The organism is Streptomyces sp. NPDC101118 (genome assembly GCF_044759445.1).
Classification (GTDB): domain Bacteria; phylum Actinomycetota; class Actinomycetes; order Streptomycetales; family Streptomycetaceae; genus Streptomyces.
Window position 1 is genome coordinate 53,915 of record NZ_JBIVZG010000018.1, and the last position, 56,584, is coordinate 110,498.

52 protein-coding genes (2 of these 52 cut by a window edge) are annotated in these 56,584 nt (G+C 72.4%); 38 read left to right on the top strand and 14 right to left on the bottom strand.

Features of this window, described 5'->3' with window-relative positions; genetic code table 11:
* The 9 genes from ACIQUQ_RS25975 to ACIQUQ_RS26015 all read left to right on the top strand — a co-directional run.
* Positions 1–241 carry the 3' portion of a menaquinone biosynthesis decarboxylase gene (locus tag ACIQUQ_RS25975; RefSeq protein WP_403980235.1) on the top strand. Its footprint begins 1,217 nt before the window's first position, so only the last 241 of its 1,458 coding nucleotides appear in the window; the start codon falls outside the window, past its left edge; its stop codon occupies positions 239–241.
* Positions 238–1,137 (top strand): menaquinone biosynthesis prenyltransferase MqnP, encoded by a 900-nt coding sequence (mqnP, locus tag ACIQUQ_RS25980; protein WP_403980237.1) that lies wholly within the window; start codon positions 238–240, stop codon positions 1,135–1,137. The genes ACIQUQ_RS25975 and mqnP overlap by 4 nt, the downstream gene beginning before the upstream one ends.
* 9 nt (positions 1,138–1,146) lie before the next feature.
* Positions 1,147–1,821 (top strand): UbiX family flavin prenyltransferase, encoded by a 675-nt coding sequence (locus ACIQUQ_RS25985; protein WP_399945732.1) that lies wholly within the window; start codon positions 1,147–1,149, stop codon positions 1,819–1,821.
* Positions 1,822–2,099: 278 nt separating this feature from the next.
* Positions 2,100–2,555, top strand: coding sequence for an Lrp/AsnC family transcriptional regulator (locus ACIQUQ_RS25990; RefSeq protein ID WP_399945735.1), 456 nt, complete (start codon positions 2,100–2,102; stop codon positions 2,553–2,555).
* A 49-nt stretch (positions 2,556–2,604) separates the two neighbouring features.
* Positions 2,605–3,768 carry an aminofutalosine synthase MqnE gene (mqnE, locus tag ACIQUQ_RS25995; RefSeq protein WP_403980242.1) on the top strand — a complete coding sequence of 388 codons (1,164 nt, stop codon included), beginning with the start codon at positions 2,605–2,607 and terminating at the stop codon, positions 3,766–3,768.
* 107 nt (positions 3,769–3,875) lie between these two features.
* Entirely contained in the window at positions 3,876–4,400 is a 525-nt protein-coding gene (locus ACIQUQ_RS26000; RefSeq protein ID WP_403980244.1) for a GNAT family N-acetyltransferase, read from the top strand.
* A gap of 36 nt (positions 4,401–4,436) precedes the next feature.
* Complete coding sequence (locus ACIQUQ_RS26005; protein WP_403980246.1) at positions 4,437–5,996, top strand: hypothetical protein; 1,560 nt, start codon at positions 4,437–4,439, stop codon at positions 5,994–5,996.
* Between the two features lie 99 nt (positions 5,997–6,095).
* Positions 6,096–6,368 (top strand): DUF4229 domain-containing protein, encoded by a 273-nt coding sequence (locus ACIQUQ_RS26010; protein ID WP_403980248.1) that lies wholly within the window; start codon positions 6,096–6,098, stop codon positions 6,366–6,368.
* 243 nt (positions 6,369–6,611) lie between these two features.
* Positions 6,612–7,934: a dicarboxylate/amino acid:cation symporter gene (locus ACIQUQ_RS26015; RefSeq protein WP_403980251.1), complete on the top strand. Its 1,323-nt coding sequence runs from the start codon at positions 6,612–6,614 to the stop codon at positions 7,932–7,934.
* 58 nt (positions 7,935–7,992) lie between these two features.
* Here the strand turns inward: ACIQUQ_RS26015 and ACIQUQ_RS26020 are convergent, their stop codons facing one another.
* Positions 7,993–8,349: a hypothetical protein gene (locus tag ACIQUQ_RS26020; protein WP_403980253.1), complete on the bottom strand. Its 357-nt coding sequence runs from the start codon at positions 8,347–8,349 to the stop codon at positions 7,993–7,995.
* A 246-nt stretch (positions 8,350–8,595) separates the two neighbouring features.
* Here ACIQUQ_RS26020 and ACIQUQ_RS26025 point away from each other — a divergent pair, with 246 nt between their 5' ends.
* Positions 8,596–10,449 (top strand): AMP-dependent synthetase/ligase, encoded by a 1,854-nt coding sequence (locus ACIQUQ_RS26025; RefSeq protein ID WP_403980256.1) that lies wholly within the window; start codon positions 8,596–8,598, stop codon positions 10,447–10,449.
* Positions 10,450–10,544: 95 nt separating this feature from the next.
* Positions 10,545–12,212, top strand: a complete 1,668-nt coding sequence (locus tag ACIQUQ_RS26030; protein WP_403980258.1) for an alpha/beta hydrolase — start codon at positions 10,545–10,547, stop codon at positions 12,210–12,212.
* A 48-nt stretch (positions 12,213–12,260) separates the two neighbouring features.
* On the opposite strand, the gene ACIQUQ_RS26035 is transcribed toward ACIQUQ_RS26030, so the two are convergent.
* Positions 12,261–13,472 carry a lipase family protein gene (locus tag ACIQUQ_RS26035; RefSeq protein WP_403980260.1) on the bottom strand — a complete coding sequence of 404 codons (1,212 nt, stop codon included), beginning with the start codon at positions 13,470–13,472 and terminating at the stop codon, positions 12,261–12,263.
* Between the two features lie 209 nt (positions 13,473–13,681).
* Between ACIQUQ_RS26035 and ACIQUQ_RS26040 the strand changes: the two genes are divergently transcribed.
* Entirely contained in the window at positions 13,682–14,146 is a 465-nt protein-coding gene (locus ACIQUQ_RS26040) for a hypothetical protein (RefSeq protein ID WP_403980262.1), read from the top strand.
* Here the strand turns inward: ACIQUQ_RS26040 and ACIQUQ_RS26045 are convergent.
* Positions 14,106–15,179: an AraC family transcriptional regulator gene (locus tag ACIQUQ_RS26045; RefSeq protein WP_403980265.1), complete on the bottom strand. Its 1,074-nt coding sequence runs from the start codon at positions 15,177–15,179 to the stop codon at positions 14,106–14,108. The genes ACIQUQ_RS26040 and ACIQUQ_RS26045 overlap by 41 nt on opposite strands.
* A 122-nt stretch (positions 15,180–15,301) precedes the next feature.
* Here ACIQUQ_RS26045 and ACIQUQ_RS26050 point away from each other — a divergent pair, with 122 nt between their 5' ends.
* A complete protein-coding gene (locus ACIQUQ_RS26050; protein ID WP_403980269.1) occupies positions 15,302–17,032 on the top strand; it encodes an AMP-dependent synthetase/ligase in 1,731 nt (576 codons plus the stop codon).
* 69 nt (positions 17,033–17,101) lie between these two features.
* Here the strand turns inward: ACIQUQ_RS26050 and ACIQUQ_RS26055 are convergent, their stop codons facing one another.
* The 3 genes from ACIQUQ_RS26055 to ACIQUQ_RS26065 all read right to left on the bottom strand — a co-directional run bounded on the left by ACIQUQ_RS26055 (position 17,102) and on the right by ACIQUQ_RS26065 (position 19,304).
* Complete coding sequence (locus ACIQUQ_RS26055) at positions 17,102–17,485, bottom strand: hypothetical protein (RefSeq protein ID WP_403980271.1); 384 nt, start codon at positions 17,483–17,485, stop codon at positions 17,102–17,104.
* Between the two features lie 91 nt (positions 17,486–17,576).
* Positions 17,577–18,383: a hypothetical protein gene (locus tag ACIQUQ_RS26060; protein WP_403980274.1), complete on the bottom strand. Its 807-nt coding sequence runs from the start codon at positions 18,381–18,383 to the stop codon at positions 17,577–17,579.
* A gap of 117 nt (positions 18,384–18,500) precedes the next feature.
* On the bottom strand, positions 18,501–19,304 hold the full coding sequence (locus tag ACIQUQ_RS26065) for a thioredoxin domain-containing protein (protein ID WP_403980276.1): 804 nt from the start codon (positions 19,302–19,304) through the stop codon (positions 18,501–18,503).
* Positions 19,305–19,603: 299 nt separating this feature from the next.
* Here ACIQUQ_RS26065 and ACIQUQ_RS26070 point away from each other — a divergent pair, with 299 nt between their 5' ends.
* Together ACIQUQ_RS26070 and ACIQUQ_RS26075 are read left to right on the top strand one after the other, a co-directional pair.
* Positions 19,604–21,289, top strand: a complete 1,686-nt coding sequence (locus ACIQUQ_RS26070; RefSeq protein WP_403980279.1) for a lytic transglycosylase domain-containing protein — start codon at positions 19,604–19,606, stop codon at positions 21,287–21,289.
* A gap of 220 nt (positions 21,290–21,509) precedes the next feature.
* A complete protein-coding gene (locus ACIQUQ_RS26075; RefSeq protein ID WP_403980281.1) occupies positions 21,510–21,812 on the top strand; it encodes a hypothetical protein in 303 nt (100 codons plus the stop codon).
* A gap of 187 nt (positions 21,813–21,999) precedes the next feature.
* Here the strand turns inward: ACIQUQ_RS26075 and ACIQUQ_RS26080 are convergent, their stop codons facing one another.
* Entirely contained in the window at positions 22,000–22,203 is a 204-nt protein-coding gene (locus ACIQUQ_RS26080) for a cold-shock protein (RefSeq protein WP_399945801.1), read from the bottom strand.
* A gap of 237 nt (positions 22,204–22,440) precedes the next feature.
* Here ACIQUQ_RS26080 and ACIQUQ_RS26085 point away from each other — a divergent pair, with 237 nt between their 5' ends.
* The 6 genes from ACIQUQ_RS26085 to ACIQUQ_RS26110 all read left to right on the top strand — a co-directional run bounded on the left by ACIQUQ_RS26085 (position 22,441) and on the right by ACIQUQ_RS26110 (position 30,342).
* The gene (locus ACIQUQ_RS26085; protein ID WP_403980284.1) at positions 22,441–23,274 is read left to right on the top strand and encodes a menaquinone biosynthetic enzyme MqnA/MqnD family protein; all 834 of its coding nucleotides are present in this window, start codon (positions 22,441–22,443) and stop codon (positions 23,272–23,274) included.
* Between the two features lie 446 nt (positions 23,275–23,720).
* The gene (locus ACIQUQ_RS26090; RefSeq protein ID WP_403980286.1) at positions 23,721–25,589 is read left to right on the top strand and encodes a serine/threonine-protein kinase; all 1,869 of its coding nucleotides are present in this window, start codon (positions 23,721–23,723) and stop codon (positions 25,587–25,589) included.
* 61 nt (positions 25,590–25,650) lie between these two features.
* A complete protein-coding gene (mqnC, locus tag ACIQUQ_RS26095; RefSeq protein WP_403980288.1) occupies positions 25,651–26,856 on the top strand; it encodes a cyclic dehypoxanthinyl futalosine synthase in 1,206 nt (401 codons plus the stop codon).
* Between the two features lie 12 nt (positions 26,857–26,868).
* On the top strand, positions 26,869–27,609 hold the full coding sequence (locus ACIQUQ_RS26100; protein WP_403980291.1) for an imidazolonepropionase-like domain-containing protein: 741 nt from the start codon (positions 26,869–26,871) through the stop codon (positions 27,607–27,609).
* Between the two features lie 1,106 nt (positions 27,610–28,715).
* Positions 28,716–29,414, top strand: a complete 699-nt coding sequence (locus ACIQUQ_RS26105) for a demethylmenaquinone methyltransferase (protein WP_403980294.1) — start codon at positions 28,716–28,718, stop codon at positions 29,412–29,414.
* Positions 29,415–29,430: 16 nt separating this feature from the next.
* Entirely contained in the window at positions 29,431–30,342 is a 912-nt protein-coding gene (locus tag ACIQUQ_RS26110) for a glutaminase (protein WP_403980491.1), read from the top strand.
* Between the two features lie 28 nt (positions 30,343–30,370).
* Here ACIQUQ_RS26110 and ACIQUQ_RS26115 read toward each other — a convergent pair whose 3' ends face one another.
* Entirely contained in the window at positions 30,371–30,877 is a 507-nt protein-coding gene (locus ACIQUQ_RS26115; RefSeq protein ID WP_403980296.1) for a GNAT family N-acetyltransferase, read from the bottom strand.
* A 99-nt stretch (positions 30,878–30,976) separates the two neighbouring features.
* Here ACIQUQ_RS26115 and ACIQUQ_RS26120 point away from each other — a divergent pair, with 99 nt between their 5' ends.
* The gene (locus tag ACIQUQ_RS26120) at positions 30,977–32,260 is read left to right on the top strand and encodes a geranylgeranyl reductase family protein (RefSeq protein WP_403980300.1); all 1,284 of its coding nucleotides are present in this window, start codon (positions 30,977–30,979) and stop codon (positions 32,258–32,260) included.
* Between the two features lie 55 nt (positions 32,261–32,315).
* Here the strand turns inward: ACIQUQ_RS26120 and ACIQUQ_RS26125 are convergent, their stop codons facing one another.
* Genes ACIQUQ_RS26125 through ACIQUQ_RS26140 form a run of 4 tightly spaced genes read right to left on the bottom strand, consistent with a single transcriptional unit; the run spans position 32,316 to position 36,821 of the window.
* The gene (locus ACIQUQ_RS26125; RefSeq protein ID WP_403980302.1) at positions 32,316–33,515 is read right to left on the bottom strand and encodes an ABC transporter permease; all 1,200 of its coding nucleotides are present in this window, start codon (positions 33,513–33,515) and stop codon (positions 32,316–32,318) included.
* Entirely contained in the window at positions 33,512–34,204 is a 693-nt protein-coding gene (locus tag ACIQUQ_RS26130) for an ABC transporter ATP-binding protein (RefSeq protein ID WP_403980305.1), read from the bottom strand. The genes ACIQUQ_RS26125 and ACIQUQ_RS26130 overlap by 4 nt, the downstream gene beginning before the upstream one ends.
* The gene (locus tag ACIQUQ_RS26135) at positions 34,201–36,345 is read right to left on the bottom strand and encodes a peptidoglycan-binding protein (protein WP_403980307.1); all 2,145 of its coding nucleotides are present in this window, start codon (positions 36,343–36,345) and stop codon (positions 34,201–34,203) included. Before ACIQUQ_RS26135 ends, ACIQUQ_RS26130 begins: the two co-directional genes overlap by 4 nt.
* Positions 36,342–36,821 carry a hypothetical protein gene (locus tag ACIQUQ_RS26140; RefSeq protein WP_403980309.1) on the bottom strand — a complete coding sequence of 160 codons (480 nt, stop codon included), beginning with the start codon at positions 36,819–36,821 and terminating at the stop codon, positions 36,342–36,344. Before ACIQUQ_RS26140 ends, ACIQUQ_RS26135 begins: the two co-directional genes overlap by 4 nt.
* A 155-nt stretch (positions 36,822–36,976) precedes the next feature.
* Between ACIQUQ_RS26140 and ACIQUQ_RS26145 the strand changes: the two genes are divergently transcribed.
* Both ACIQUQ_RS26145 and ACIQUQ_RS26150 read left to right on the top strand, forming a co-directional pair.
* Positions 36,977–37,390, top strand: coding sequence for a peptidase inhibitor family I36 protein (locus ACIQUQ_RS26145; RefSeq protein ID WP_403980311.1), 414 nt, complete (start codon positions 36,977–36,979; stop codon positions 37,388–37,390).
* Positions 37,387–38,346, top strand: a complete 960-nt coding sequence (locus ACIQUQ_RS26150; RefSeq protein WP_403980313.1) for a hypothetical protein — start codon at positions 37,387–37,389, stop codon at positions 38,344–38,346. Before ACIQUQ_RS26145 ends, ACIQUQ_RS26150 begins: the two co-directional genes overlap by 4 nt.
* Before the next feature lie 139 nt (positions 38,347–38,485).
* Here the strand turns inward: ACIQUQ_RS26150 and ACIQUQ_RS26155 are convergent, their stop codons facing one another.
* Positions 38,486–39,313: a C40 family peptidase gene (locus ACIQUQ_RS26155; protein ID WP_403980316.1), complete on the bottom strand. Its 828-nt coding sequence runs from the start codon at positions 39,311–39,313 to the stop codon at positions 38,486–38,488.
* 707 nt (positions 39,314–40,020) lie between these two features.
* Between ACIQUQ_RS26155 and ACIQUQ_RS26160 the strand changes: the two genes are divergently transcribed.
* From ACIQUQ_RS26160 to nuoN, 14 genes are all read left to right on the top strand, one after another.
* On the top strand, positions 40,021–40,380 hold the full coding sequence (locus tag ACIQUQ_RS26160; protein WP_003992243.1) for an NADH-quinone oxidoreductase subunit A: 360 nt from the start codon (positions 40,021–40,023) through the stop codon (positions 40,378–40,380).
* A gap of 11 nt (positions 40,381–40,391) precedes the next feature.
* Positions 40,392–40,946: an NADH-quinone oxidoreductase subunit B family protein gene (locus tag ACIQUQ_RS26165; RefSeq protein WP_365105674.1), complete on the top strand. Its 555-nt coding sequence runs from the start codon at positions 40,392–40,394 to the stop codon at positions 40,944–40,946.
* Positions 40,943–41,677: an NADH-quinone oxidoreductase subunit C gene (locus tag ACIQUQ_RS26170; protein WP_399945847.1), complete on the top strand. Its 735-nt coding sequence runs from the start codon at positions 40,943–40,945 to the stop codon at positions 41,675–41,677. Before ACIQUQ_RS26165 ends, ACIQUQ_RS26170 begins: the two co-directional genes overlap by 4 nt.
* Positions 41,677–43,002 carry an NADH-quinone oxidoreductase subunit D gene (locus ACIQUQ_RS26175; protein WP_403980318.1) on the top strand — a complete coding sequence of 442 codons (1,326 nt, stop codon included), beginning with the start codon at positions 41,677–41,679 and terminating at the stop codon, positions 43,000–43,002. Before ACIQUQ_RS26170 ends, ACIQUQ_RS26175 begins: the two co-directional genes overlap by 1 nt.
* On the top strand, positions 42,999–43,736 hold the full coding sequence (gene nuoE, locus ACIQUQ_RS26180; RefSeq protein ID WP_403980320.1) for an NADH-quinone oxidoreductase subunit NuoE: 738 nt from the start codon (positions 42,999–43,001) through the stop codon (positions 43,734–43,736). Before ACIQUQ_RS26175 ends, nuoE begins: the two co-directional genes overlap by 4 nt.
* On the top strand, positions 43,736–45,112 hold the full coding sequence (nuoF, locus tag ACIQUQ_RS26185; protein WP_399945855.1) for an NADH-quinone oxidoreductase subunit NuoF: 1,377 nt from the start codon (positions 43,736–43,738) through the stop codon (positions 45,110–45,112). The genes nuoE and nuoF overlap by 1 nt, the downstream gene beginning before the upstream one ends.
* Positions 45,109–47,616: an NADH-quinone oxidoreductase subunit G gene (locus tag ACIQUQ_RS26190; RefSeq protein ID WP_403980322.1), complete on the top strand. Its 2,508-nt coding sequence runs from the start codon at positions 45,109–45,111 to the stop codon at positions 47,614–47,616. The genes nuoF and ACIQUQ_RS26190 overlap by 4 nt, the downstream gene beginning before the upstream one ends.
* A gap of 163 nt (positions 47,617–47,779) precedes the next feature.
* Positions 47,780–49,174 (top strand): NADH-quinone oxidoreductase subunit NuoH, encoded by a 1,395-nt coding sequence (nuoH, locus tag ACIQUQ_RS26195; RefSeq protein WP_399945860.1) that lies wholly within the window; start codon positions 47,780–47,782, stop codon positions 49,172–49,174.
* The gene (gene nuoI / locus ACIQUQ_RS26200) at positions 49,167–49,796 is read left to right on the top strand and encodes an NADH-quinone oxidoreductase subunit NuoI (RefSeq protein ID WP_403663632.1); all 630 of its coding nucleotides are present in this window, start codon (positions 49,167–49,169) and stop codon (positions 49,794–49,796) included. Before nuoH ends, nuoI begins: the two co-directional genes overlap by 8 nt.
* Positions 49,793–50,659, top strand: coding sequence for an NADH-quinone oxidoreductase subunit J (locus ACIQUQ_RS26205; protein ID WP_403980325.1), 867 nt, complete (start codon positions 49,793–49,795; stop codon positions 50,657–50,659). The genes nuoI and ACIQUQ_RS26205 overlap by 4 nt, the downstream gene beginning before the upstream one ends.
* Entirely contained in the window at positions 50,656–50,955 is a 300-nt protein-coding gene (gene nuoK / locus ACIQUQ_RS26210; protein ID WP_045946785.1) for an NADH-quinone oxidoreductase subunit NuoK, read from the top strand. The genes ACIQUQ_RS26205 and nuoK overlap by 4 nt, the downstream gene beginning before the upstream one ends.
* Positions 50,956–50,964: 9 nt before the next feature.
* A complete protein-coding gene (nuoL, locus tag ACIQUQ_RS26215) occupies positions 50,965–52,905 on the top strand; it encodes an NADH-quinone oxidoreductase subunit L (protein ID WP_403980328.1) in 1,941 nt (646 codons plus the stop codon).
* A 1-nt stretch (position 52,906) separates the two neighbouring features.
* On the top strand, positions 52,907–54,478 hold the full coding sequence (locus ACIQUQ_RS26220) for an NADH-quinone oxidoreductase subunit M (RefSeq protein ID WP_403980331.1): 1,572 nt from the start codon (positions 52,907–52,909) through the stop codon (positions 54,476–54,478).
* A gap of 11 nt (positions 54,479–54,489) precedes the next feature.
* Positions 54,490–56,121: an NADH-quinone oxidoreductase subunit NuoN gene (nuoN, locus tag ACIQUQ_RS26225; RefSeq protein WP_403980494.1), complete on the top strand. Its 1,632-nt coding sequence runs from the start codon at positions 54,490–54,492 to the stop codon at positions 56,119–56,121.
* Positions 56,122–56,184: 63 nt separating this feature from the next.
* Here nuoN and ACIQUQ_RS26230 read toward each other — a convergent pair whose 3' ends face one another.
* Positions 56,185–56,584, bottom strand: partial view of a Uma2 family endonuclease gene (locus tag ACIQUQ_RS26230; RefSeq protein WP_403980333.1) — the 3' portion only. It continues 188 nt past the right edge of the window; 400 of the gene's 588 nt are visible here — the last part of the coding sequence; its start codon lies beyond the right edge, outside the window; its stop codon occupies positions 56,185–56,187.

A 56,584-nucleotide genomic window follows, 5' to 3' on the forward strand; every position in this document is an offset into this window, starting at 1 on the left:
CTCGTGGCGCGCCCTGGGCAACACCGACTACTCCCGCGACCTGACCGTGGTCGAAGGGCCGGTGGACCACCTGGACCACGCCTCATACCAGCAGTTCTGGGGAGGCAAGGCGGGCATCGACGCCACGAAGAAGCTGCCGGAGGAGGGCTACACCCGGGACGGCGGCTGGCCGGACATGGTGGAGTCCGACCCGGCCACGGCGGCCCTGGTGGACCGCCGCTGGAAGGAGTACGGGCTGTGACCACGGCCGCGGTCCCGGCGCAGCCGGGACGCACCAGGGCGTTCCTCCGGCTGGTGATGATCGAGCACTCGGTCTTCGCCCTGCCCTTCGCCTACATCGCCTCGCTCACCGCGATGTTCGGGGTGGACCGCACCGTCCACTGGGCCGAGCTGCTGCTCGTCACCATCTGCATGGTGGGCCTGCGGACCTTCGCGATGGCCGCCAACCGGATCATCGACCGCGAGATCGACGCGCGGAACCCGCGCACGGCCAACCGCGAGCTGGTGACCGGCGCGGTGACCGTGCGGTCGGCGTGGACCGGCGCGGGCATCGCGCTGGTCGTCTTCCTGGGGGCGGCCGCGCTGCTGAACCCGCTGTGCCTGGCGCTGGCGCCGCTGGCCGTGGTGCCGATGGTGGTCTACCCGTACGGCAAGCGGTTCACGAACTTCCCGCACGCCATCCTGGGCCTGGCCCAGGCCATCGGGCCGGTCGGCGCCTGGCTGGCGGTGACCGGCGAGTGGTCCTGGGACGCGGTGATCCTGGGCCTCGCGGTGGGCGTGTGGATCGGCGGCTTCGACCTGATCTTCGCCTGCCAGGACGTGCAGGCGGACCGCGCCGAGGGCGTGCAGTCGGTGCCGGCGCGCTTCGGCATCCCCGCCGCGCTGTGGGGCGCGCGGGCCTGCCACGTCGTCACGATGGGGCTGTTCGTCTGGTACGCGCTGGCCACGGACGCGGGCGCGTGGTTCTGGGCGGGCCTGATCATCGTGGCCGCGGCCTTCGGGTACGAGCACTCGATCGTCACCCCGCGGGACCTGTCGCGGCTGAACCGGGCCTTCTTCACGGTGAACGGCTTCATCGGGATCGCGCTCTTCGTGTGCGCGCTCGCGGACCTGCTGGTCCGGGGACTGACGCTTTAGGCTCGGGTCATGACAGACGGCAAGCGCACCCCGTGGGTGGTCGGGGTCTCCGGGGCGTCCGGCACGCCGTACGCGGCTTCGGTGCTGCGCGGTCTGCTGGCCGCGGGGGAGAGTGTGGACCTCGTGGTGAGCCGGGCCTCCCGGCTCACCCTTCTGGACGAGACCGGCATCGCCTTCCGGGACGCGCACTGGCGCGAGGACCTGGGGGAGTGGCTGGCGCGGGGCGCCGACGGCAAGCCGGACACCTTCGACGTGCGGGACGCGCTGGACGACGTACGCCACTGGTCGGCGGGCGATCTGGCCGCGGGGCCGTCCTCGGGCTCGTACCCGGTGAAGGGGATGCTGATCGTGCCGGCGTCCACGGCCTGTGTGGCCGGGGTGGCGCTGGGGCTCTCGAAGGACCTGCTGCAGCGGACGGCGAGCGTGACGCTCAAGGAGCGGCGCCGGCTGGTGGTCGCGGTGCGGGAGACCCCGCTGAACGGGCAGACGCTGAGGCATCTGGTGACGCTGGACGAGGCGGGCGCCGTGGTGCTGCCCGCCTCTCCGGCGTTCTACGCGGGTGCGACGCACATCCAGGATCTGGTGGACTTCGTCGCGGGGCGGGTGCTGGACGCGGCAGGGGTGCCGCACCGGCTGTACCGCCGCTGGGAGGGAGAGCTGGGCCGGGGATCCCCCCGGCCGTAGCGGTCTCCGGTCGTGGTGGGCTAGCGCTTCTTGGCGGCGCGGGGCGCGCGGGTCTTGTCCGCGCGGTGCGCGGCGGCCGGCTGGTGGGCACGCGAGCGGTTGGCCAGCTCCTGCAGCTGTCGCATGTGAGCGTAGGCCATCTCGATCGTGTACACGGGTAACCACTCCTGAAAGATCGTCTTTGATCTGTTGAAAGATTCACAGGGTGTCGGCCCTGTGTGCCTTAGATTCTATACGTAAACTCGCGGGATCGCTGAACAATAGAAGGGTCCAGGTACATGGACGCGGTGGATAGGCAGCTCATCCAGGCACTCAGGGAGAACGGTCGGGCCTCGTACGCAGAGCTCGGCCGCCTCGTCGGCCTCTCGGGCCCCAGCGTCACCGACCGGATCAACCGCCTGGAGTCGGCCGGTGTGATCACGGGCTACCGCGCGACGGTCAACGCGGCCTCGCTCGGGCTGGGCGTGACGGCGCTGATCGGCATCTCGCTCTCGGACGCGGCCGACCACGAGGACGTGGCGCGGCGGCTGCGCGACCTCGCGGAGATCGAGGACTGCTGGTTCATTGCCGGCGACGACTCGTTCATGCTCAAGGTCCGCGCGAGCGACGTCGACGGCCTGGAGAAGATCATCCGGAAGCTGTCCGGCACCAAGGGCGTCTCGCGCACCCGCACCACCATCGTGCTCTCGACCAAGTGGGAGAACCGGGTCGGCGACCTGCCCGAGGAGGGCTGAGAGTACGGTTGGGTCGGGTTGCAGGACACATAGAGGAGGCGACCGCAGCATGGATGCTGGGCTCAAGCGCGAGCTGGAGGAGAAGGTCCGCTCCGGCGAGCGGCTGACGCGTGAGGACGGCATCGCCCTCTACGAGTCGGACGACCTGGCCTGGCTCGGCGGGCTCGCCCACGAGGTGCGCACGCGCAAGAACGGCGACGTCGTGCACTTCAACGTGAACCGCCACCTCAACATGACCAACGTGTGCACGGCCTCGTGCGCGTACTGCTCGTTCCAGCGCAAGCCGGGCGAGAAGGACGCGTACACCATGCGCATCGAGGAGGCCGTCCGCCTGGCCAAGGCCATGGAGAACGACAACCTCACCGAGCTGCACGTGGTCAACGGCCTGCACCCGAACCTGCCGTGGCGCTACTACCCGCGCTCACTGAAGGCCCTGAAGGAGGCGCTGCCGAACGTCTCGCTGAAGGCCTTCACCGCCACCGAGATCCACCACTTCGAGACGATCTCGGGGCTGAGCGCGAGCGAGATCCTGGACGAGCTGATCGATGCGGGCCTGGAGTCGCTGACCGGCGGCGGCGCGGAGATCTTCGACTGGGAGGTCCGCCAGCACATCGTCGACCACCGGACCCACTGGGAGGACTGGTCGCGCATCCACCGCCTCGCGCACGAGAAGGGTCTGAAGACCCCGTGCACGATGCTCTACGGGCACATCGAGGAGCCGCGCCACCGCGTGGACCACGTGCTGCGGCTGCGCGAGCTCCAGGACGAGACCGGCGGCTTCCAGGTCTTCATCCCGCTGCGCTACCAGCACGACTTCGTGGACATGAAGGACGGCAAGGTCCGCAACACGCTCCAGGCGCGGACGACGATGGCCACGGGCGCGGAGGCGCTGAAGACCTTCGCGGTCTCGCGCCTGCTGTTCGACAACGTGCCGCACGTGAAGGTCTTCTGGGTGATGCACGGCGTGCAGACCGCCCAGCTGGCTCTCCAGCACGGCGCGGACGACATGGACGGCTCGGTGGTCGAGTACAAGATCACGCACGACGCCGACAACTACGGCACGCCGAACAAGCTGACGCGTGACGACCTGCTGGACCTGATCCGCGAGGCCGGCTTCCGCCCGGTCGAGCGCAACACCCGGTACGAGATCATCCGCGAGTACCCGGGTCCGGACGCCTCGCTGCGGGAGTCGCCGCAGCCGATGCGCGTCTGACGTCGCCCGGGCTCCGGCCCATGCTTCGGGAAGGGCCCCGTTCCGCGATCCGGGACGGGGCCCTTCGCTGCTCGCGCGCTGTCAGCGGTAATGGATAGGCTCGCGGTATGACCCTTACGTTCACGCTGGATCCGAAGGTCGACCCCGCGCTCCACCAGGGCATCCTCGACCTGTGGACGGACGTCACCAACGCGGGCGGCGCCGTCGGCTTCGTCCCGCCGGTCGCGCCGGACGACATCCGCCCGCAGCTCGTGCGGCAGCTGGCCCAGCTCGCGGACGGCGGCGCCCGGCTGCTGGTCGGCCACGACGAGGACGGCCGGGTCGCCGCCACCGCCTTCCTGACCCTGAACAGCCACCGGCTGATGACGCACTGGCTGTGGCTCTACACGGTGATGGTCCACCCCCGCCACCAGGGCAGGGGCTACGGCCGCGACCTGCTGGCGGCCGCCGCCGAGGCGGCCCGCACGGTCGGGGGCATCGAGGCGATCCGGCTCACCTGCCGCGGGGGCATGGACCTGGAGCGCTTCTACGCCGCCTGCGGCTACAAGGAGGTCGGCCGCGTGCCGTCCGCGATCCGGGTGGCCCCGGGCGACGACCGGGACGACATCACGATGCTCCTGCCGCTGTTGTAGCCGTTGCCGTTTCGGGCGGGTGGGTATGCCCCGGGGATGACGGGGACGTGGGCGGGGACGGGGTGGGACCAGCGGGCCGTGGCGCTGGTGGAGTTGCGGGGCACGACGACCGACAGCGACCTCTTCGAGGAGGCGCTGGCGGCGCGCGGCTGGCCGGTCCTGGAGAAGCGGGCCGGCCCGGTGTCGGCGATCGTGGACCGGCTCGGCTGGTACACGGTCGAGCTGCGGTTCCCGGGGTCGTCGTTCCGGGCGGTCACGGGTGCGCGGCACCGGCTGGAGGAACTGGCCGACGACCTCGGGCTCGCGCTGGTGGTCGAGGCGGTGGACCTGGTGGCGCGGGTGCCGGAGGCGCGGCAGCGGTGGAACGGCGCCGAGCGTACGGAGCTGCCCGACCTGGATGCGGTGAGCGGCGTGCGCGAGGCCGTGCGGGCCTTTCCCGTCATGCTTCGTGCCCTGGTGCGGCTGCTGGGTGTGGCGGACACCGGGCGTCAGGTGCGGGCCGCGGCCGAAGGGCCCGCGCAGGCGCTGGCGGCCCGCCCGCTGCCGGGTGTGCCGCGTGCGGTGAGCGGTGCCCGGGTGCGGCCGGCGTTCCTGGATGCGGGCGTGGAGGGCGGGCGGCGTGGGCGGCGGGAGCCCGGACGCCTGCCGTGGCGCCGGCTGCAGATCCCGGGGGTGGGGGCAGTGGCCTTAGGGGCCGGGGCAGGTGCCGCGATCGCCCGGGCCGAGTACCTGGCCGCGCTGGTGGCGGTTCTGCTCGTTGGAGTCACCGTGCTGGGCTGGGCGTTCATCCACCAGGTCACGCGGCGCGACGTCGCCCCGCTCCGGGCGCTCGCGGTGGGTTGGGCGAGCGCCGGGGGGCTGGCCGCCGTGTCCTGCGGCCTGGTGCTTCTGACGCGTGACCAGCGGTGGGCAGGGCGGGCGCTCTTCGCGGTCTGCCTGGGCTACCTGATCGCCGTCGGTATCTACCTCCTGGTGCGTCAGTCCGGCCCCTGGCGGGTGGTGCCCTGGCTGCTGCCGGCACTGCTGCCCTTCGTGCCGGGCGTGCTGCCGGCCGTCGGGCTCTCGCTTCCGGCCGTCTACCTCGGCGCGTTCGGGGTGGAGCTGGAGGACGTGTCGGTGCCGATGGTCGACGTGCAGCTCGCGACGCTGCGGATCGCCTCCGCGGTGGGTATGTGGCTGCTGGCCCCGGCGGTCCTCGGGTACGCCCGTCATGTGCACCTGCTGGCCCGGGGGCGGCGCCTCGGCATCGCTGCGTTCACGGGCCTGGCGGTGTACACCGCGGTGCTGTCCGTGCAGGCGCTCGTCGAGCCCGCCGCCGAAGCCGCACGCGAGGCGCGGGCCGCGGCCGAGGCGGGACGGACCCCGGCGCCGTACTACGGCGTCGAGCCCGAGTGGGTGTGTGCCGGTACGGTGCGGCCGGTCGCGCAGGTGCCCGTCGAGGGCGGGGTGCTGGACCCCCGGCGGGCGTACCTGCTGGTCGGGGATGCCGGCGGGACCGCGGTGCTGTGGGACCGGCACCGGAAGGCGGCGCTGAAGGTGCCCCTCGCCGCGCTGCGGCTGGTTCCGGCCGGGGACCCCCGCCGGACTTGTCCGTAGACGCGGCATGCTTCACTGGACGGGCACGACCCCCCGTACGTCAGAGAGAGAAGGCTCGCCGTGGCCCTGAAGCCGAGTGCCGCCGCCCGATACACCGCGATGCGGCTTGGCATCTTCGTCGGGTGCTTCTTCGCCGTGTGGGGTCTCGTCCGGCTCCGCGTGCTGCCCGCCGGCCTCGGCGACTCCAACCTGATGTGGGTCGTGCTGCTGGCGCTGGTGATCTCCGCGCCGCTGTCCTTCGTGCTGCTGCGCAAGCAGCGTGACGAGATGTCCGTGCAGATCAGCGGCCGGGTCGAGGGTGCCAAGGACCGGCTCGCCGCGAACCGCAGCCAGGAGGACGCGGCCGACGACGCCGCCCGCGCGGGCTCGTAGCCGCCGGGGCCCGCACGAGGGCCCGTAAGAGGCCCGTAAGTTACGTCACACGCTCGACGCACCCCGCCGCCGAGGAGTCACCTCCTCGGCGGCGGGGTTTTGTCGTTCTCCGGGGGGAGTTGGGACGGGATGGAGCCTATGCGAGGTTGTTCGATCATCAACTGTCTGAAAGTGAGCCTTTGAGGATCTCAAAGTTCAGGTGTTAGCTTTACCGAGCCAAAACCGTCAGTAGCAGTAGTCGGAGTGTGTCCGTTGTCAGCGATCTCCAAGACCGCATCGAAAGTCCCGTTCTGGGTCCAGATCGTCGCCGGTCTGGTGCTCGGCGTCCTGCTGGGCTGGCTGGCCCGCAGCCAGGACATCGGCTGGCTCTACACGACCCTGGAGAAGGTCGGCGACATCTTCGTCCAGCTGCTGAAGCTGGCCGTCGCGCCGCTCGTCTTCTTCGCGATCCTGGTGTCGATCACCAACCTGCGGAAGGTGAACAACGCGGCCCGGCTCGCGTCGCGCACCCTGCTCTGGTTCATGATCACCTCGCTGATCGCGGTGGCCATCGGCCTCGCCATCGGCCTGCTCACCAACCCCGGCGCCGGCACCGGTCTGACGCCGAAGGACGGCGCGCTGCCGAAGCACACCGGCTCCTGGATCGACTTCCTCACCGGCATCGTGCCGAGCGACGTGATCACCCCGTTCACCGAGCTGAACGTCCTGCAGATCGTCTTCATGGCTGCCGTCGCCGGCATCGCCGCCCTCCAGCTGGGCGAGAAGGCCGCGCCGATCCTGAGCCTGGCCGAGTCCGTCCTGGAGCTCCTCCAGAAGGCGCTGTGGTGGGTCATCCGGCTCGCCCCGCTCGGCACCGTCGGCCTCATCGGCTACGCCATCGCCGACTACGGCTGGGACCTGATCGGCAAGTACGCGACCTTCACCGCCGATGTCTACATCGGCTGCGCGCTCGTGCTGTTCGGCGTCTACCCGCTGCTGCTCGCGACCGTCGCCAAGGTCAACCCGCTCCAGTTCTTCAAGGGCGCCTGGCCCGCCATCCAGCTGGCCTTCGTGTCGCGCTCCTCGGTCGGCACCATGCCGGTCACCCAGAAGGTCACCGAGCGGCTCGGCGTGCCGAAGGAGTACACCTCCTTCGCCGTCCCGTTCGGCGCCACCACCAAGATGGACGGCTGCGCCGCCATCTACCCGGCGCTGGCCGCGATCTTCATCGCGCAGATCTTCGACGTGCCGCTGAACGTCGGCGACTACCTGCTGATCGCCTTCGTGTCGGTGGTCGGCTCCGCCGCCACCGCCGGCCTCACCGGCGCCACGGTCATGCTGACCCTGACCCTCTCCACGCTCGGCCTCCCGCTGGAAGGCGTCGGCCTGCTGCTGGCCATCGACCCGATCCTGGACATGATGCGGACCGCGACGAACGTCGCAGGTCAGGCGCTGGTGCCGGTCGTCGTCGCGGCTCGCGAGGGGATCCTCGACAAGGAGGCGTACGCGCGGGCCTCGGCCTCCCCGGTCGACGCCCCGGCGGCCGACGGCGCCGAGTCGAAGGCCGGGGTCCCGGCCACCGCCTGATCCCGTCGCCGCTCCACGAAGCCCCCGTCCGTGTCCGGACGGGGGCTTCGTGCGTGTCTCAGCAGCCGGGGGGAGGCGGGTAGACCGTGGCGCAGACCTTGGTGTCATCGCCGGGATGGTGGGGCTGGATGACCCAGGGGTCGTGCTTGTGGTGGTCGTGCTTGTGGTGGTGGTGCTTGTGGTGCTTCTTGTGGTGGTGGTGCTTCTTGTGGTGATGGTGGTGCTTGCCGTGATGGTGGTCGTCGTGGTGTGTCACGACCGCGCTCGTCGTGCCGGCCGGGGCCGGGGCTGCGAAGGCGCTGGTGGGGAGGAGTACGCCGCCGGCGACCAGGGCTGCCGAGACCAGTCCGGTCCTGAGCCCGAACCGGCGCCGGGTGCGGCTGGTGGGGGTGCGGTCGGTGTGGGAGGGGGTCATGGGGTGTCCTTCCTGAAGGGGTTGCGGGGACACCTCCAGTGGGCCCGATCCGGGGGGCCCGGGTCATGTCGCGAGAAGACGTGACTTGACGATCGGGGCGGGTGGTGCAGGTGGTGTGGAGGGGTTCGGTGGGGGTCGCGGGTGTCCGGGAAGGGTTCGCGGGAGGTGTGCGCGGGGGCTGGGCAGGGGATGTACCCGGGAGTAAATTACCGGCGGTAACACCTCCCCACGTGCCGAGGAGTACCCGTGTCCGAATTGCTGGTCGAGCCGGTCAAGACCGTGGTCGAGCGGGTGGTCCGGGAGGTGTACGTGCCGCCGCTGGCCGCCCCGCCGCAGAGCGGGTCCCTCGGCGACATCCCGTTCCTCAACGCGGCCGAGGCCCCGCAGGCGCCCGTACTCGCGCGCAAGCAGCCCGACGGCAGCTGGCAGGACGTGCCCGCCGCCGAGTTCGCGGCCGAGGTGCTCGCCGTGGCCAAGGGCCTCATCGCCCAGGGCCTGGAGTGGGGCGACCGCCTCGCGATCATGGCGCGTACGACGTACGAGTGGACCCTCCTCGACTTCGCCGCCTGGGCCGCCGGCCTGATCACGGTGCCGATCTACCCGACCTCCTCCGCCCTCCAGGCCCGCTGGATCATCCAGGACTCCGGCGCCGTGGCCTGCGTCGTCGAGGACACCGGCCAGGCCAGGCTGATCAGCGGCGAACGCTCCCAGCTGCCCGGCCTCACCCACCTGTGGGAGTTCGACACCGGGGCCATCGCGCAGCTGGTCCGCGCCGGCCGGGCCGTACCCGACGTGGCCGTCCTCGCGCGCCGCGCGCACACCACTCCCGAGTCCGTGGCCACCCTGATCTACACCTCGGGCACCACCGGCACCCCCAAGGGCTGCGTGATCACCCACGGCAACTTCTTCGCCGAGGTCGACAACGCCGTCGAGCTGCTGCACCCCGTCTTCAAGTCGGTCAGCAAGGACCCCGCCTCGACCCTGCTCTTCCTGCCCCTGTCCCACGTCTTCGGCCGGATGGTCGCCATCGGCTGCATGCGCGCCCGCGTGAAGCTCGGCCACGCCCCCAGCATCCAGACGGAGGAGCTCCTCGCCGACCTCGCCGGGTTCCGGCCGACCTTCCTGCTGGCCATCCCGTACGTGCTGGAGAAGGTCTACAACACCGGCCGTGCCACCGCCGAGAAGATGGGCCGTGCCGCCTCCTTCGACCGGGCCGCCCGGATCGCCCGGCGGTTCGGCGAGGGCGGCCGCCCCGGCCTCGGCCTGCGCGCCGCCCACGCCCTGTACGACCCGCTGGTCTACCGGCGGATACGGGCCGCCCTCGGCGGTCGCGTCCGGTACGTCATCAGCGGCGGCTCCCCCCTCGGCCCCCGCCTCGCCGCGTTCTTCGGCGGCGCCGGCGTGGAGGTCTTCGAGGGGTACGGGCTGACCGAGACCTGCGGCGCGAGCACCGTCACCCCGCCCCTCAGGCCCCGTCTGGGCACGGTCGGCTGGCCGCTGCCCGGCACCGCCGTGCGCATCGCGGCGGACGGCGAGGTGCTGCTGCGCGGCGGGCACGTCTTCGGGGGCTACTGGGACTCCGCGACCCACACCGTCGTACCGGCCACCGACCGCGAGCACTGGTTCCCCACCGGGGACATCGGGGAGCTCGACGCGGACGGCTACCTCAGCATCACCGGCCGCAAGAAGGACCTCCTGATCACCTCCGGCGGCAAGAACGTGGCCCCGGCCCCGCTGGAGGACTGGCTGCGCGCCCACCCGCTGGTCGGCCAGTGCATGGTGGTCGGCGACAACCGCCCGTACATCACCGCGCTCATCACGCTGGAGCCCGACGGGCTGCAGCACTGGCGGCAGATGCGGAAGAAGCAGCACGTGCGGCTGGGGGAGCTGGTGCACGACGAGGAGCTGCGCGCCGACCTCCAGCGGGCCGTGGACGAGGCGAACAAGCTGGTCTCGCAGGCCGAGTCGATCCGCCGCTTCACTGTGCTGCCGGTGGACTTCACGGAGCAGAACGGCTGCCTGACGCCCTCCCTGAAGCTGCGGCGGGCGGCGATCGGGCGGGCCTTCGAGAAGGAGATCGACGCGCTGTACCGGCGCTGAGGGAGCCCTCGGGGGTGGGTGCCCCGGCGTGGCCGGGCGGGGTGCGGGCGTCACCCGTATGGTGGTCCGGGGGCGGGCACACCCTGGGAGGTGCCATGCAGCACCGGCCTCGACTGGTCCTCCTCCTCGCCGCCGCGCTGGCGGCGGGAGCACTCGGCGCGGCGCCGGGCCCGGGTGCCGCCGCGGACGACGAGGGCCCGGACCGCTTCCGCCGGCAGGAGATCGCCTGGGCCGAGTGCCCCGAGCAGGGCCCCGCCGAGATGCGCTGCGGCACGCTCACCGTCCCGCTCGACCACGCCGACCCCGCCAAGGGCACCGTCGACCTGGCCGTATCCCGCATCCCCGCCACCGGGAAGGCCCGCCGGGGCACCCTGGTCTTCAACTTCGGCGGCCCCGGCGCCCCCGGGGTGGCCCTGCTCGGCGAACACGTCCGGGAGTTCGCGGACCTGGGCGAGGCGTACGACCTGGTGGCCTTCGACCCGCGCGGGGTGGGCCGCAGCGAACCCGTCAGCTGCGGCGGCGCGCTGGACGGGGCGGGGGTGGGCGACACCGACGTGGCCCGGGTGGAGTCCCTCCGCACGGTGTGGAAGGAGTGCCGGGCCAATTCGGGACCGGTCCTGCCGTACATCGGCACGGTCAATGTCGCGCGGGACCTGGACGTGCTGCGCGAGGTGCTGGGCGAGCGGAAGCTCGACTACCTCGGCTTCTCGTACGGCACCCGGATCGGCGCCGTCTACGCGACGCTCTTCCCGGACACCACCGGCCGGATGGTGCTCGACGGCGTCGACACGCTCACCGAACCCCTCGCCGAGCAGGCCCTGGCCACCGCGCAGGGCCAGCAGCAGGCGCTGGACAACTTCCTGACCTGGTGCACCCACCAGAACCACTGCGTGTACGGGACCAACGCCCGCACCGCCAAGGAGCGGGTGCCCGCCCTGGTCCGGCGCCTCGACGCGGAACCGCTGGTCGGCTACGACGGTTCGTACGTGACCGGCCAGGACGCGGCCTGGGCCATCGCACTCGGGCTGTACTCCAAGGACGACTGGCCGCGGCTGGCGGACGCGCTGCGGATGGCCGAGGCCGACCGGGACCCGACCGGGCTGCTGCTGCTGGGCGGCCCCATCGGGCCGGAGCCGCAGCCGGATCCGGAACCGGAACCGGAACCGAGCGAGGAGACGGTGCCGGGTGAGGAGACGGCGCCGGGCGAGGAGACGGGGCCGGGCCAGGAGCCGGGGCGGCCCGAGCCCGGGCGGCCCGAGCCCGGTGCCTTCCCGTGGGCCCGGATGCAGCGCGGGTCCGTCGACGCGTACGGCGTTCCGCCCGACAACTTCGCGGCCGCCCTGATCGCCGTGAACTGCGCCGACGACCCCGACCGGGTAGGCGCCGGCGGCGCGGGGCGGGTGCTGGCGGACATGAGGGCGCTGGAGGCGGAGTTCCGGAAGGCCTCGCCGGTCTTCGGGCCCGGGCAGCTCTCCACGGTGCTGTCCTGCTACGGCCGCCCCGCGGGCACCGACTTCGTCCGCGAACTGCGCCGCACGGCCGGCCCGCCGCTGCTGCTCGTCGGCACCCGGGGCGACCCGGCCACCCCGTACCGCTGGACCGAGGAGACGGCCGCCCGGCTGGGCCGGACCGTGGTGCTGGACCACAAGGGCGAGGGCCACGTGGCCTACCGGGCCTCGCCGTGCGTGCGCGAGCGGGTCAACGCGTTCCTGGTCGACGGCTCCCTGCCCCACGGGACGCGGTCCTGCCCCGCCGGCGAGTGACCGGCGGGGCGGACGTCGCGTACCGGGGGCGGAAGAGCCGTACCGGTGTCAGCAGTTGTCGCCGGCCGCGCGGCCCGCGAAGCGGTCGGCCAGCCAGTTCCCCGCCTCGACGGCCTCGGTGATCACGCCGCTGACGTGCTCACCGACCCAGATGGTCTCCCAGTGCACGTTCGCGCCCTTCGCGCACCACTCGGTGCGCAGCTGCCTGCCCACCGAGTAGGGGATCAGCTCGTCGCCCAGGGCGTGGTACTGGTACACGGGCGCCGCGGGGGCGGTGCGGCCGAGCTTCGACTGGTTCAGGCGGGCCTGCCAGTCCTGTTGGTCGAGGGGGTTGGAGGTGGTGAGGTCCGAGATCCTCTTGAAGGCGCCGGCCACCGAGTCGATCGCGACGCAGTTCTCCTTGAAGAAGCCGACCAGCGCCCTGCCGGCCGGGTTGAGGTACGAGTCGAGCCGCAGCTCGGGGAAGGCCGCGTCCTGTCCGGCCGCCGCCATGAAGATCAGGCCCGAACCGTAGCCGCCGTTGTTGAAGTCCGCGACCTTGAGCAGGTCGGCCGGGACGCCGCCGGTGGCCGTGCCCTTCACCTTGAGCTCGGGCGCGTACGAGCCGTGCAGTTCGGCGGCCCAGGAGGCGGCCTGCCCGCCCTGCGAGTAGCCCATGATGCCGACCGGCCCGTCCTTCGACAGGCCCGCCGCGGTCAGCCGCTGCGCGGCGCGGGCCGCGTCGAGCATGGCGTGGCCGGCCGAGGGGCCGACGGTGTACGTGTGGTCGCCGGGGGTGCCGAGCCCCTCGTAGTCGGTGACGACCACGGCCCAGCCGCGCAGGGTGAGCTGCTGGATCAGGTTGGCCTCCATCGCGGTGCCGTACGGGAGGTTGTTGCTCGGCGCGCAGGAGTCGCCCATGCCGACGGTGCCGACGGCGTACGTGACGAGGGGGCGGGGGCCCGTACGGCCGTCCTGGGGGACGATGACGGTGCCGGAGACGACGTTGGGGGCGCCGTCGGCGGTGGTCGAGCGGTAGTGGATCTTCCAGGCCTTCGTGTCGGTCCACTGGCCGGGCAGCGGGTGGAAGGCGGAGGGGGCGGCGCCGACCAGGTCGCCCGGCGTGCCGGCGGTCTCCTGGGCGGTGTCGGCCGTGGTCTCCTGTGCGGTGCCCGCCGCGTTCTCCTGGGCGACGTCCGAGGCGGCGGCGGTGCCGGCGGGGACGGCGGCCGACAGGGCCAGGACGACGGCGGCGGTGAGGGCGGTGTTGCGGATGCGCATGGGCGGCTCTCCCAACGGTCCCGTGTGGGGGTAGGTGTGGGCACGGTAGTGACCGACCGGTCGGGATGGCGCTGACCCGGCAGCTCAGCTTTCCTGGCCGGGGGTCGCAGCGCTTGTGGGGCGGGTGCCGGGTGCGGTAGAAACGCGCCACTCGATTGGCGTGTTCATGCCTCCCGATCGAGCTCTTCCACGCCTGTTTGGGGGCCGTCGTGTCGGTACGCGGAGAGAAGCTGAAGGGGCGGGCCACGCTCAGCCTGGTCCTGGTGGTGATCGCGGCCGCCGTCTTCTTCCTCATCGGCAGCGCCTCGCAGCAGCCGGCCGGCTGGGGCGCCGCGTACGCCTTCGGCAAGCCGGTGACCCTCGAACTCCCCACCACCTGTGGCACGGAGACCATCGGCTCGGGCCGCACCACCAGTGCCTGCAAGGGCACGAAGTGGACCGCCGACGGCCGGGAGCGCACCGGCACCCTCTACGCCTACCGCGACCAGATCGACGACAGCGGCTCCGCCCTGACCTTCAAGGGCGAGGCCCGTGCCCTCTTCGGCCGCGCCTACGGAGCACCGGCCGCCTGGCTCACCTGGGTGCACGTCGGCGCCGTCGGCCTCGCCGCCCTGGCCGTGCTGATCCTGCTGGTCAGCCTGCTGCTGGCGGCGGTGCCGGGGCGGCGGCGGTAGCTCCGCCCGCGGGGGCCTCCGGGCCGCTCCCGGAGGCCATCCGGTAGGCGCCCGGCGTCGTACCCGTCCAGCGGCGGAAGGCGCGGTGGAACGCGGTGTCCTCGGAGAAGCCCAGCCGCGCCGCCAGCTCCGCGATCGGCTCGCCGCTCTCCACCAGCCCGGCGATCGCCGCGTCCCGCCGCACCTGGTCCTTGAGCTGCTGGAACGAGGTCTCCTCGCCCTGGAGCCGGCGCCGCAGCGTCGCCGGGCTCACCGCCAGCCGTCCGGCCACCTCGCCCAGCGCCGGCAGCCGCGGCGAGCTCCGCAGCTCCTGCGTGAGGAGCCGGCGTACCTGCTCCGCCACCGTGGTCCCGTACTCCGGCCGGCCCAGCAGGTCGAACGGCGCGCGGCGCAGCAGCGCGTCCAGCTCGGCCTCGTCGCGCACCAGCGGCGCGGTCAGCCAGTGCGCGTCGAAGACCGCACCCGTACGCGGCCGGCCGAAGCGCACCGGGCAGTCGAAGAGCACCTCGTACTCGTCCCCGTGGGGCGGCCGCGGGTACGCGAACTCCGTGTACGCGAGCGGGATGCGGCGGCCCACCATGAAGCAGCACAGCCGGTGCCAGATGGCCAGCACGCACTCCGTCAGGAACCGCTCGCCGTCCCAGGCGAAGTCGTTGCGCACCGCCAGCCGCGCCTCGTCCCCGGTGACGTCGAGGCTGAGGTCGGGGCCGCCCGGGAACAGCCCGTAGAAGGCGACCCCGCGCCGGATCGCCGCGCCCAGGTCCCGGCAGCCGAGGGAGGCGTGGCACATCATCGCGAAGGTGCCGGGCCGGCTCGGCGTGCCGCCCAGGCCCAGGAACTCGTCCTGCGTCTCGCGGTACAGGCCCCGGAACAGCCGGGCGAACTGCGTGGCCGTCACGCGCGCCCGGTCGTCGGAGAGCAGCAGCGGCGGGATCTGCGCCGCCTGGAGCAGCGGCACGGTCTCGATGCCGCTGCGGCGCGCGCCCGCGAGCACGGCCCGCACGTGGTGCACGGTGATCGTCCGCCTCCCCATGCTCCGACGGTAGCCCCGATGAGCGCTGGGGTCAGCGGGGCTGACGCTTCCGGTCATGCCGCTCCGGCGGTGCGGCTGCCTAGCGTCGGTGTCCTCGGACGCGCGGACGGGGAGGACGGGCCATGACTGCTGACCGGCCGGAGACGCTGGCGGTGTTCACCGAGTGGACGGCGGAGCGGTACGGGACGGAGACCGCCCTGCGGTTCCGGCGCGACGGGGAGTGGCGGACGCTCTCCTACGCCGGACTGCGCGACACCGTAAGGGAGCTGGGCCGGGGTCTGGCCGGCCTCGGCGTGGCTCCGGGGGAGCGGGTGGCGGTGCTGGCGGAGACCCGGCCCGAGTGGACGTACACGCACTTCGCCGTGCTGGCGGCCGGCGCGGTGCTGGTGCCCGTCTACCCCACGGCCGGGGAGGAGGAACTGGCCTGGGTGCTGGGCGACTCCGAGGCCGTGGCGGTGGTCTGCGAGGACGTGGCGCAGGCGGACCGGGTGACCGCACTCCGCGCGAAGCTGCCGCGGCTGCGGGACGTGATGCTGATGGGGGAGCGCCTGCCGCTGGCGTCCGCCGGCGAACTGGCGGCGCGGGCGGCGGCGGTGCGGCCGGGGGACGACGCCGCCATCGTCTACACCTCCGGCACGACCGGCCTGCCCAAGGGCTGCCGCCTCACGCACGGCAACCTCGGCGCGGTGCAGGACGCCACGCTCCCGCTGGTCGCCGGCGGGCCGGGCGACTCCACCTACCTCTACCTCCCGCTGGCCCATCTCCTCGCGCAGCTGATCCAGTTCACCACCCTGCTGGAGGGCGGGGAGCTGTGCTACTACGGCGGGCGGATCGAGGACGTGGTGGCCGAGCTGACGGAGGCCCGGCCGACCCATCTCCCCTCCGTGCCAAGACTGTTCGAGAAGCTGCACTCCGTGGTGCTGGGCCTGGCGGAGGCCCGGGAGGGCGGCCGGGCACGCTTCGAGGAGGCGGTGCGGCTGGGCGTACTGGAGGCGGAGGGGCGCCTGCCAGAGTCCTCCCGCGAGGCGTGGCGGGCCGCCGAGGAGTCCCTCTACTCCCTGGTCCGGGCGGCCTTCGGCGGCCGGCTGCGCTGGGCGCTCACGGGCGGGGCGCCGATCGCCCCGGCCACGCTGGACTTCCTGCGGGCCTGCGGGATCCGGGTGTTCGAGGGGTACGGGATGACGGAGTCGGGGGGCGTGATCTCCCTGAACCATCCCGGAGCGGTGCGGTACGGGACGGTGGGGCGCCCGGTGGCGGGCTGCGAGGTGCGGATCGAGGCGGACGGGGAGGTGCTGGCGCGGGGCCCGATGGTGTTCCCGGGCTACCACGCGAACCCGGCGGCGACGGCGGAGGCGCTGGACGCCGAGGGATGGCTGCGGACGGGGGACCTGGGCGAACTGGACGAGGACGGCTTCCTGCGCATCACGGGCCGCAAGAAGGAGCTGATCATCACCTCCGCCGGCAAGAACCTCACGCCCTCGGAGGCGGAGTTCGCGGTCCAGCGCTCCCGCTGGGTCTCGCGGGCCGTCATGATCGGCGACCGCCGCCCGTACCCGGTGGCCCTGATCACCCTGGACCCGGAGGAGGTCGCGGCCTGGGCGGCCCGGGAGGGCGTGGACCCGGGCCCCGACCCGTCGGCCCACCCGGCGGTCCGCGCCCTGGTCGAGGAGGCGGTGGCCACGGCGAACGAGGGCCTCTCGCGCCCCTCCCGCATCCGCGCCTTCCACATCCTGCGGGACGACTTCACGATCGCCGACGGCACCTTGACCCCGACCCTGAAGCTTCGCCGCCCGGCGATCGCCACCCGCTACGCGGGCGAGATCGCCGCCCTGTACGGGGAGGGGAAGGGGTGAGAGGCCTCCGGGGCACGCCTCCGCCCGACCGCGCCCGGCCGACCGCGCCGGCCGGTCACATCCGGCCGGTCACCTCCGGCGCGCCACGTCCTTGAGCCGTTCCAGCTCCATGAGGTGTGCGCTCAGCCTCACGGCCGTGCCGCCCGAGGTGTAGAGGACGGTCCCGGTGACGGCGAAGGGGAGCGAGACGACCAGGACGCCCAGGAGTTCCGTCGTGTCGCGCTGCAGCCGGCAGGCCTCGGCCGGACCCGGGCCCAGGTCGGTCCGGTCCAGGGCGACGCGCGCGGGGCACTCGACGTCCTCCCGGTCGTAGACCGCCTCGTACGGGACGAACAGCCGGTACGCGAGCCAGAGCCAGCTCAGGAACGCGAGGGACAGCAGCCCGAGCCCCCAGGCCTGCCGCCGGCCGGACCGGTCCCGGAAGGCGTCGGCGAAGGCGAGCGGATGCGTCATGACGTGGTCCTCCCCTGTGGCGACCCCCGAAGGTACCCCGGGACTTCATCCCCCCGGGAAGGAGAGCCGCGGAGGGCCGTCGCCGGGGGCCTCAGCGCGGCGGGAGCCGGTCGTACGTCTTGAAGGTGTAGGTCGCGGAGAAGGTGAGCGAGTTCCCGGTCGCCGCGGGCAGACCCAGGCGCCTGTTCACCAGCCGGCCCAGCGGGCCGCAGCCCTCGGCGGCCGGGGCGGTGAAGGTGTCGTCCTTCGCCTCGAAGGCGATGACCGGAGGGTTCCGCGACAGCCACCGGGAACCGCCCACGCGCTGCAGGCGTATCTCCAGCGGCCCGTCGCCGCCGCCTATCACGCAGTCCCGCGGCAGCAGCGGACTCCGGACGCGGAAGCGCAGGGTGAACAGCCCCATGCTGCTGCCGACGGAGTAGAAGTCGGACCGGCCGCCGTACTCCGGCTGGAGGGACAGCGAGAACAGCGGGTGACCGGCCTCCCCCGTGCGGTCCAGGAGCCCGCCCGGGACCTCCGTGGGCCCGCCGCGCAGCGCACCCCAGACCTGTCCCCGGCTCCCGTCCGGCATCGGCCCCTCGGCATGGGTGACGGTCATCGGCGCGAGCTCCGGTATCCGCCGGCTCCCGAGGTCCAGCGCGCCCGTCGCCGTGAGCACCTCGCACTTCCAGCTGCTCGCGTCGACCCCGGCCGGGATCGCCGGGCAGTCGCCGAAGTCGTACACGGGTGCCGCTGAGGGCACCGCCGCCACGGGCACAGCCGCGACGGGCGGCGCCGCGGGTGCTGCCATCGCGGGTGCGGCCGCCACGGCGACGGCGGCCGCGGTGAGCGCGACCGCGGCGGTTCCCGCGGCCACACGACGGGCGGTGGACGAGCGCTTCTCGGCTGTGGTCTCCATGCCGTCCAGACTGGCCGCCCGACCACGCCCCGGCCCACCGGGAATCCCCCCAACCGACCCTGACCCGCCCCTGACCCCACGTCAGGGGCGCGCGCCCGCTGAACCCGGTTTCCCCCGTCAGGACTTGAGCGTGTCGCCCACCAGCTTCCGCCAGGCGTCCACCGTGATCGACTTGATCCCGTCGCCCGACGAGACCTCCAGCTTCCTGCCGTCCAGGTACACCGCAGGCGTGCCCTTCTCGCCGCTCTCGTAGAAGGCCTGGCCGACCTTGTCGACCCACGGCATGTACGTCAGCTCCTTCACGGCCTTGTTGAAGGCGGGCGTGCGCAGCCCGGGGACCTGGTCCGCCAGCTCCAGCAGCGTCGCGGTGGAGCCGAACTTGTCGTCCTTCTCCTCCGCCGGGTGGTTCGCGTACAGCACCTGGAGGTAGTCCATGAACTTCTCGGGGCTCTCGTTGACCGCCGCGCCCAGCGCGTTCAGCGCCCGCTTCGAGCCCTTGCCCCCGAGGGCGCCGTCCAGGAAGGTCGCAAAGCGGTACTCGATCCGGTACGTGCCCGCGTCCGCCTGCTCCTTGAAGGTCTTCCCGAGGCCCTGCTCGGCGCCCGCGCAGTAGGGGCAGCGCGGGTCCAGCCACATCGTGAGGGTGTGCTTCGCGTCCGCCCTGCCGTACGGGACGACCGCGCCGTCCTTGCCGGAGGTGTTCGCCGGCCGGACGAACGGCTTGTCACCCGCTTCCGATTCGCCGGAATTGCCGGGAGCGCCGGCGGCGTACACCCCGACCCCGACGGCGAGGGCGAGGACCGCGACGACCGAGCCGCCGACGACGAGACGGCCGCGCAGCCGGGCCCTGCGCACCTCGGCCTCGCGCTCGGCCTTCAGCCGCTCGCGCGCCTCGCGTCGCAGGTCGTCCTTCTTGGCCATGACTTCGGGATTCCTTTCGGCAGGCAGGGTCGGTCGACCCCCACTCGAGTCTAGAGAGCCTCCGGCGGCACATACCCGGGCCTTTGGTGCATGCCAGGCATGGCCATAGGTCCCAATTGTCCAGCCCGTCACGGCTAGTCCGTATGCAGGCCGAACGGCTGCCCTTCAGGGCAGGCGTCGGACAGGTGAACAGGGCGTCATAAAGGTGAGGGGGGACGGCGAGTCGTCCTGCGAGACCTGATAGACAGTCCATATTCACGGCTGAATCGGCCCGCACGCCTTGGGGGGAACGCCGCACTGTGAAGCCTCTACGCCGTCATGTCATCAGTACGTCGCGCAAGGTGCTGTGCACCGCCGCGCTCGCGGCCAGCCTGACCACTGCCGCGGTCGTGGGAAACCCGCCGACTGCCGATGCCGGGGAGTCCGCACCGACCCCCGACAGCCCGCAGGCGCAGGACCGTGGCAACGCCCGCCTCGACCTGCCCGACCTGGTCACCGACCCGCCGCCGCCCGCCGGCGCGCCGCAGGGCAGCACCGGCATACCCGGAACCGCCCTCGACGCGTACAAGCGCGCCGCCACCTCCGTGGCCGCCGCGCTGCCGAACTGCCACCTCCCGTGGGAGCTCGTGGCCGGAATCGGGCGCGTGGAGTCCGTACACGCCTCGGGCTACGGCCTGAAGACGGACGGCGCGACCACCAAGCCGATCCGCGGCCCCCGTCTGGACGGCAACGGCTTCGCGCGCATCACCGACACGGACAAGGGCCTGTTCGACGGGGACACGGAGTACGACCGCGCCGTCGGGCCGCTCCAGTTCATCCCCTCGACCTGGGCCTCCTGGGGCGCCGACGGCAACGCCGACGGCACGCGCGACCCCAACAACATCTACGACGCCGCGCTCGGCGCCGGCCTCTACCTCTGCGCCGGCGACCGTGACCTGGCGCGTGCGCAGGACCTCGACAAGGCGGTACTGAGCTACAACAACTCCCGCGAGTACGTGAACACCGTGCTCAGCTGGATGCGGCAGTACCAGAAGGGCGGGGTCGGCATCCCCAACCCGCCCGTCGTGAACGTCCCGCCGGCGCCCACGCCGACGCCGATCACCCCCTCCCCGGGCCCGCGGCCGAACCCGCACACCCCGACCACGCCGGAGAAGCCGAAGCCGGACCCCAAGCCCAAGCCGGACCCCAAGCCGAAGCCGCCCACGGCGACGGTGGCCGGCCTGGACCGCCTGGGCGAGGAGCGGATCACGGCCGAGGCCGGTACGCAGTTCGGCGTGACGCCGCAGGTCAAGGCGCGCCTCAGCGACAACAAGCCGGCGGTCCGCGAGGTCGTGCTCTTCGAGATCGAGGGCGACACCTCCGGAACCGTCTTCGCCGGCGGCAAGACCCACGTGGTGGTCCGCACGAACGCCGACGGCATCGCCACCGCCCCCGTCCTCACGGCGGGCGAGAAGGCCGGCGACAAGGCCGGGGCCTTCACGCTGCGCGCGACCCTGTACGGGACCCGCGAGTTCACGGTGAGGTTCCAGGGCGCGGTGACCCCGAAGCCGAAGCCGGTCGCGGACAAGCTGACCCGGGTCGGCGAGGACGCGGACAAGGCGCTGGTCGCCACGGCCGGCCAGGAGCGCTTCGCGCAGAGCGTGAGCATCCAGGCCACCGCCAAGGACCAGGCCCTGGCCGGTACGAAGCTGACGGCCGCCATGGTCGTGAAGGACGCGGACGGCAAGTGGGTCACCGCGGAGTCGGGCCCGTTCTTCAAGAGCACCGACGCCGCCGGGGGCGAGGTCAAGCGGGTCCGCTCCCTGGAGCTGGCCCCGACGGACGAGAACGGCCGCATCCTCCTCCCGGAGATCTACCTCCCGGAGGGCGTCGAGCCCGGCACCTACCACCTCCGCCTGACCACGGCCGAGGGCGTGGAACTGGTCCTGGAGCTCAAGGTCGACCCGAAGCCGGAATCCACCACCCCGGAGCCGGCCAACCCGTAGGACACGGCACAACGGCGGGAGCCCCGCACCCCGATCGGGGGTGCGGGGCTCCCGCCGTTCCGGGCCCGGCCTAGCCAAGCGCCTTGATGGTCGTCCACCCGGAGCCGACGGCTGAGGATGTCCCGTGAGCGGTCGTGCCGCCGGGGTAGTACCGTAGCTCGCCACCGCTTTTGTGGACTGCCCCGATCGGCAGCGGCGTTTCCCTCAGGAGGTGGTGACCTTGGCCGTAGGAGCGGATTTTCTGCGGCGGTACGAACAGGCGCAGATCGCCGCAGGGCGCGGCGGAGGGGATTCAGCCCTGCGGCACCTGACGTCGTGGAAGCGCTTCGTCGAAGCCTGTGCCGAAGGCTACGACGACGTGATCTCCGAGTACTTCGAGGATCTCCGCGTGCGGGATGCCATCGAGTGCGGGCTGGCGGAGAAGTCCCTGAGGGAGCTGGCCGGCTACGAGGAGTTCTCGCGCGCCGTGCAGGCCGTGGACGCCCGCTTCCGTGAGATCGCGACCGTCGTGGGGAGCGGCTGAGCAGTACCGCGTCCGTGCTCCCGTCCGCCCCGAGGGCTGGCGGGAGCAGCCCCACGACGCCTGGCCACAGGCCCTGCTCCTGAGGCGAACCCCCGGAGGGCAAAGGCAGGGGCCCCGTCCTCGCTTGCGCGAGGGCGGGGCCCCTTGGGTACTGCTATCCGACCGCGATCCGGTCGGGCCGGGCAACTTAGGCCACGGTCACGTTCTCGGCCTGCGGACCCTTGGGGCCCTGCGTGACGTCGAAGTTAACGGTCTGGTTCTCCTCGAGGGAGCGGAAGCCAGTCGCGTTGATCGCGGAGTAGTGGACGAAGACATCCGGGCCGCCGCCGTCCTGGGCGATGAAGCCGAAGCCCTTTTCAGCGTTGAACCACTTCACGGTTCCGGTAGCCATAAGCCCTCCTTGGGCCAAAGGGTTGCCCTGCTCCAGAACCTGCTAAGAAGTCTGAAAACTACAAAAGCCCGCGGGTTACATGATCCGCAGGCTTTGTACTGCAAGGGAAACCAAACTGCAACTTGCGTCGAGCCTAGCACGCAGAGTGTGCAGAGGGGTAGAGGGAAAGATCACGTCACCCGGACGTTTGACACCCCTCCAAGAGGCTGACGTGAGGGCGGCGGCTAGTCTCGCGATGTGGACGCCAATCGCAGCCGGCCCCGGGTCGGCCACATTCAGTTCCTGAACTGCCTGCCGCTCTACTGGGGCCTGGCCAGGACCGGCACGCTGCTGGACCTGGAGCTGACGAAGGACACCCCCGAGAAGCTCAGCGAGCGCCTGGTGGCGGGGGAGCTGGACATCGCTCCGATCACGCTCGTCGAGTTCCTCAAGAACGCCGACCGGCTGGTGGCCTTCCCCGACCTCGCCGTCGGGTGCGACGGGCCCGTGATGTCCTGCGTGATCGTGTCCCAGGTGCCTCTGGAGCACCTGGACGGCGCCCGCGTCGCACTGGGATCCACGTCCCGCACGTCCGTTCGGCTGGCGCAGCTGCTGCTGGCCGAGCAGTTCGGCGTACGGCCCGACTACTACACCTGCCCGCCCGACCTGGGGCTGATGATGCAGGAGGCCGACGCGGCCGTGCTGATCGGGGACGCCGCCCTGCGCGCCTCCCTCCACGACGCGCCCCGGCTCGGCCTCACCGTCCACGACCTGGGGCTCATGTGGAAGGACTGGACCGGGCTGCCCTTCGTCTTCGCCGTATGGGCCGCCCGCAAGGACTACCTGGAGCGCGAGCCGCTGGTGGTGCGCAAGGTCCACGAGGCCTTCCTCGCCTCCCGTGACCTCTCCCTCGAAGAGGTCACCAAGGTGGCCGAGCAGGCCGCCCGCTGGGAGGCCTTCGACGCCGAGCTGCTGGAGCGGTACTTCACCACCCTCGACTTCCGCTTCGGCCCCGAGCAGCTCGCCGGCGTGAAGGAGTTCGCGCGGCGTACGGGGGCCGGCGACGCCCGCGTGGAGCTGCTCGCCCCCTGAGGTCCGGAGTCGGCCGCGCGCACCTGGTGGCGCCTCGCATACCGTCCGGTATGTCCGGGAGGAGCCTCTTCGTGGAGTCCTTGGCGTAATTCCTGATGAATTTCCGGAGAATCCGCCCGGGGATTCCGCACCCCGTTCAAAGGGGCGTCCGCGCGCTTCTCGCGATTGTCGTGGACGCGCCGTGATTGGCGTTCCCGCCGGAGTGGTCGGCCGGAGGTGGTCACGGATGCCGAGCGGCGGTCGTCGTGAATTCCGCCGACGGCGTGGATCGGTCGCGTAGATCGGTCCGGCACGGGTGCGGGGAGCGGGCCCGGGAAGCGGCCGGAATTCGCCCTCCCTTCCGGTTCACCGGTTCGGCCGCCCGAGAACTTCCGTACGCGGCTAGGGTGCTGGCGACACCGGGCCACGAGGCCCGGACTTCACGGGGGACCGGCAGGGAGGCGCCCATGCATCCGCTCGACGCGGGGGATCCGCGGACCATCGGTGCGTACCGGCTGCTCGGCAGGCTGGGTGCGGGCGGGATGGGGCGCGTCTACCTCGGCCGCAGCGCGGGCGGCCGGACGGTCGCGATCAAGAGCGTCCACCCGCACTTCGCGATGGACGACGAGTTCCGGGCGCGGTTCCGGCGCGAGGTGGAGGCCGCGCGCCGGGTGGGCGGCGAGTGGACCGCCCCGGTGCTGGACGCCGACCCGGACGCCTCCGTTCCGTGGGTGGCCACCGGGTACGTCGCCGGGCCCTCCCTTGACCGGGCCGTCGCGGCGCACGGTCCCCTGCCGGAGGCCCCGGTACGGGCGCTGGGCGCGGCCCTCGCGGAGGCGCTGGCGGCGGTGCACGCGCTGGGCCTCGTCCACCGGGACGTGAAGCCCTCCAACGTGATGCTGACCCTCGACGGGCCGCGGCTGATCGACTTCGGGATCGCGCGGGCCACGGACGGCACCGCCTCGCTGACCTCCACCGGGGTGTCGATCGGCTCGCCCGGCTACATGTCGCCCGAGCAGATCGTGGGCAAGGGCACCACGGCCGCGGCGGACGTCTTCTCCCTGGGCGCGGTGCTGGCGTTCGCGGCGTCCGGGCACCCGCCGTACAGCGGGGACAACTCGGCCACGCTCCTCTACAAGGTGGTGCACGAGGAGCCGGACCTGGAGCGGGTGCCGGCGGGCGAGCTGCGCGAGCTGGCCGCGGCCTGTCTGGCGAAGAATCCTTCCGACAGGCCCGCCCCGGCGCGGATCGCCGCCGTGCTGGCCCCGCAGGGGGCGGCCGCCGCGGTGGGTCCCGGCTGGCTGCCGCCGGTGCTGGTCGAGGAGATCTCCCGGTCGGCGGTGCGGCTGCTGGACCTGGAGGCCGACACGGGTGCGGGTGCGGGGGCCGGCTCCGGCTCCGGTTCCGGTTCCGCCGGCGCCGGCTTGCCGGCCGACGTGGTCCCGGTGGCCGATGCGGTGCCGGACACCGCCGGGAGCGGCTCGGTGCCGACCGGGTACGGGTCCGGCGCGGTGCCGGCTGGGTACGGGTCCGGCGCGGTGCCGGCCGGGTACGGGGCCGGGGGCTTCGGGCCGCCGGACCCCTCGTACGGCAAGGGTGAGCCGTACGCCGCCCACGCCTCGTACGGGACCGGCACCGGCAACCCCTACACCTCCGGCACCCACGGCCACGGCGGGCCCGTCACCGGCGGTCCCGTGCCGGGCATCCCCGCCCCGCGCGAGGCCGAGCGCGGCACCCGCTTCACGGTGACCGCCCGGGCCGGCCGGCGGGCCAGCTGCACGGTGGCCCTAGCGGTCGCGGGCGCGCTGGCGGCGGTGACGGTGGGCGGGTACTTCCTGACCGACCTGTTCCCCGGCAGCGCCAAGGGGAAGGACAGCGCGAACGAGACCGGCGGCGGCAAGACCGGCCCCAGCGTCTCGGCCGCCGCGACCCCGCCGACCGGCGGGCCGGGCCAGGACGCCGGACGCCGCGACTCCGTCCCCGAGGCCCTCACCGGCACCTGGAAGGGCAGGGTGACGACCAAGAACTTCGGTGTGCCCGTGGACTTCCAGATCACCATCAGCGCGGGGAAGGTCGGGCAGGTCGTCGGCCGGGACAAGTCGGTGCTCGACCTGCTCGGCACGGAGTACGACTGCAGCGGAGAGTGGAAGCTCGCCTCGGCCACCGACCGCTCCCTCGTCCTCGACACCGCGGGCGGCACCAACCCCCACCCCGGGATCTGCGCCGACGGCTCCTCGAACGAACGCTTCACCCTCAACGCGAACGGCACGCTGCACTACGCGTCGGGCGACGCCGCCGCCGGGAAGCCGGAGGGCGACCTGACCCGAGAGCCATGAGCGGGCTGGCGTAGGCTGGATCGGTCCGAACCCCTTGACACCGCCGAAAGGTGAGGCACCGGTGACCGACCAGGCCGCTCTCCAGTCTGTCCTCGATCGCGCCGCCGAGGGGGGCCGGATCTCCGCCGAGGAGGCGCTGGACCTCTACCGGCACGCCCCGCTGCACGCGCTGGGCCAGGCGGCCGATGCCGTGCGCCGCCGCCGCTACGCCGGTACGGAGCACATCGCGACGTACATCATCGAGCGGAACATCAACTACACCAACGTCTGTGTAACGGCCTGCAAGTTCTGCGCCTTCTACGCGGCCCCCAAGGACACGAAGAAGGGCTGGTCCCGCGACCTCGACGACATCCTGCGCCGCTGCGCGGAGACCGTCGAACTGGGCGGCACGCAGATCATGTTCCAGGGCGGGCACCACCCGGACTACGGCGTGGAGTACTACGAGGAGCACTTCTCCGCGATCAAGAAGGCGTTCCCGCAGCTGGTCATCCACTCCCTCGGCGCGTCCGAGGTCGAGCACATGGCCCGGATCTCCGGGGTCTCCGCCGAGGAGGCCATCAAGCGGATCCACGCCGCGGGCCTGGACTCCTTCGCGGGTGCCGGCGCCGAACTCCTGCCGGAGCGGCCGCGCAAGGCGATCGCGCCGCTGAAGGAGTCCGGCGAGCGCTGGCTGGAGATCATGGAGATCGCCCACGGCCTGGGCGTCGAGTCCACCTCGACCATGCTGATGGGCACGGGCGAGACGAACGCCGAGCGCATCGAGCACATGCGCATGATCCGTGACGTGCAGGACCGGACCGGTGGCTTCCGGGCCTTCATCCCGTACACGTACCAGCCCGAGAACAACCACCTGAAGGGCCGGACGCAGGCCACCGTCTTCGAGTACCTGCGGATGATCGCCATCGCGCGGCTGTACCTGGACAACATCGCGCACATCCAGGGCTCCTGGCTGACCGTCGGCAAGGAGGCCGGGCAGCTGGCGCTGCACTACGGCGCCGACGACCTCGGTTCGATCATGCTGGAGGAGAACGTCGTCTCCTCGGCCGGTGCCAAGCACCGCTCGAACCGCCAGGAGATCATCGACCTGATCCGCAAGGCCGGGCGGGTGCCGGCCCAGCGCGCCACCACGTACGAGCACATCGTGGTCCACACCGACCCGGCGGACGACCCGGTCGACCACCGCGTGGTCTCCCACATCTCGTCCACGGCCATCGAGGGCGGCACGGCCCACCCGGAGCTGAAGCTCCTCGACGCGAACGCGAACTGAGGCGGTCGGGCGGTGCGTACGCTGCACGCGGCACCGCTGGTGCTGCCGGTGGGAGCCGCGCCCGTGCCCGACGGGGCGGTGCTGGCCGAGGGCGACCGTCTGGTGGCCGTCGGGCCGCAGGCCGAGCTGGCCGAGGCGTACCCGACGGCCCGGATACGGGAGTGGCCCGGCGTGATCACGCCGGGTCTGCGGCAGCCGCGGGCCGGGTGGCTGCTGCGGCACTGCTACTTCCCGGACCCGCGGGAGGCCGAGCTGCTGGGTACGGAGCCGCTGCCGCCCGAGGAGACCTCCCGGCTGGCGCCGGACGCGTCCCGGATGGGCGGGAGCGTGCGGCGGGGTCTGCAGCAGATGCTCCGGTACGGGACCACCGCGGTGGCCGTGCCGGCGGGCGACGCGCTGCTGGGGGCGCCGGTGGCGCGGCTGGGGATGCGGGTGGTTGTGGCTGCGGGTGATGCCGCTGCCCTTGCTGTCGCCGATGCGCCGGATGCCGGTGCTGCGCCTGCTGGGCCGGATGTGCCGGACGCGCTGGACGCGTTCGGTGCGGTGCCGGATGCGCCCGGCGCGGTGCCGGACCTCGACCCCCTTTCGGGCCTCGGCTCGCTTGCCTCCGCCGTCGCCGCCCCGCTCGTGGTGGGCGGGCCGGCGGACTTCGCCGTCTTCGACGCCGAGGACGAGGGGGCGCTGCTGGCGCGCGGTGCCGGTACGTGTGTGGCCACGGTGCTGGGCGGCCGCCTGCTGTACCGCGGGCGCTAGCCGGTTCCCTGCGGGGCGGTGCGGGGTCGTCGCCGCCCGTTGTTGCGGGGCCGGTGGCTCCGCCTTCCCTGCGGGGCAACACCCCACCCCGCCCTTCTCCCGTTCACCGGGGCATGCCCCGGACCCCTGGGGGCTCGGCCCCCAAGCGCCGGGAGGGCTGAGGCCCCGGGGCTCCGCCCCGACCCCCGCGCCTCAAACGCCGGCGAGGCTGGATTTCGCTGCGCGTTCCCAGCCCCCGCCGGCGCCCCGGCCCTCGCGCCTCAAACGCTGGCGGGGCTGGATTTGGCTGCGCGTTCCCAGCCCCCGCCGGCGCCCCGGCCCTCGCGCCTCAAACGCTGGCGGGGCTGGATTTGGCTGCGCGTTCCCAGCCCCCGCCGGCGCCCCGGCCCTCGCGCCTCAAACGCCGGCGGGGCGGGATTTCGCTGCGCGTTCCCAGCCCCCGCCGGCGCCCCGGCCCCCGCGCCTCAAACGCCGGCGAGGCTGGATTTCGCTGCGCGAACCCAGCCCCCGCCGGCACATCCCGCGCCGCAGGCACCCTCGGGCGCCGCAGCCGTATCCCAGCGCCGCAGGCATATACAGCCCCTCCGGCGCTTGAGGAGCGGGGGTACGGGGGCGGAGCCCCCGAAAGGGTCTGGGCGAAGCCCTGGGGGCACCTCCCAGCGGTAGCTGGGGGAGGAAGGGTGGAAGGGCGGGTAGGGGACAGCCCCGCAGGGCAACGACCCGCACCCGGCACCGCACCGCACGGGCACGGCACCGCACCGGCACGGCACGGCACGGCATGGCACCGCACCGGCACGGCACGGCACGGCATGGCACCGCACCGGCACGGCACGGCACGGCATGGCACCGCGCCGACACGGCACGGGCACCGCAGCGGCACGCGCACGGCACCGCACCGGCACCGCACCGGCACGGGCATGGCACCGGCACCGGCACCAGCACCGGCAAGGGCACCGGCACGGCACGGCACCGCACCCGCACCGCGCCGGCACGGCCCCGTACCCGGCGTCGGGGCGGGGCGGCCCCGCTACGCGCCGCACGGGGTTCGGCTGCCAGAATGGGCGGCGCAAGCCGACCCGTACCGAACCGAGCGAGGCAGAACGCCAGTGACCCGCGCATCCCTGGACAAGCAGCCGCACGAAGTCGCCTCCATGTTCGACGGCGTGGCGGCGAACTACGACATCACCAACGACGTGCTCTCCCTCGGCCAGGCCCGCCTCTGGCGCAAGGAGGTGGCCAAGGCCGTCGACGCGCGCCCCGCGCAGAAGGTGCTCGACCTGGCCGCCGGCACCGCCACCTCCTCGCTGCCCTTCGCCGCCACCGGCGCGTACGTCGTCCCGTGCGACTTCTCCCTCGGCATGCTCAGCGAGGGCAAGAAGCGCCACCCCCACCTGCCCCTGACCGCGGGCGACGCGACGAAGCTCCCCTTCAAGGACGAGGTCTTCGACACCGTCACGATCTCCTTCGGGCTGCGCAACGTGCAGGACACCGAGGGCGCGCTGCGCGAGCTGTACCGGGTGACCAAGCCCGGCGGCAAGGTCGTCATCTGCGAGTTCTCGCAGCCGACCTGGGCCCCCTTCCGCACCGTCTACACCGAGTACCTGATGCGCGCCCTGCCCCCGGTGGCCCGGGCCGTCTCCAGCAACCCCGACGCGTACGTCTACCTCGCCGAGTCCATCCGCGAGTGGCCGGACCAGCCCGCGCTGGCACAGCTGCTGCAGAAGGCCGGCTGGTCCTCCGTGGCCTGGCGGAACCTGACCGGCGGCATCGTGGCCCTGCACCGCGGCGTCAAGCCCGCCGAGTAGCCCCGGGTACGTGACCGTGGACTACCAGGGCGTGCTGGAGGAGATCGCCCGCGACGTCGCCCCGCTGATCGGCAGCGGCGAGCCCGCCGCGTACATCCCCGCGCTCGCCGGCGTCGACCCGTCGAGCTTCGGCATGGCCATGGCCGACCTCGACGGGAACGTGTACGGGGTGGGGGACTGGCGCACGCCGTTCTCCGCGCAGTCCATCACCAAGGTCTTCACCCTCGCCCTGGTCCTCGCGCACGGCGGCGACAGCGTGTGGGAGCACGTCGGCCGGGAGCCGTCCGGCAACCCCTTCAACTCCCTGGTGCAGCTGGAGTACGAGAACGGCATCCCGCGCAACCCGTTCATCAACGCGGGCGCCCTCGTCGTCACCGACCGGCTGCAGACCTGGACCGGCGACGCGAGCAGCGAACTCCTGGAGTTCCTGCGGCGCGAGAGCGGCAACCCGGAGCTGGCCTTCAACGCGGAGGTCGCCGGGTCGGAGTCCGAGCACGGCGACCGCAACGCGGCCCTGGCCCACTTCATGGCCAGCTACGGCAACATCGCCAACCCCGTGCCGGCCCTGCTCGACCACTACTTCTGGCAGTGCTCCATCGAGACCAGCTGCGCCGACCTGGCCCTCGCCGCCCGCTTCCTGGCCCGCCACGGGCTGCTCGCCGACGGCTCCCGGCTGCTGACCCGCAGCGAGGCCAAGCAGGTCAACGCGGTGATGCTGACCTGTGGCACGTACGACGCGGCGGGCGAGTTCGCGTACCGGGTGGGGCTGCCCGGCAAGAGCGGGGTCGGCGGCGGGATCGTCGCCGTGGTGCCCGGGCAGTGCACGCTGTGCGTGTGGAGCCCGGGCCTGGACGAGCGCGGCAACTCCGTCGCCGGTGTGGCCGCCCTCGACCGCTTCACGACCCTGACCGGACTCTCCGTCTTCTGAGTTCCGGGGGCCTTCGGGGTCCGGGAACTCAGAGCGCCAGCGTGAAGCGGTGGCCCTGGCGGCCCTGGGTGCCCAGTGGGAAGGTCTCCGCCAGCTCCATCCCGAGTCTGCGCGCGACCGCGATCGAGCGGGTGTTGGCCGCGTCCACCATCGCCACCACCTCCGGTACGCCCGCCGCGCGCACCCGGTCGAGGGTCTCCAGCGCCGCCGCGGTGACGTAGCCCCTGCCCCAGTACGGGCGGGCCAGCCGCCAGCCGATCTCTATGCGGCCCACCGGGCCCCAGTCCCGGGGCCAGGGCTGGGCACCGGTGAAGCCGATGACCTCGCCCGCCGCGTCGAGCATGGTCCAGAAACAGAAGCCCAGCTGGGCGTCGTGCATGCGCTGCCGCGCGGTCAGCTCCTCGTACACCGACAGCTCGGCCGGGGCCCCGCCCTGGAACTCCATGACCTCCGGATCGGCGAACACGCGGTGCCAGGCGTACGCGTCCTCCTCGGTCGGCACGCGCAGCTGGACGGCGGGGAGCAGCTTGGTCATGGTCGGCCCTTCTCGGTGTCGATCGCGGTTCGCTGCATAGACTGCCCATGTCCCGTGCCTTCGGCACGCAGAAATTTCGAGCCTCCGGGAGATCACGCAGTGACCGAGCCCCTCTCCGAGCACACCGCTGATGTGATCGTCGTCGGAGCCGGACCCGCCGGCTCGACCACCGCCTACTACCTGGCCAAGGCCGGACTCGACGTCCTGCTGCTGGAGAAGACGGCCTTCCCGCGCGAGAAGGTCTGCGGCGACGGGCTCACCCCGCGCGCCACCAAGCAGCTCGTGGCCATGGGCATCGACATCTCGGAAGAGGCCGGCTGGCTGCGCAACAAGGGCCTGCGCATCATCGGCGGCGGGGTGCGGCTGGAGCTGGACTGGCCCGAGCTGGCCTCGTTCCCCGACTACGGACTCGTCCGCAAGCGCGACGACTTCGACGAGCAGCTGGCCCGGCAGGCGCAGAAGGCCGGCGCGCGGCTGTACGAGCGCTGCAACGTGGGCGAGCCGATCCGGGACGCGCGGACCGGGCACATCACGGGCGTGCACGCCAAGCTCGGCGAGGAGAAGACGGCGGTCACCTTCCACGCCCCGCTGGTCGTGGCCGCGGACGGCAACTCCTCCCGCCTCTCCCTGGCGATGGGCCTGCACCGGCGCGAGGACCGGCCGATGGGCGTGGCCGTGCGCACGTACTTCAACTCGCCCCGGCACGACGACGACTACCTGGAGTCCTGGCTGGAGCTGTGGGACCGGCGCGGCCCGCAGGACCGGCTGCTGCCCGGCTACGGCTGGATCTTCGGCATGGGCGACGGCACGTCCAACGTGGGCCTCGGCATCCTCAACTCCTCCTCCGCCTTCCGCGAGCTGGACTGGCGGGAGGTGCTCAAGGCCTGGTGCGCCTCGATGCCCGAGGACTGGGGCTACACGCCGGAGAACATGACGCACCCGATCCGGGGCGCGGCGCTGCCGATGGCCTTCAACCGGCAGCCGCACTACACCAAGGGCCTGCTGCTGGTGGGCGACGCGGGCGGCCTGGTCAACCCGTTCAACGGCGAGGGCATCGCCTACGCCATGGAGTCCGGCCAGATCGCGGCCGACGTGATCGTGCAGGCGCACGCGCGGGCCACGCCGGCCCAGCGCGAGCTGGCGCTGCACAACTACCCGAAGGTGCTCAAGGAGACCTACGGCGGCTACTACACGCTGGGCCGCGCCTTCGTGAAGCTGATCGGCAACCCGAAGGTCATGAAGATCGCCGCCCAGCGCGGTCTGACCCACCCGATGCTGATGCGCTTCACGCTGAAGATGCTGGCCAACCTGACCGACCCGACGGGCGGCGACGCGGCGGACCGCATCATCAACGGCCTGAGCAAGGTGGCCCCGAAGGCCTGATCCCGGCCCCTGCCCCTCGCGCATCCGCCGCTGATCGTCCCGTCCTCGGGCGCGGTCAGCGGCGGAGTGCTTCCGCGGGGGTGATGCGGGCGGCCCGGGCGGCGGGGTAGAGGCCGGCCAGGAGGCCGGTGGCCAGGCCGGCCAGGGGCGCGGCGGCGACCGTGCCGAGGTGCAGGACCGGCGTCCACTCGCGTACGACGGCGACGGCGACCACCGTGAGGACGCCCAGGGACGTGCCCGCCAGGCCCCCGAGCGCGCCGAGGGCGGCGGACTCGGTGAGGAACTGGGCGGCGACGTGCCGGCCCCGGGCGCCCAGCGCGCGCCGCAGCCCGATCTCCGGGGTGCGTTCCAGGACCGCGACGAGCGTGGTGTTGGCGATGCCGACCGCGCCGATCACCAGGCAGACGCCGGCGAGCAGCAGGAAGAGCGAGCCGAGGTCCGAGGTCACGCTCGACCGCAGCAGCCGGGGGTCCGGCGGCGGCACGGCCCTGAGGTGCTCGGGGTGGTCGGGCCGCAGGGCGGTCGGGGCCAGCCGGGCGACCTGCCGCGCCGCGCCGAGTTCGGTGGCGATGAGCATGCGGGCCGCGCCGGGTGCGGGCGGCCCCCACAGCTCCTCCGCGGTCGAGCGGGGCACCTGCACGGCGAGCAGGGTGTCGGGCTGCCGCCGTACGTCGGCCAGGACGCCGGCCACCACGAACGGCTCGCCGTCGATCCGGATGGCGGGGCGCGTCGAGAGGGTGCCGATGCCGAGCCGGTCCGCGACGCCGGGGCCGATGACGGCCACGCGCTGCCGGGTGCGCTCGGCGAACTCGTCGTACAGGCGGCCCTCGCGCAGCCGCGGGACGGTGGCCCGCAGCGCGCCGGGCGACACGGCCAGCACGGGTGCGTCGCCGGGGGAGGCGTCCGGCCGTACGGGCCACCAGACGCCGGCGTCGCGGATGCCGGCCAGCCGCGCGAGGCGGCGCTCGGCGTCGGCGGGGAAGCCCGGGCCGGCGAACTCGTCCTGGCGGGCGGCGACGTCCTCGACGGTCACCTCGGTGGCGGTGAGGGAGTTGAAGCGGCCGTCGATGCGTGCCGAGAGGGTGGCGGTCAGGCCGAGCACGGCGACGAAGCTGCCGACGCCGAGGACGGTGCCGAGGGCGGTGAGTGCGGCGCGGCCGGGGCGGCGCAGGATGCCGGCGAGGGCCTCGGAGAGGGTGTCGCGGGGCGAGAGGCGGGTGCGGGGCACGGGGCCGGGGCTGGGTTCGGGGCTCACGTGTGGACCTGGCCGTCGCGGATGGTGAGGGTGCGCCCGGCGCGGGCGGCCACCTCCCGGTCGTGGGTGATGACCAGCAGGGTGAGTCCGGTCGCGTGGAGCTCGTCCAGCAGCGCCAGGACGGAGGCGGCGTTCTCCGAGTCCAGGTTGCCGGTGGGCTCGTCGCACAGCAGCAGGGAGGGGCGGCCGGCCAGGGCGCGGGCGATGGCGACGCGCTGGCGCTCGCCGCCGGAGAGGTGCCCGGGGGTGGCGTCGGCGCGGGGCGAGAGGCCGACGCGCGAGAGGGCCTCCGCCGCGCGGGCCAGGCGCTCGGCGCGGGGTACGGAGGTGTAGAGCATGGCGAGGGCGGTGTTCTCCAGGGCGGTGCGGTGGGGGAGCAGGTGGAAGGACTGGAAGACGAAGCCGATGCGGCGGCCGCGCAGGGCCGTGCGGGAGCGGTCGGGGAGGGCGGCGGTGTCGATGCCGTCGAGGAGGTAGCGGCCGCGGGTGGGGGTGTCGAGCAGCCCGGCGACGTTGAGGAACGTGGACTTCCCGGAGCCGGAGGGGCCGACGACGGCCACGAACTCGCCGCGGTCCACGGTGAGGTCGCACTCCTTGAGCGCCTCCACGGGCGGCGGCCCGGGGTAGGTCAGGGCGACGCCGCGGAACTCGATCACGGGCGGCGGGGCGGGGTCGGGGGTGGCGGTCATGAGGGCGGGGCTCCCGCGTCCGTGCCCGTGCCCGCGCCCGTGCCCGTGCCCGTGCCCGTGCCCGTGCCTGCGCCTGCGCCTGCGCCCGGCGCGGCCGTGCCGGTGATGACCTGGGCGCCGGGCTGCAGGGTGGCCGGGGCGACGGGCTCGATCTCCACGTACCCGTCGCCGGTGGTGCCCGTGCGCACCTCGATGCGGTGCCGGGTGCCGGCGCGGTTGACGGTCGTGACCGACGTGAGGCCGTCCGCGCCCGAGGACACGGCGGTGACGGGGACGACCAGCGCCGGGCCGCCGGTGGTGGCGGCCTCGACGGTCAGCCGTACGTCCTGGCCGGTGAGGGCGGCGGGCAGCGGGCGGTCGGGGCGGACCAGCATCCGGTAGCCGAGGTCGACCGCGGGCGCCGGGAGCTGGCCCTCCCCGACGGGGGCCTGGGCGCCCGGGGGCGTGCCGGTGGAGCGGTCGGCGGCGACGAGCGTGACCTTGCCGGGCACCTCGGTGCCGGTCAGCTCGGAGGAGACCAGTACGGGGAGGCCGGGGCGCAGGAGCCGGTGCTTGTCGTCCTTGAGGTAGGCCTCGACGAGGAGTTCGCCGGCGGTGAGGGTGAGCAGGGTGCCGGTGACGGGGGCGCCGACGGTCGCCCCGACGCCGCTGACCCGGGCGGGGAAGGCCCGCAGGAACACCACCTCGGCTGCGGGCAGCATCGGCCCGTCGGCGGCCTCGGCGGCGGCGAGTTCGGCGCGCGCCTCGGCCAGCGCGACCCGCGCCCGCGCCAGTTCCCTCCCGGGCAGGGTGCTGCCCGGGGGCGGGGTGGCCCCCGGCTTGGGTGCCGGTGTGGGCGCGGCGGCGGGCTCGCCCTGCGCCGTGGCCGGCATCTCCTCCCTCCCCGGGGTGCCACGGGGCGGAAGGTGGCCTCCCGGAGCCGAGAGCCCGGGCGAGGGGGTGCCGAATGCCCGGGCCGCCGTCCCCGCGGGCGCCTCGCGCGGGTACGGCTGCCCGGCGGCCCGGTCATCGGCCTCCGGCCGTGCCGGTGCGCGCGTCCCGGTGCCCGGGGTCCCGCTGCCCGGGGTCCCGGTCGCCGCGAGGTCCCGCGCCCCCGTCGGCGCGCCCGCACCCCCGCCGGCCCCCCGCGGTGCCGGTACGGCTCTCCCCGCGGCCGGCACCCCGGCTCCGGCGCCGCCGCCTCCGTCGCCGCCGCCTCCGTCGACGCGGCCCTCACCCGCAGATCCGTCGCCCTCCGGCTGCCCGAGGGAGTCGGGGCGGATGCCCGCGCGCGTCTCGCCGTCAGGTCGTCCGGCGCCGGGGTACGCGGCGCCCTCCGTGCCCCCGACGACCGCCGCCGCGAGTCTCAGCGCCGCGCACGCGAGCGCCTTGCCCGGGTACGGCTCACCGGCGGCGCGGCCACCGGTCTCCGCCACGCCCCGGCCGTGCCGTACGGCGCCGAGGCGGGCCGCGGTGGGAGACGGGGCCCGCACCCCGTCCGTCCCGCCGGGCGGTACCGCGGCACCCCGCTTCGCCGCGACCGCCTCCGCTTCCGCGTCTTCCAGGGCCCAGGCCGCCTCGCGGAGGGCCGTGCGGGCGGAGCGTACGCGGTCGGCCCCGTCGGGGACGGCCGGGAGCGGGGGGTAGCCCAGGTCGCGGTACAGGGCGGCGAGGGCGTCCTTCGTGCCCGGGCCGAAGTGGCCCCGCGGATCGCGTCCGGTGGGGTGGCCCAGCTCGCGCAGGGCGGCCTGGAGCTGGGCCACGTCGTCCCCCGTGGCGCCGGGCCGCAGGTCCCGGTACACCGGCAGCGCTCCCCGCAGCGCGACCACCGGCCGGCCAGAGACCTCGGCCACCACCCGCCCGGCGGTCACCGGCGCCCCGGCGGCGAAGGGCAGGCGGGTGACCACCGGCCGCCCCTCGCCCTGCGGGGCGACGGCCACGCTCTGGCCGGCGACCACGGTGCCGCGCATCACCACCGTCTCGGCCAGCACCCGGCGTTCGACCTCCGCGGTCAGCACCCCCTGGGCGGGCGGCCCGGTCTCCGCGGCGAGCTGGGCCGGGGACTTCACGAAGGCGGTGCTCAGCAGCCCGCCGGCCGTCATCAGGGCGGCCCCGGCGGCGACCCCGTAGACCACGCGCCGCCCCCGTGCGAGCGCGCTCATCCCCGCCCGAGCCCCTTCACGCAGAGCTGCATCTTCTCCGCGTGCTCCGTCTTCAGGCTGCGCAGCTGGTCGCGCGTGAGTCCGCGGTCGTCGAACTCCCCGGTGACCGGGTCGGGATCGGGGTACCAGGCGACGCCCTCGCGGCGCATGCACGCCGTCTCTTCGCGGGCCTCGGCCATCCGTGCGGACGAGGCCGGCGACGGCTTCGGACCGGGCGGGAGTTTGTCCTTGCAGGCCTCCTGGGCCGCGAGGACCTTCTCCATCGGCTGGGTTTTGTCCACGCGCGGAGCACCGTAATCCGTGTGCCAGATCTTCACGCCCTGCTCTTTCAGACAGTCGTGGTATGCGATCTCCTCGGCCGACGGCGGCGGGCTGTCGCTCTCGTCCGGCTCCTTTTCGCCGGTGCACGCGGCGAGCGAAAGGGACATAAGCAGAAAGGGGGCGACAATACGCAGCCGCATGGGGGTGCTTCGCATGAACGTGCACCCTATGAGCGGCTCCGGAGCCAACACAGATGACTATCGGCCAACCCGGAAGGTGTCCTTGTGCCCCGCCGTCCCGCCGCCCTTTAATCCCGGGTCGGCAGTGCTCTGCTGCCGCCCCAAAAACCCCCAACGGTGAGGAATGCGCGATGAACCGGACACTTCGCAGACTCGCTTCCGCTTCCGTCACGGCCGTGGCCCTGGGCGCCGCGGTGCTGTCCACCGCCGCGCCCGCGTCGGCGTACGCGAAGGACGGCTACCTGGAGGTGGAGGAGTTCGGCCTGTACTACAGCACGGGAGGCACCGGCTGCGTATTCGACCTCTCCGGCTCGGACAACAATTTCACCGACAACAAATTCCGCGGGCCTTCCGGCTGCTACGGATACGGCACGACCGCCAACGACAATACGGAGTCCTACCGGAACCGCGACGTCGTGACCTGGCAGGTGTGGACGGACGTGTACTACGACGGGAGCCTCGGCTACATCCCGAAGGGATACGGCGGCGACGCGTCCCTCACTTTCAAGAACAAGATCAGCTCCTCGAACTTCTCCTTCTCGTGAGCAGGTTCTTCGCCGCCGCCCTCGTCGCCCTCGCGGCCGTCGCGCTGACCGGCTGCTCCCATTCCGGCGACCGTGGGGAAAGGGCCGTCCCGGAGCCGGAACTCGGCACCGTGGCCGTCAATCCCGCCACGGCCTCCATCGCCCTCCCCCTGGACGCGTACCAGGACAGCGCGGAGGAGAACCGCCGGATGGACGCGGTCCAGGACCGGCTCATCGCACGCTGCATGGCCCGGTTCGGGTTCACGTACCAGCCGCCCGTCGCCACGCGCGCGCCCACCGCGGGCGGGGCGGCGGACCGGCACCAGTACCTCTTCGGGCTGGCCGACCCCCGGTACGCGGCGATCCACGGGTACGACAAGGACGCGGGCCGCCCCGAGCCGCCCAAGCCGCGTGCGCCCCGGCTCGGCGACAGCGCCCACACGGTGATGTACGGCGAACGGCCGGGCGGGCGGGGGCAGACGGGACCGGACCCGCGGACCCAGGAGGAGGCGGAGCGGGCCGACAGCGGTCTCGCGGTCGGCGGACAGCGCGTGCCGCCGGGCGGCTGCCAGCGGGAGAGCTACCGCAGGCTCTACGCCCCCGCCAAGGAGAGCGTCGACCTGCTGTACGCGTTCGGGCTGACCTCGGAGGCACACACCCGCGCCCAGCAGGACTCGCGGGTGCGGGCGGTGCTGGCGAAGTGGTCGGCCTGCATGGGCCGGGCGGGCTATCCGGGCATCGGGAGCCCGTACGAGGTCACGCAGAAGCTGGGGCTCGCCGCGGACCGGGGCGGTCCCCGGGCGGTGCGCGCCGCGGTGGCGGACGTGGCCTGCAAGCGCGAGGTGAACCTGGTGGGCGTCTGGGCCGCGGCCGAGGCGGCGTACCAGCGGCGGCTGGTCGAGGAGCACGCCGAGACGCTCGCGCTCTACAAGCGCCAGCGGGAGGAGCGCTTCAGGCTGGCGGCCACGCTGTCCTGACGAGCCGCGGCCGGACGCGGGGCCGCGGCCGGACGCGGGGCGGCGGCCGCGCACCGGGCCGCCGCGACAGGACGAAGGGCCGGTACTCCACCCCCGAGCGGGGGAGTACCGGCCCTTCGCCGTGCCGTGGACGCGTGCGTCAGAGGACGCGCACCGCGCCGGACGGGCGGTCCCAGTCGAGCGACCGCTCGACGACGCCCGTGCTGGGGTTCTGCGCGCCGACGAACTTGCCGCCGCCGACGTAGATGGCCACGTGGTACGCGCTGCCCGCGCCGCCCCAGTAGACGATGTCGCCGGCCTGGAGGTTGCTCAGCGAGACCTGGGTGCCGTACGTGGACTGCGACTGCGAGGTGCGCGGCAGGGTGATGCCGGCCTGCCGGTACGCGGCCTGGACCAGGCCGGAGCAGTCGTACGCGGAGGAGCCGGTGGCGCCCATGACGTAGGCCTTGCCGACCTGGGCCAGGGCGAAGTTCACGATCGCGGCGGCCGAACCGGTCGCGGTGGAGCGCTTGGCGGTGCCGGCGGACTTCGCCGCGCCGCCCTCGTCCGAGGAACCGGACAGGGTGGTGCGCGTGGCGGTGCGGGAGGCGCGCTCGGCGGCGGCGCGGCGCTCGGCCTCCTGCTCGGCCTCGGCCTCCGCGCGCGCCTCGGCCTTGGCCTTCTTGGCGGTGGCGGCGGCGCTCTTCTCGGCGGCCAGCTCCTGGGCGTTGAGCTCGCTGTCGAGGGCGGCCGCGCGGGTGGCGTCGGCCGACTTGGTGACCGCGGAGGAGACGTCGGCGGCCAGGTCCAGGTTGAGGACCGGCATCTCCAGGGTCTCGGTCACGGGCTCGGCCTGGGACGCCGCGCTCGCGGATCCGGCCATCGCCAGGGTGCTGAGGACGCCACCGGCAACTCCGGCGCGGACCGCGAGCTTCGAGGCGCTGCGGCGGGGCTTCCGGTGGCTGGGTATGTGAGCGGTGATGGACATGAAGACAACCGCTATCAGCCGTTCGCGGTTCCCTTCAAGAAACGTGGTCTCCGCCACAGTTGAGAGCGAAACGCGCGAATCGGGCGCGCCGCGCGGCTTATTGACGCCGTAACGGACGAATCGGACGCCCCCTCGCAAGCCTGTGATCATGGGTTTTCAGTAATACGCCCGAATTGCCCCGACGCCTACCATCACCCCGGACGGATGGCCAAGCCCCCTTTCGCTGCCGCGAATCGGGCGTGGCGCAGGTCACAGGGACGTCACGCCCCGGGCTCGTGAACGGATGCACGTGTCCACTCGCGTACGCGGGCCTTCCCCCGACCGGGGGAAGCGGATTCCTATATCACCCGGGCCCCTGGCTCGCCAATTTGCTTGCAGTGGCCATCATTTGATAGTGCGACCCACTTCCTACCTGCGGTAACGACCTCGGATGTCACCTTTGGTGATCACTTCGGTGCTTCACGTATGAAGATCACCGCTCATCCGACTTCATGATCGTTCGTCAGGTGGTGGAGATCACAAACTCGGTCTCGTACCCCGTGTCGCAGATCACAGAGGAGCAGGCATAGGATGCGGGGCAGTCCGGCTTGTGAACTGCCTCACATGTACACGATCTTCGCGAGGCGGGACTCGCCCAGCACCGCTGGGAGGGCTCTCCGGCCGGCGTGCGGTCCAACGGTCAAGGACGACTGGAAGGAGCGAGGAGCGTGAATGCCTACGCGCCCATCCTCGTGCTCGGCGCCCTCGGGGCAGGGTTTGCGATCTTCTCCGTGGTCATGGCCACGCTAATCGGCCCCAAGCGGTACAACCGGGCGAAGCTGGAAGCGTACGAGTGCGGCATCGAGCCCACCCCCACGCCGGCGGGCGGCGGCCGCTTCCCCATCAAGTACTACCTGACGGCGATGCTCTTCATCGTCTTCGACATCGAGATCGTCTTCCTCTACCCCTGGGCGGTCACCTTCGACGCCCTGGGGATCTTCGGGCTCGTGGAGATGCTGCTCTTCGTGCTCACCGTCTTCGTCGCCTACGCCTACGTGTGGCGGCGCGGCGGCCTGGAATGGGACTGAGGGGCACACACATGGGACTCGAAGAGAAGCTGCCGAGCGGCTTCCTGCTGACCACCGTCGAGCAGGCCGCCGGCTGGGTGCGCAAGGCCTCCGTCTTCCCGGCGACCTTCGGCCTGGCCTGCTGCGCCATCGAGATGATGACCACGGGTGCGGGCCGCTACGACCTCGCCCGCTTCGGCATGGAGGTCTTCCGCGGCTCCCCGCGCCAGGCCGACCTGATGATCGTGGCCGGCCGGGTGAGCCAGAAGATGGCGCCGGTGCTGCGCCAGGTCTACGACCAGATGCCGGCCCCGAAGTGGGTCATCTCCATGGGCGTCTGCGCCTCGTCCGGCGGCATGTTCAACAACTACGCGATCGTCCAGGGCGTCGACCACATCGTCCCGGTCGACATCTACCTGCCCGGCTGTCCGCCCCGGCCCGAGATGCTGATGGACGCCATCCTCAAGCTCCACCAGAAGATCCAGACTTCCAAGCTCGGTGTGAACCGCGAGGAAGCGGCCCGCGAGGCGGAGGAGGCGGCCCTCAAGGCGCTCCCCACCATCGAGATGAAGGGGCTGCTCCGGTGAGCGAGACCCGCGAACCCAATCCCGACAAGGACATCTCCGCGCAGAACCTGCCCGGTCAGCGCGGCGACCACGGCGAGGAGATCCGCGTCCAGCACGGGATGTTCGGCGCCCGCAACGGCGGCGACACCACCGGCTACGGCGGGCTCGTGCGGTCCGTACGGCTGCCCGGCCCGGCCACCCGCCCTTACGGCGGCTGGTTCGACGAGGTGGCCGACGAACTCGAGGGCGCCCTGGAGGAGCAGGACCTGCTCCCGGACAACGCCATCGAGAAGACCGTCGTGGACCGCGGCGAGCTGACCTTCCACATCGCGCGCGAGCACCTCGTCCAGGTCGCCCGCACCCTGCGGGACGACCCCGCGCTGCGCTTCGAGCTGTGTACGGGCGTCTCCGGCGTCCACTACCCGCACGACAAGGGACGCGAGCTGCACGCCGTCTACCACCTGCGCTCGCTCACCCACGGCCGGCTGCTCCGGCTGGAGGTCTCGGCCCCCGACGCCGACCCGCACGTCCCCTCGCTCGTCGCGGTCTACCCGACCAACGACTGGCACGAGCGCGAGGCCTACGACTTCTTCGGGCTCGTCTTCGACGGCCACCCGGCCCTCACCCGGATCATGATGCCGGACGACTGGCAGGGCTTCCCGCAGCGCAAGGACTACCCCCTCGGCGGCATCGCCGTCGAGTACAAGGGCGCCCAGATCCCGGCTCCGGACCAGCGGAGGTCGTACAGCTGATGTCTACCGCCAACCACTCTGCGTCCCGCGAGACCACCGAGGGCACCGTCTACACGGTCACCGGCGGGGACTGGGACGAGATCGTCCAGTCCGCGGCCAGGGCCGACGACGAGCGCATCGTCGTCAACATGGGACCGCAGCACCCCTCCACCCACGGCGTGCTCCGCCTGATCCTGGAGATCGAGGGCGAGACCGTCACCGAGGCCCGCTGCGGAATCGGTTACCTGCACACCGGCATCGAGAAGAACCTCGAGTTCCGGAACTGGACGCAGGGCACCACGTTCGTGACGCGCATGGACTACCTGACGCCGTTCTTCAACGAGACGGCGTACTGCCTCGGCGTCGAGAAGCTCCTCGGCATCACCGACCAGGTCCCGGACCGCGCCTCCGTCATCCGCGTCCTGCTGATGGAGCTCAACCGGATCTCCTCCCACCTGGTGTGCATCGCCACCGGCGGCATGGAGCTCGGCGCCACGACGATCATGATCTACGGCTTCCGGGACCGCGAGCTGATCCTCGACATCTTCGAGCTGATCACCGGCCTGCGCATGAACCACGCGTTCGTCCGCCCCGGCGGCCTCGCCCAGGACCTGCCCCCGGGCGCCGTCGACCAGCTCCGCGACTTCGTGAAGACCTTCAAGAAGAACCTGCCGGAGTACGACAAGCTCGCCACCGGCAACCCCATCTTCAAGGCCCGCATGCAGGACGTCGGCTACCTCGACCTGGCCGGCTGCATGGCGCTCGGCGCCACCGGTCCGATCCTGCGCTCCGCCGGCCTGCCGCACGACCTGCGCAAGACCGACCCCTACTGCGGCTACGAGAACTACGAGTTCGACGTGCCGACCACCGAGACCTGCGACTCCTACGGGCGGTTCCTGGTCCGGCTGGAGGAGATGCGCCAGTCGCTGCGCATCGTCGAGCAGTGCCTCGACCGCCTGGAGCCCGGCCCGGTCATGGTCGCCGACAAGAAGATCGCCTGGCCCGCGCAGCTCGCCATGGGCCCCGACGGCCTCGGCAACTCGCTCGACCACATCAAGAACATCATGGGCACCTCCATGGAGGCCCTCATCCACCACTTCAAGCTGGTGACCGAGGGCTTCCGGGTCCCGCCCGGCCAGGCCTACGCCGCCGTCGAGTCCCCCAAGGGCGAGCTCGGCGTGCACGTGGTCTCCGACGGCGGCACCCGCCCCTACCGGGTCCACTTCCGCGACCCGTCCTTCACCAACCTGCAGGCCATGGCAGCGATGTGCGAGGGCGGCCAGGTCGCCGACGTCATCGTCGCCGTCGCCTCCATCGACCCCGTGATGGGAGGCGTCGACCGATGACAGACGTTTCGCTCGGCATGCCGCAGCTCCCGGCACCCGACTACCCCGCCGAGGTCCGCGCCCGGCTGGAAGCGGACGCCCGGGAGGTCATCGCCCGCTACCCCGGCAGCCGCTCCGCGCTGCTGCCGCTGCTGCACCTGGTGCAGTCGGAGGAGGGCCACGTCACGCGCACCGGCATCCGGTTCTGCGCCGAGGTGCTGGGCCTGACCACCGCCGAGGTCACCGCGGTCGCCACCTTCTACACGATGTACCGGCGCAAGCCCTCGGGCGAGTACCAGGTCGGCGTCTGCACGAACACCCTGTGCGCGGTCATGGGGGGCGACGCGATCTTCGACGAGCTCAAGAGCCACCTCGGCGTCGGCAACAACGAGACCACCGAGGACGGCAAGGTCACGCTGGAGCACATCGAGTGCAACGCGGCCTGCGACTTCGCGCCCGTCGTGATGGTCAACTGGGAGTTCTTCGACAACCAGACCCCCGAGTCCGCCAAGGCCCTGGTCGACGACCTGCGCGCCGGGCGCCCCGTCGAGCCGACCCGGGGCGCGCCGCTCTGCACGTACAAGGAGACCGCCCGGATCCTGGCCGGCTTCCCCGACGAGCGCGAGGGCGCGGTCGAGGCGACCGGCGGTGCCGGCCCCGCCTCCCTGGTCGGTCTGCGGATCGCCCGCGGCGAGACCCCGCACACGCCGATCGTCCACCCGCGCGGCGAGACCACGACCGAGGGAGGGGAGTGATGACCGTGTCCACCCAGGGAAGCCAGGGCGACACCTCCCAGCCGGAGGCCGGGGGCGGGACCAGCCCGGACAAGCTGCTCGCCCCGGTGCTCTCCGCCTTCTGGGACGACCCCCGCTCCTGGACGCTGGAGACCTACCGGCGGCACGACGGGTACGAGGGGCTGCGCAAGGCCCTCGCGATGTCGCCCGACGACCTGATCGCGTACGTCAAGGACTCCGGTCTGCGCGGCCGCGGCGGCGCCGGCTTCCCCACCGGCATGAAGTGGCAGTTCATCCCGCAGGGCGACGGCAAGCCGCACTACCTGGTGGTGAACGCGGACGAGTCCGAGCCGGGCACCTGCAAGGACATCCCGCTGCTCTTCGCCAACCCGCACTCGCTCATCGAGGGCATCGTGATCGCCTGCTACGCGATCCGCTCCGAGCACGCCTTCATCTACCTGCGCGGCGAGGTCGTCCCCGTCCTGCGCCGGCTGCACGAGGCGGTGCGCGAGGCCTACGAGGCCGGCTACCTGGGCGAGAACGTCCTCGGCAGCGGCCTGAACCTCGAACTCACGGTGCACGCGGGCGCCGGTGCGTACATCTGCGGCGAGGAGACCGCGCTGCTCGACTCGCTCGAAGGGCGTCGTGGCCAGCCCAGGCTGCGTCCTCCCTTCCCCGCGGTCGAGGGCCTCTACGCCTGCCCCACCGTGGTGAACAACGTCGAGTCCATCGCCTCGGTTCCCGCGATCCTGAACCGCGGCAAGGACTGGTTCAAGTCGATGGGCACCGAGAAGTCCCCCGGCTTCACGCTGTACTCGCTCAGCGGGCACGTGGCCAACCCGGGCCAGTTCGAGGCGCCCCTCGGCATCACCCTGCGCCAGCTGCTCGACATGAGCGGCGGCATGCGGCCCGGCCACCGGCTGAAGTTCTGGACGCCCGGCGGCTCCTCCACCCCGATGTTCACGGACGAGCACCTCGACGTCCCGCTCGACTACGAGGGCGTGGGCGCAGCCGGCTCGATGCTCGGCACCAAGGCGCTCCAGTGCTTCGACGAGACCACCTGCGTGGTGCGGGCCGTCACCCGGTGGACCGAGTTCTACGCCCACGAGTCCTGCGGCAAGTGCACGCCCTGCCGCGAAGGCACGTACTGGCTGGTGCAGTTGCTCCGCGACATCGAGGCCGGCAAGGGCGTGATGTCCGACCTCGACAAGCTGAACGACATCGCCGACAACATCAACGGCAAGTCCTTCTGCGCGCTGGGCGACGGCGCCGCCAGCCCCATCTTCTCCTCGCTCAAGTACTTCCGCGCGGAGTACGAGCAGCACATCACGGGCAAGGGCTGCCCCTTCGACCCGGCGAAGTCGACCCTCTGGGCCGACACGGAGGTGACCGCATGACCGTGACCAGCAACGCCCCGGCCGGCGGCGGACCGGCGGTGCCCCCCGAGGACCTGGTGTCGCTGACCATCGACGGCGTCCGGCTGTCGGTCCCCAAGGGCACCCTCGTGATCCGCGCCGCCGAGCAGATCGGCGTCGAGATCCCGCGGTTCTGCGACCACCCGCTGCTCGACCCGGCCGGCGCCTGCCGCCAGTGCATCGTCGAGGTGGAGGGCCAGCGCAAGCCGATGGCCTCCTGCACCATCACCTGCACCGACGGCATGGTGGTCAAGACCCAGCTCACCTCGCCCGTCGCCGACAAGGCGCAGCGCGGCGTGATGGAGCTGCTGCTGATCAACCACCCGCTGGACTGCCCGGTCTGCGACAAGGGCGGCGAGTGCCCCCTGCAGAACCAGGCGATGTCCCACGGCAACGCCGAGTCGCGCTTCGAGGGCCGGAAGCGGACCTACGAGAAGCCGGTGCCGATCTCCACGCAGGTGCTGCTCGACCGCGAGCGGTGCGTGCTGTGCGCGCGGTGCACCCGGTTCTCGAACCAGGTCGCCGGCGACCCGATGATCGAGCTGGTCGAGCGCGGCGCGCTCCAGCAGGTCGGCACGGGCGAGGGCGACCCGTTCGAGTCGTACTTCTCCGGCAACACCATCCAGATCTGCCCGGTGGGCGCGCTGACCTCGGCCGCGTACCGGTTCCGCTCCCGCCCCTTCGACCTGGTCTCCTCGCCGAGCGTGTGCGAGCACTGCGCCGGCGGCTGCGCCACCCGCACCGACCACCGGCGCGGCAAGGTCCTGCGCCGGCTGGCCGCCGAGGACCCGGAGGTCAACGAGGAGTGGGTGTGCGACAAGGGGCGGTTCGGCTTCCGGTACGCGCAGCGTCCGGACCGGCTGACCACGCCCCTGGTGCGCGACGGGGCGGGCGTGCTGCGCGAGGCGAGCTGGCCCGAGGCGCTGGAGGCCGCCGCGCGCGGGCTGGCGGCCGCGCGGGGCCGGGCCGGTGTGCTCACCGGCGGGCGGCTGACGGTCGAGGACTCCTACGCGTACGCCAAGTTCGCGCGGGTCGTGCTCGACACCAACGACATCGACTTCCGGGCGCGCGTGCACTCGGCGGAGGAGGCGGACTTCCTGGCCGCCACCGTCGCGGGCCGCGGCCGGGACCTGTCCGGCACGGGGGTCACGTACACCGCGCTGGAGCAGGCCCCGGCGGTGCTGCTGGTGGGCATCGAGTCCGAGGAGGAGGCGCCGGGCGTCTTCCTGCGGCTGCGCAAGGCCTGGCGCAAGCGCAAGCAGCGGACCTTCGCGCTGGCGCCGTTCGCGACCCGCGGCCTGGCCAAGGCGGGCGGCACGCTGCTGCCGGCCGCGCCGGGCACCGAGCCGGAGTGGCTGGCCGCGCTGGCCTCCCGTACCGGCCTGGAGGAGGACGGCGGCGCGGCGGCCGAGGCGCTGCGCGCGGCGGGCTCGGTGATCGTGGTCGGCGAGCGGCTCGCGGCCGTGCCGGGCGGGCTGACCGCCGCGGTACGGGCGGCCGCCGCGACCGGCGCCGAGCTGGTGTGGATCCCGCGCCGGGCCGGCGAGCGGGGCGCGGTCGAGGCCGGTGCCCTGCCGTCGCTGCTGCCGGGCGCGCGGCCGGCCACCGACCCGCGGGCGCGCGACGAGGTCGCGGCGGTCTGGGGCCTGGAGGAGCTGCCGCACCGGTACGGCCGGGACACCGGCCAGATCCTGGAGGCGGCGGCCACCGGTGAGCTGGGCGCGCTGCTGGTCGCGGGCGTCGAGGTGGCGGACCTGCCGGACCCGGCGCGGGCCCGGGAGGCGCTGGCCGAGGCGTTCGTGGTCTCGCTGGAGCTGCGGCCGAGCGAGGTGACCGAGCGGGCCGACGTGGTCTTCCCGGTGGCAGCGGTGGCCGAGAAGGCGGGCGCCTTCCTCAACTGGGAGGGCAGGCTGCGGCCGTTCGAGGCCGCGCTGAAGCCGGACCAGATGACCCGCCGGCTGGCCCCGGGCGACGCCCGGGTGCTGCACATGCTGGCCGACGAGGCCGGGTACGGGCTCGGGCTGGCCGACGTCACCGCGGCCCGCCGGGAGCTGACCCGGCTCGGCACCTGGTCCGGCGAGCGGGCGGCCGAGCAGTCCACGGATCCCAGGCCGCTGCCGCGTCCGGCGGCCGGCGAGGCGGTCCTGGCGGGCCACCGGCTGCTGCTGGACCTCGGCCGGCTCCAGGAGGGCGACGAGGCGCTGGCCGGCACCCGGCACGCGGCGAACGCCCGCCTCTCGGCGGCCACGGCGGCCGAGACCGGGGTGAAGGACGGCGACCTGCTGTCCGTCACCGGCCCGGCCGGGACCGTCGAACTGCCCCTGCTGGTCACCGAGATGCCGGACCGCGTGGTCTGGCTCCCGCTGAACTCGGCCGGCCGCGGAGTCCTCTCGGACACCGGTGCCGCGCCGGGCGACCTGGTCCGCATCGGCCCGTCGCTCCCGGCGGCCGAGGTCAGCGACACGACGCCGGAGGTCCGAGCGTGAACGCTTCCGCTCCGTCGTCCGCAGGGGCCCGCAGCACCTCCGCCCCCTCGGCCGGCACGGCCCCCGCCGTCCCCCTCGGAGCCCGGGGCCGGTGGCCCCGGGAGTCCCGTAACCACGTCCTCCGGCCGGGCACGGTCCCGGCCCCCGCACGGGAGGTGCGAGCGTGACACACCTCGCCCAGTTCGCGGCGCAGCCGCACGTCCTCGCGGCCGAGGACCTCTCCCTCTTCGGCACCGACCCCTGGTGGCTGGTCGCCCTCAAGGCGGTGTTCTGCTTCGCCTTCCTGATGGTGACCGTGCTCTTCTCCATCGTGTGGGAGCGCAAGGTCGTCGCCTGGATGCAGCTGCGCATCGGCCCCAACCGGCACGGTCCCTGGGGCCTGCTCCAGTCGCTCGCCGACGGCGTCAAGCTGATGCTGAAGGAAGACGTCATCGTCAAGCGGGCCGACAAGGTGGTCTACGTCCTGGCCCCGATCATCGCGGCGATCCCGGCCTTCATGGCCATCGCGGTGATCCCCTTCGGCCCGGCCGGCAACGAGGTGTCCATCTTCGGCCAGCGCACCACCATGCAGCTGACCGACCTGCCGATCGCGATGCTGTACGTCCTCGCGGTGGCCTCGGTCGGCATCTACGGCATCGTGCTGGCGGGCTGGTCCTCCGGGTCGACGTACCCGCTGCTCGGCGGTCTCCGCTCGTGCGCGCAGATGATCTCGTACGAGATCGCGATGGGCGCGGCCTTCGCCTCGGTCTTCCTCTACTCGGGGTCGATGTCGACCTCGGCGATCGTCGAGGCGCAGGCGGACCGCTGGTACATCGTGCTGCTGCCGGTGTCCTTCATCATCTACGTCGTCACGATGGTCGGCGAGACGAACCGCGCCCCCTTCGACATGCCGGAGTCCGAGGGCGACCTGGTCGGCGGCTTCAACACCGAGTACAGCTCGATCAAGTTCGCGCTGTTCATGCTGGCCGAGTACGTCAACATGGTCACCGTCTCGGCGGTGTCGGTCACCCTGTTCCTGGGTGGCTGGCGGGCCCCGTACCCGATCAGTTCCTTCTGGGAGGGCGCCAACCACGGCTGGTGGCCGCTGCTCTGGTTCGTGATCAAGGTCCAGCTGCTGCTGTTCTTCTTCATCTGGCTGCGCGGCACGCTGCCCCGCGTCCGCTACGACCAGCTGATGAAGCTCGGCTGGAAGGTGCTGATCCCGGTCTCGGTGGTCTGGCTGATGCTGGTCGCCAGCGTGCGCGCGCTGCGCAACGAGAACTACGACTTCGGCGACATCGTGCTCTACGTCGGCAGCGGGGTCGTCGCGATCCTCCTGCTGTCCTTCGTCGCCGACCTCTTCCGCGACCGCAAGGCGAAGTCCGGGGCGGCCGCGGCCGGGAAGGCCGCGGCGGAGGAGCCCTTCGACGCGATGGCGGGCGGGTTCCCCGTACCGCCCAAGCCCGGGCAGACGCTTCCGCCGGTACCGCGCCGCCGCCCCCGGCACGAGCGCGAGCTGATCGTCAGCGGCGGATCCAACTCCGACAGTGACCGAGAGGAGGGTGCTGAGAATGCCTGAATCCGAGGAGAAGTGGCAGAACCCGGTGGCCGGCTTCGGCGTGACCTTCAAGGCCATGTTCAAGAAGCGGCTCACCGAGCAGTACCCGGAGCAGCAGAAGACCACCGCTCCGCGCTTCCACGGACGGCACCAGCTCAACCGCCACCCGGACGGTCTGGAGAAGTGCATCGGGTGCGAGCTGTGCGCCTGGGCATGTCCCGCCGACGCGATCTACGTGGAGGGCGCGGACAACACGGAGGAGGAGCGCTACTCCCCGGGCGAGCGGTACGGCCGCGTCTACCAGATCAACTACGCCCGCTGCATCCTGTGCGGGCTGTGCGTCGAGGCGTGCCCCACGCGGGCGCTGACCATGACGAACGAGTTCGAACTGGCCGACGCTAGCCGCGAGTCGCTCATCTACACCAAGGAGCAGCTGCTCGCCGGTCTGACCGAGAACATGGTCGAGGCCCCGCACGCGATGTACCCGGGCACGGACGAGCAGGACTACTACCGCGGTCTGGTCACGGGCGCGGCTCCGGGTACGGAGCGCCAGCCGGCCGTGTCGAAGGGGGAGGGCCCGCAGGAGGGCGCCTCCGACTTCGGGCCGTCGGAGCCCGCCTCCGAGAAGGTGGTCGGGCGATGAGCGCCACCGCCGCCGCCGGGCTCACGGTGGCCGCCGAGTCGCTGACGTCGACCGGCGAGGCCGTGCAGTTCTGGGTGCTGGGCACCGTCGCCGTGATCGGCGCGCTGGCCACCGTACTGATGAAGAAGGCCGTGCACAGCGCGCTGTCGCTCGCCGGGACGATGATCATCCTGGCGGTGTTCTACCTCGCCAACGGCGCCTACTTCCTGGGCGTCGTACAGGTCATCGTCTACACCGGCGCGATCATGATGCTCTTCCTCTTCGTGGTCATGCTCGTCGGTGTCACGGCGGCGGACTCGCTGAAGGAGACGCTCAAGGGCCAGCGCTGGCTCGCCGCCGCCTGCGGGCTCGGCTTCGGCATCCTGCTGATCGCGGGAATCGGCAACGCCTCGCTGAAGTCCTTCAACGGTCTGGGCCGGGTCAACTCCGGCGGGCACGTGGAGGCCCTGGCGGAGCTGATCTTCACCAAGTACGTCTTCGCCTTCGAGATCACCGGCGCGCTGCTGATCACGGCGGCCGTCGGCGCGATGGTCCTCACCCACCGGGAGCGCACCGAGCGGGCCGCCACCCAGCGGGAGCTGGCCGAGCGCCGCGTACGCGAGGGCACGCAGGTCCCGCCGCTGCCGGCGCCCGGCGTGTACGCCCGGCACAACGCGGTGGACATCGCCGGTCTGCTGCCGGACGGCACCCCGTCCGAACTGACCGTCAGCCAGACCCTGCGCGCCCGCGGCCAGATCCGGGACGTCTCCACGGAGGCCCTGGAGGACCTGAAGGCGCTGGAGCAGCGGGCGGCCGACCGGCTGGGCCGGGAGTCCGGCATCACGCCCGGCCCCCGGTCGGGCCGTGAGGAGGCGTCCAAGTGAACCCCGTCAACTACCTCTACCTCGCCGCCCTGCTCTTCACCATCGGCGCGGCCGGGGTGCTGATCCGGCGGAACGCGATCGTGCTGTTCATGTGCGTGGAGCTGATGCTCAACGCCTGCAACCTCGCGTTCGTCGCCTTCTCGCGGATGCACGGCAACCTCGACGGCCAGATCATCGCGTTCTTCACGATGGTCGTCGCCGCCGCGGAGGTCGTGGTCGGCCTGGCGATCATCGTGTCGCTCTTCCGTACCCGCCACTCGGCCTCGGTCGACGACGCCAGCCTGATGAAGCTGTAAGGGGTCGCTGTGGAGAACCTGATTGCGCTGCTGGTCGCGGCGCCCCTGCTCGGAGCGGCGGTGCTGCTCTGCGGCGGCCGGCGCCTCGACCGGACCGGCCACTGGCTGGGCACCCTGCTGGCGGGCGTGTCCTTCGTCATCGGCGCGGTGCTGTTCGCGGACATGCTGGGCCGGGAGGCGGACGACCGCACCCTGACCCAGTTCCTGTACCGCTGGATCCCCGTCGAGGGCTTCCAGGCGGACGTCGCCTTCCAGCTCGACCAGCTGTCGATGACCTTCGTCCTGCTGATCAGCGGGGTCGGCACGCTCATCCACGTCTACTCCATCGGCTACATGGAGCACGACGAGCGCCGCCGCCGCTTCTTCGGCTACCTCAACCTCTTCCTCGCGGCGATGCTCCTGCTGGTGCTCGCCGACAACTACCTGCTGCTGTACGTCGGGTGGGAGGGCGTCGGCCTCGCCTCGTACCTGCTCATCGGCTTCTGGCAGCACAAGCCCAGCGCGGCGACCGCCGCCAAGAAGGCCTTCCTGGTCAACCGGGTCGGCGACATGGGCCTGTCCATCGCCATCATGATCATGTTCACCACCTTCGGCACCTTCGCCTTCAAGCCGGTGCTGGGTTCGGTGGGCGAGACGAGCGAGGGCACGCTGACGGCCATCGGCCTGATGCTGCTGCTGGCGGCCTGCGGCAAGTCCGCCCAGGTCCCGCTGCAGTCCTGGCTCGGCGACGCGATGGAGGGCCCGACCCCGGTCTCCGCCCTCATCCACGCCGCGACCATGGTGACCGCGGGCGTCTACCTCATCGTCCGTTCGGGCGCGATCTTCAACGGCGCGCCCGACGCACAGCTGGTCACCGCCGTGGTCGGCGCGGTCACGCTCCTCTTCGGTGCGGTCGTCGGTTGCGCGAAGGACGACATCAAGAAGGCCCTGGCCGGCTCGACCATGTCGCAGATCGGCTACATGGTGCTGGCCGCGGGCCTCGGCCCCGTCGGCTACGCCTTCGCGATCATGCACCTGGTGACGCACGGCTTCTTCAAGGCCGGTCTCTTCCTCGGCGCCGGTTCCGTGATGCACGGGATGAACGACGAGGTCGACATGCGCAAGTACGGTGCCCTGCGGAAGTACATGCCGGTCACCTTCGTCACCTTCGGCCTCGGCTACCTCGCGATCATCGGCTTCCCCGGCCTGTCCGGCTTCTTCTCCAAGGACGGGATCATCGAGGCCGCCTTCGCCAAGGGCGGCACCGAGGGCTGGATCCTCGGCGGGGTGGCGCTGCTGGGCGCCGGCATCACCGCGTTCTACATGACCCGCGTGATGCTGATGACCTTCTTCGGCGAGAAGCGCTGGCAGCCGGCGCCCGACGCGGACGCCGTGCCGAGCGCGGAGCCGGCCGCCGAGCACCACGCCGGCGAGCTGCCCCACCCGCACGAGTCGCCCAGGTCCATGACGCTCCCGATGATCGTGCTGGCCTTCGGGTCGGTCTTCGCCGGCGCCTTCTTCGCCGTCGGCGACCGGTTCGTGAACTGGCTGGAGCCCGTCACCGGGCACGAGCACGGCCACCCGCCGGTCAGCGCCCTGACGGTGAGCCTGGCCGCCACGGCCATGCTCGTCGTCGGCGTGGCGATCGCCTGGGCCATGTACGGCCGCAAGCCGGTCCCGGTGACCGCCCCGCGCGGCTCGCTGCTGACCCGCGCCGCCCGCCGCGACCTGTTCCAGGACGACTTCAACCACGTGGTCCTGGTCCGCGGCGGCGAGCACCTCACCCGCTCGCTGGTGTACGTCGACCACAGCCTGGTCGACGGGGTCGTCAACGGTACGGCCGCCTCGGTCGGCGGGCTCTCGGGCCGGCTGCGCAGGCTCCAGAACGGCTACGCCCGCTCCTACGCGGTCTCGATGTTCGGGGGAACGGCGGTACTCATCGCCGCGACCCTGCTGATGAGGGCGGTGTGAAATGAGTTTCCCGCTTCTGACGGCGACGGCCGCGCTCCCCGCGGCCGGCGCGATCCTCACGGCGGCCGTACCGGCCGCCCGCAGGACCGCCGCCAAGTGGCTCGCGCTGCTCTTCTCGCTGGCGACGCTCGTCCTGGCCGGGCTCGTCGCGGTCCGCTTCGAGCCGGGCGGCGCGCGCTACCAGCTCACCGAGTCCCACGAGTGGATCCCGGACTTCGGGGTGAGCTACCAACTGGGCGTCGACGGCATCGGGGTGGCGCTGATCGCGCTCACCGCGCTGCTGATCCCGTTCGTGATCGCGGCCGGCTGGCACGACGCCGACCCGCTGGAGACGAAGTCGAGCCGGTGGCGGCCGACCCAGGGCTTCTTCGCCCTGATCCTCATGGTCGAGGCGATGGTGATCATCTCCTTCGAGGCCACCGACGTCTTCCTCTTCTACATCTTCTTCGAAGCCATGCTGATCCCGATGTACTTCCTCATCGGCGGCTTCGGGGACCGGGCACACAGCGGCTCCGACGAGAACGCGGCCGCCCAGCGCTCGTACGCGGCGGTCAAGTTCCTGCTCTACAACCTGGTCGGCGGCCTGATCATGCTGGCCGCGGTGATCGGCCTCTACGTGGTCACCGGCACCTTCTCCCTCACGGAGATCGCCGACCTGCGCGCCGCGGGCAAGATCGACATGGCGGCCAACACCGAGCGGCTGCTGTTCCTCGGCTTCTTCTTCGCCTTCGCGGTGAAGGCCCCGCTGTGGCCGCTGCACACCTGGCTGCCCAACGCCATGGGCGAGGCCACCGCCCCGGTCGCCGTCCTGATCACCGCGGTGGTCGACAAGGTCGGCACGTTCGCGATGCTCCGCTTCTGCCTCGGCCTCTTCCCGGAGGCCAGCAAGTGGGCCACCCCGGTGGTCCTGGTGCTCGCCCTGATCAGCATCGTCTACGGCGCGCTGCTCGCGGTGGGCCAGCGGGACATCAAGCGGCTGGTCGCCTACGCGTCGATCTCGCACTTCGGCTTCATCATCCTGGGCATCTTCGCGATGACCTCCCAGGGCCAGTCCGGCGCCACCCTCTACATGGTCAACCACGGCCTGTCGACGGCGGCGCTGATGCTGGTGGCCGGCTTCCTGATCTCGCGCCGCGGCTCCCGCCTCATCGCCGACTACGGAGGTGTGCAGAAGGTGGCCCCGGTGCTCGCCGGCACGTTCCTGATCGGCGGCCTGGCCACCCTCTCGCTGCCCGGCCTCGCGCCGTTCGTCAGCGAGTTCCTGGTACTGGTCGGCACCTTCGCCCGGTACCCCGTGGTCGGTGTCATCGCCACGGTCGGCATCGTGCTGGCCGCGCTCTACACGCTGGTGCTCTACCAGCGGACGATGACCGGACCGGTCAAGGAGGAGGTCCGGTCCATGCCGGACCTGCGCGTGCGCGAACTGCTCGTCGTGGCACCGCTGATCGCCCTCCTGATCTTCCTGGGCGTCTACCCGAAGCCGCTCACCGAGATCGTGAACCCGGCCGTCCGGCACACCATGTCCGACGTGCACGAGAAGGACCCCCAGCCCGAGGTGGAGGCGGCCAAGTGAGCGCACCGGTAATGGCCCTGGCGGCGCTCGCCGCCGACCCCGTCGAGCGGATCCCGGCCCCGCACATCGAGTACGCACAGCTCTCGCCGACCCTGATCGTGGTGGGAGCCGCGATCGTCGGCGTCCTGGTGGAGGCCTTCGTACCGCGCAGGTTCCGCCACTACACCCAGGTGTTCCTCGCGGTCGCCGCCCTGGCCTCGGCCTTCGCGGCCGTGGTCGGCCTGGCCGCCGCCGGGTACGGGACCACCAAGGCCCACGTCGCGGCGATGGGCGCCATCGCCGTGGACGGTCCCGCCCTGTTCCTCCAGGGCACGATCCTGCTCGCGTCGATCGTGGCCGTGTTCACCTTCGCCGAGCGGCGGCTCGACCCCCGCGCCCACGGCAACAAGGTCGACTCCTTCGCCGCCCAGGCGGCGTCCGTCCCGGGCAGCGAGAGCGAGAAGGCCGCGGTCAAGGCCGGGTTCACCACGTCCGAGGTGTTCCCGCTGGCCCTCTTCGCCATCGCGGGCATGCTGGTCTTCCCCTCGGCGAACGACCTGCTGACCCTGTTCGTGGCGCTGGAGGTCTTCTCCCTGCCGCTGTACCTGCTCTGCGCCGTCGCCCGCCGCCAGCGGCTGATGTCGCAGGAGGCCGCGGTGAAGTACTTCCTGCTGGGCGCCTTCTCCTCGGCGTTCCTGCTGTTCGGCATCGCCCTGATGTACGGCTACGCCGGCACGGTCACGTACGCCGGGATCGCCGACGTCGTCGACGGCACCGCCGTGAACATCGACCCGGCGCTCGCGGACACCATGGGCAACGACGCGCTGCTGCTGATCGGCGGCGCGCTGATCCTGACGGGCCTGCTCTTCAAGGTCGGCGCGGTGCCGTTCCACATGTGGACCCCGGACGTGTACCAGGGCGCCCCGACCCCGGTGACCGGCTTCATGGCCGCCGCCACCAAGGTCGCCGCCTTCGGCGCGCTGCTGCGCCTGCTGTACGTGGTGCTGCCGGGCCTGCGCTGGGACTGGCGCCCGGTGATGTGGGGCGTCGCGATCGTCACGATGCTGGCCGGTGCGGTGATCGCGGTCACCCAGACCGACGTGAAGCGCCTGCTGGCGTACTCCTCGATCGCGCACGCGGGCTTCATCCTGGCCGGTGTCATCGCCACCACCCCGGAGGGCATCTCCTCGGTCCTCTTCTACCTGGGCGCGTACTCCTTCGTGACGATCGGCGCCTTCGCCGTGGTCACGCTGGTGCGCGACGCGGGCGGGGAGGCCACCCACCTGTCCAAGTGGGCGGGTCTGGGCCGCCGTTCCCCGCTGGCCGCGGCGGTCTTCGCGGTGTTCCTGCTGGCCTTCGCCGGCATCCCGCTGACCTCCGGCTTCGCCGGCAAGTTCGCCGTCTTCAAGGCGGCGGCCGAGGGCGGGGCCGGGGCGCTGGTCGTGGTCGGTGTCATCTCGTCCGCGATCGCGGCGTTCTTCTACATCCGGGTGATCGTCCTGATGTTCTTCAGCGAGCCCAAGGCGGACGGCCCGACCGTCGCCGTGCCGTCGCCGCTGACGATGTCGGCGATCGCGGTGGGCGTGGCGGTCACGCTGGTCCTGGGCCTGGCGCCGCAGTACTTCCTGGACCTGGCGAGTCAGGCGAGCGTGTTCGTGCGCTGAGCCGACCGTACGGCCGAGGGCCCGCTCCCCGAACGGGGAGCGGGCCCTCGTGCGTGCTCGCGGCTACTCCGGGCGGCGCGCGGTGACCGTGGTGAGGTCCAGGTCGAGGGGGAAGGGGACCGAGACCTTGAGCCGATCGCGGAAGATGCCCGTGCATACGTAGACGCCGGTGGCGGGTTCGAGCTCGTTCACGTAGACGACGGCGCGGCCCCCGTCGTTCTCCACCCGCCAGTAGTGGGGGATGCCGGCGCGGGCGTACTTGAGGGGCTTGACCTCGCGGTCGCGCTCGACGGACTCGGGCGAGACGACCTCGACCGCCAGCCGGACCGACGCGGCGGGCAGCCGCGTCTGATCGAGGTCTTCGTCGTCATCGTCGGGAACGACGATGACGTCGGGCTCGGGCCGGTTGCGCCGGTCGACGTCGATGGTGAACGCGCGCAGGACCTCGAAGCCCTCCGGCGCG

Coding starts and splice junctions, on each gene's coding strand:
- ACIQUQ_RS26090 (WP_403980286.1), top strand. CDS start 23,721: ATGCATCCGCTCGACGCGGGGGATCCGCGGACCATCGGTGCGTACCGG.
- ACIQUQ_RS26115 (WP_403980296.1), bottom strand. CDS start 30,877: ATGACCAAGCTGCTCCCCGCCGTCCAGCTGCGCGTGCCGACCGAGGAG.
- ACIQUQ_RS26050 (WP_403980269.1), top strand. CDS start 15,302: ATGACTGCTGACCGGCCGGAGACGCTGGCGGTGTTCACCGAGTGGACG.
- ACIQUQ_RS26000 (WP_403980244.1), top strand. CDS start 3,876: ATGACCCTTACGTTCACGCTGGATCCGAAGGTCGACCCCGCGCTCCAC.
- ACIQUQ_RS26030 (WP_403980258.1), top strand. CDS start 10,545: ATGCAGCACCGGCCTCGACTGGTCCTCCTCCTCGCCGCCGCGCTGGCG.
- ACIQUQ_RS26165 (WP_365105674.1), top strand. CDS start 40,392: ATGGGACTCGAAGAGAAGCTGCCGAGCGGCTTCCTGCTGACCACCGTC.
- ACIQUQ_RS26020 (WP_403980253.1), bottom strand. CDS start 8,349: ATGACCCCCTCCCACACCGACCGCACCCCCACCAGCCGCACCCGGCGC.
- ACIQUQ_RS26035 (WP_403980260.1), bottom strand. CDS start 13,472: ATGCGCATCCGCAACACCGCCCTCACCGCCGCCGTCGTCCTGGCCCTG.
- ACIQUQ_RS26080 (WP_399945801.1), bottom strand. CDS start 22,203: ATGGCTACCGGAACCGTGAAGTGGTTCAACGCTGAAAAGGGCTTCGGC.
- ACIQUQ_RS26175 (WP_403980318.1), top strand. CDS start 41,677: ATGTCTACCGCCAACCACTCTGCGTCCCGCGAGACCACCGAGGGCACC.
- ACIQUQ_RS26010 (WP_403980248.1), top strand. CDS start 6,096: ATGCGGCTTGGCATCTTCGTCGGGTGCTTCTTCGCCGTGTGGGGTCTC.
- nuoF (WP_399945855.1), top strand. CDS start 43,736: ATGACCGTGTCCACCCAGGGAAGCCAGGGCGACACCTCCCAGCCGGAG.
- ACIQUQ_RS25990 (WP_399945735.1), top strand. CDS start 2,100: ATGGACGCGGTGGATAGGCAGCTCATCCAGGCACTCAGGGAGAACGGT.
- ACIQUQ_RS26135 (WP_403980307.1), bottom strand. CDS start 36,345: ATGAGCGCGCTCGCACGGGGGCGGCGCGTGGTCTACGGGGTCGCCGCC.
- ACIQUQ_RS26060 (WP_403980274.1), bottom strand. CDS start 18,383: ATGGAGACCACAGCCGAGAAGCGCTCGTCCACCGCCCGTCGTGTGGCC.
- ACIQUQ_RS26190 (WP_403980322.1), top strand. CDS start 45,109: ATGACCGTGACCAGCAACGCCCCGGCCGGCGGCGGACCGGCGGTGCCC.
- ACIQUQ_RS26005 (WP_403980246.1), top strand. CDS start 4,437: ATGACGGGGACGTGGGCGGGGACGGGGTGGGACCAGCGGGCCGTGGCG.
- ACIQUQ_RS26065 (WP_403980276.1), bottom strand. CDS start 19,304: ATGGCCAAGAAGGACGACCTGCGACGCGAGGCGCGCGAGCGGCTGAAG.
- ACIQUQ_RS26055 (WP_403980271.1), bottom strand. CDS start 17,485: ATGACGCATCCGCTCGCCTTCGCCGACGCCTTCCGGGACCGGTCCGGC.
- ACIQUQ_RS26140 (WP_403980309.1), bottom strand. CDS start 36,821: ATGCGAAGCACCCCCATGCGGCTGCGTATTGTCGCCCCCTTTCTGCTT.
- mqnE (WP_403980242.1), top strand. CDS start 2,605: ATGGATGCTGGGCTCAAGCGCGAGCTGGAGGAGAAGGTCCGCTCCGGC.
- nuoE (WP_403980320.1), top strand. CDS start 42,999: ATGACAGACGTTTCGCTCGGCATGCCGCAGCTCCCGGCACCCGACTAC.
- nuoN (WP_403980494.1), top strand. CDS start 54,490: ATGGCCCTGGCGGCGCTCGCCGCCGACCCCGTCGAGCGGATCCCGGCC.
- nuoI (WP_403663632.1), top strand. CDS start 49,167: ATGCCTGAATCCGAGGAGAAGTGGCAGAACCCGGTGGCCGGCTTCGGC.
- ACIQUQ_RS26045 (WP_403980265.1), bottom strand. CDS start 15,179: ATGGGGAGGCGGACGATCACCGTGCACCACGTGCGGGCCGTGCTCGCG.
- ACIQUQ_RS25985 (WP_399945732.1), top strand. CDS start 1,147: ATGACAGACGGCAAGCGCACCCCGTGGGTGGTCGGGGTCTCCGGGGCG.
- ACIQUQ_RS26205 (WP_403980325.1), top strand. CDS start 49,793: ATGAGCGCCACCGCCGCCGCCGGGCTCACGGTGGCCGCCGAGTCGCTG.
- ACIQUQ_RS26145 (WP_403980311.1), top strand. CDS start 36,977: ATGAACCGGACACTTCGCAGACTCGCTTCCGCTTCCGTCACGGCCGTG.
- ACIQUQ_RS26220 (WP_403980331.1), top strand. CDS start 52,907: ATGAGTTTCCCGCTTCTGACGGCGACGGCCGCGCTCCCCGCGGCCGGC.
- ACIQUQ_RS26130 (WP_403980305.1), bottom strand. CDS start 34,204: ATGACCGCCACCCCCGACCCCGCCCCGCCGCCCGTGATCGAGTTCCGC.
- ACIQUQ_RS26155 (WP_403980316.1), bottom strand. CDS start 39,313: ATGTCCATCACCGCTCACATACCCAGCCACCGGAAGCCCCGCCGCAGC.